Source organism: Streptomyces sp. NPDC007095 (assembly GCF_040634475.1).
In the GTDB taxonomy this organism is placed as follows: domain Bacteria; phylum Actinomycetota; class Actinomycetes; order Streptomycetales; family Streptomycetaceae; genus Streptomyces.
The window spans coordinates 1-57671 of sequence record NZ_JBEYFS010000017.1 but is presented as its reverse complement, the minus strand read 5'-3'; the positions used below and the strand labels follow the sequence as shown (position 1 = coordinate 57671).

Sequence of the window (57671 nt, the reverse complement as noted above, 5' to 3'; positions counted from 1 at the left end):
CGGTCGTCGGACTTGTAGGTCGCGGCGAGCATGCCGATGTCGATCTGCGACGGCCCGAGATCGAGCGTGGTGAGAGCCTGCAGGAACGGCAGCGTCTGGATGACCGAAAGTTCCTCACCGGCGATCTGCCGGGCGAAGCGGTGGGTCTTGAGGATGCTCACCACTGACTTGTTCACCAGGGAACGGCTGTGCAGCAGGACCGTGACGTCCCGCTCGCGGTGCAGCTTCCCGATGATCGGGATCATCGACTCCGCGATCTCCTCGCGGTTGTTCCAGTTGGTGAACGAGTCGTCATTGACAGTCACAGATTCATCTTTCGAGCTAGGTGGCGCTCAGATGGTAGCTCGACGCCCTTTTGATCATTCGAGCGGGGCCACCTGATCAAGAGGAACGCGCAGCTGAGGCGTGCGTACACCCTCGCGCCGGTGGCACGGGACCCGGCGGCCGGCGTGGGAGCGCGCCCTCGTGACCGGTCCGCCTCCCGCGAGGGATGCCCACATCGAGGACACGAATGCGCCCCTTTCACGCGGTTCCGACCGTCACCGCTGACTGTTTCGCTTGACATGGGGCACGCGCTGCCCAACTGCCCGGACGGTCACGAGGTTGCTGTCCTGGCGTCCATCTCCCCGGAATCCGTCTTCACCCTCCACCGCCTCCGTGAACCCACGCCGCACGGCGGAGCGGGGCGATCCCCGGGCTGCGCCACCGACCCGCCGCCCCCGCGGACCCGGGGAAGGCAGCGGAGGTCGACCGCAGGCTGGAGGCCTGGGTCCGTCGGCTCGACGCGTTCCCCAAGGCATGGACGGGGGACTTCGCAGGGTTCCAGTTCGGCCGGGCCGTCGTACTCCAGCATCCGGGCGCGGCCGACCTCGAACGCCTCACCGTGGCCGGCAAGCTGCTGCTGGCCGAGAACCTCGTCGACAACTGCTACTGCGAGGAGGACGAGGACAAAGGCGGCTCATCGCGCGGGCTCGGCGGCAGGCTGATCAGGGCCCAGTCCGCGCTCGACCCCTTCCACTCCACTCCCGAACTGGAAGCGCGGTGGCGGCGCGGCGTACAGGCCGACGGGCCGCTGCGCTCGTACCACGGGGCCCTCAAGGACTACGCCGTCTTCGCCACTCCCAGCCAGACCGACCGGCTGGTGCACGATCTCGCCCGGCTGCATCTGGGCTATCTCGGTGAGGCCGCCTGGTCCGAGATCCGGTACGTGCCACCGGTCTGGGAGTACCTGATGATGCGGCAGTTCAACAACTTCCGCCCCTGCCTGTCGATCGTCGACGCCGTGGACGGCTACGAACTGCCCGAGGCCTTCTACGTCCGGCCCGAGATCCAGCGGATCACCGCGCTCGCCGGCAACGCGACCACGCTCGTCAACGACCTGTACTCCTTCACCAAGGAACTGGCCAATGATCCCAGCCATCTCAATCTGCCTCAGGTCATCGCCGCCGACGAACGGTGCGGGCTGAAGGCCGCCTATCTGAAGGCCGTCGAGATCCACAACCAGATCATGGAGGCGTTCGAGGAGGAGGCGGCGACCCTGTCCGCCACCTCGCCTCTCGTCGAGCGCTACGCCAGGGGCCTGGCCGCCTGGGTGTCCGGTAACCACGAATGGCACGCCACCAACACCCACCGCTACCACCTGCCGAACTACTGGTAACGCCCCGCCGTCCGGCCCGTCGCCCACCGCGTCACAAGGAGTCACCTTTGCCCATCACCGATGCCGGCACCACGGCAGCGCCGATGCCGACCCAGGCCACCTGCCAGTCGACGTACCAGACCCGCGTCGCGGACTGCTGGAACGCCGAGGAGAACCCGGTCAACCTCGAACTCGGAAAGATCGACGACCTCCACCACCACCACTACGGCATCGGGGACGTCGACTGGTCCGTGCTCGACGGAGACCGGGACGAGGGCGGAAACAGGGGCGGGGACGACGCTGCCGAGCGCCGTGACCGGATCACCTCCGAGCGGCACCGTCTGGAACAGGCACAGGCCGACCTCCTCGCCTCCCATCTCGGCCCCCTCTCCCCCGCCGACCGCGTCTTCGACGCCGACTGCGGGCGCGGCGGCGGAAGTGTGGCGGCCCATCTGCGGTACGGATGCCACACCGACGGCGTCACGATCTCGAGGAAACAGGCCGACTTCGCCAATGCCCAGGCCCGCGAACGGCACATCGACGACAAGGTCCGCTACCACCACCGGAACATGCTCGACACCGGCTTTCCCTCCGGCGCGTATGCGGCCTCCTGGAACAACGAGTCCACCATGTATGTCGAGCTGGGCCTGCTGTTCGCCCAGCACGCAAGGCTGCTGCGCCGCGGCGGACGCTACGTGACGATCGCCGGCTGCTACAACGACGCCTACGGGCGGGCCTCCCGGGAGGTGTCTCTCATCAACGCCCACTACATCTGCGACATCCACCCACGGTCGGAGTACTTCCGCGCCATGGCCCGCAACCGCCTCGTACCCGTCCACGTCCAGGACCTGACCGCCGCAACCATCCCCTACTGGGAACTCCGCAAGCAGGCCGAGCACCTGGTCACCGGCATCGAGGAAACGTTCCTGAGCGCCTACGAGAACGGCAGCTTCCAGTACCTGCTCATCGCGGCCGACCGCGTCTGACATCTCCGCCGCGTTGGCGCGACTCCGGATGAGTCCTATGGTGAGAAGTGGTGCAGAGGCTTTCCCACGAGGTATCCACGACGGGGAGGACATGATCATGTCCGAAGCCACACATCATCGTCCGCCGCGGCGGACGCACGACGATGCCGCAGGCGTCACGGCCACCATCCACCGGGCAGCGAGCGCCGCGGGTCGGGCCGCTGCGGATGCCGTACGGCATCCCCAGGCCGTGGTGGACCGGTTCCGGCATCTGCCTCAGGCGCTGCCACTGGTGCGGCAGGCGGTGGCACCCATCCTGACCGGACGAGTGCGTGACTGGCGTGGGGAGTACGCCTACACGTTGGGTGAGCAGGCATTCGTCTACGGTTTTCCGTACATCTACAACGCCCGGCTGCGTCACCAGTGGGTGACCCAGTTGCGTGACCCAGCGACGGTGCCGTATGCGGCGGTCAACCATTTCTGGCACGCGCAACGGCTGCTGGACGCCTCGTACCGGGACGGTGGTTGCCCCAACAACGACACCCTGTACTCGACCGCGTGGGTGGATCTGCGCAGTGAGCCGATCATTCTCTCGCACCCGGACATGGGTGACCGCTACTTCTCCTTCGAGCTGATGGGCATCACCTCCGACAACTTCGACTACATAGGCCAGCGGACCACGGGATCCAAGGCCGGCCATTTCGCGGTCGTCGGTCCGGACTGGAGCGGGCAGCTTCCCGATGGTGTGCGCCGTGTCGCGACCGCGCCGAGCCCGTGGATCCTGATCCTCGGCAGGACGCTGGTCGACGGCGAGGACGACGTGCCGAACGTACAGACGCTCCAAGCCCAGTACCGGCTCACTCCGCTCAGCTTCTTCGACAGGGGCGGCGGGCCCGCTGACCCGGCGCGGCTCCCGTCGAGCCATGAGGTGCCGGCGCCGGTGGACCCCGCGCAGGATCCCCTCGGCCCGTGGAAGACGCTCAACGCCATGCTGGCCGAGAACCCGCCACCGGCGCACCACGCGATCCTGCTCAAGCAGTTCGCAGAGGTCGGCATCGGTCCCGGTCTCGACGTCGAGGCCCAGCCTGAGGCGGTCAGACAGAACCTCATCCGGGCCGCGGCTGTCGGTACGCCGATGCTCAAACAGCAGATGCTCAGCGGTGAGTGGGCACATGTGGTGAACGGTTGGCGTTATCCGCCACCGCAGATGGGCCGCTTCGGCGACGACTTCGTCAAGCGCGCCGCCGACCAGTCGTTGGCGGGCATCATGGCCAACGATCCCGACGAGGCCGTCTATCTGCTCAACTACGACGACGCGGACGGGAACAAGCTGTCGTCCGGCCGCTATGCGCTGCGTTTCGGCGCGGGCGCGATGCCACCCGTCGATGCCTTCTGGTCCCTGTCCGCGTACGGCGACGACATGAACCTGATCCCCAACCCGGCCGGCCGCTACTCGGCAGGGGACCGCACGCCCGGGCTCGTCATGGACCCTGACGGCGGTCTGACCCTCCATCTGCAGTCCACATCACCGGGAGGGGACCGTGAGGCCAACTGGCTGCCCACGCCCCAGAGCGGCACCTGGTTCGTGATCCTGCGCATGTACCGTCCGCACCGCGAGGTCGTGGACGCGGTATGGGAATGCCCACCACTCACCCGTGTCGACTGACCTGACGGATCCGCGGGCCGCGCGTGGCGGCCCACGGACCGGTGCATGGGCATGGGACTGCTCTCAGCCGATGTGGAGCTGGTACGTGGCGCCGTTGCTGGTGTCGTTCGCCGAAATGAGCCGGGGTTCCCACCTCCATCCGGTGCTGGGCTTGCGGTGGTGGAACTCGACCGACTGCCCGGCTATCCACCAGTAGCCTTCCGCCAAGGTGCAACCCTTCGGGGCGATCTCCCAGAACCTCGAGCCGCCCCAGTCGCCGTACTGGTTCTCGCCGACGAAGTAGAACTTCACCGTCTCGGTGGACCCGCTGCAGACCTTGAGCTGCACGTACTTGTTGGCGGCGTAGGCCGTTCCCGGAACCGCCAGACCGACCGTGTTGCCTGCGGTGGCTTGATCAGAGCCGGATCAGAGGTGGCTCACAACCGAGGGGAGCGAGCGCGGCCTGGAACTGGGGCCAGGTGAAGGCGCCTGCCTCGTAGAGGGTGACAGCCATGCCGAAGGCGCGGCTCTCCCAGGGTTCATGCCGCCCGGCGTCATGAAAGGCCCGTCGGGCTCAGTCCTTGGGTCCGACGGAGTCCTCGATGCGGGCGAGCTGGCGGTCGATGTCGGTCAACCACACTTCGAGATCGATGAGTGCGGGCAGGGCCGGGTGGTGCTCCGGCAGCGGTGGGCCAGGGGGACTCAGGCCCGGCGCGGGGCGTTGGTTGGTGGTGAAGTACGTGGCGATGCGGTCGGCGTCCGTCGTCAGCTCTGCGGCCGTCCTGCGGACCCATGTGCTCGCATCCGGCGGCACATCGGTCAGGGGCGCTTCGAAGCAAGGAAGCCGCTGGGCGCCGAGCACCGTGTGGTACGCCACGATGAGCACCCCGTGCCAGTCGGCCTGGGCGCCCTCCCAGGCGGTGGGTGGCTCGCTGCGGTACTGCGCATAGGCGGACTCCGCCAGACGCAGATGACGCAGGGTCGGCAACGTCGCGGGCGGAGACGGTACGGGCGCGGCCAGGAGCGCTTCGGCCGTGGCAGGTATCAGCGCCCCGCACGAGCGCAGCAGGCTCGCCATGGTGCGGTGCACCTCCCTGCGTGCCCCCGCCGGCCAGGCCAGCAGCCCGCACAGCAGGCCGATGACACTGCCGGTGACGACATCGACGATGCGGGCTTCCGACAGCCGCCAGGAGGTCGGAGTGATCTGGGCGAAGGCGAGGGAGACCACCAGCGTGAAAAGCCCCTGCGCGTAGGCGACTCCGAGCCGTGGGCCCAGAGCGAAGGCGATGAGCATGCCCGGCACGAGCAGGACGGCGTACGCGTCCAGATGTCGGCCGAGGGCGATGAGCAGCGCACCTGCCGCGACAGCCCCCACCAGGTTGCCGACCATGGCCTGGCGCACGGCCCGCCAGGTGGCGCCGACCGTGGTGCGCCCCAGCGTGAGGACCGCGAGGAGGACCCAGAATCCGTGCGCGAGGTCGAGGGTGCCCGCGACAAGACGGGCGATGGCGAGGCCGCACGCGACCCGTACGGCGTTCTGGAACCACACCGAGCGATGCGTCGCGTTGCCTGCGATGCGCCGCGCCCACAGATGCGTCGTGGGCAGGTCGGCGTACCAGAAGAGTTCGCGGGGCGGGAGAGGCGAGGTTCTGCGCCCGGCGGCAGAGACACCCAGGGCGGTCACCGCGATCCACGTCGACTCGGCCAGTGTCAGTTCCGTCGCCTGTCGCCGCAGGACGCCGGTGTCCGCGCCCGGTTCCTCCGGCTCGGCCGCACAGCGGATCCGTTCCGCCTGGAACTGGCGGATCGCGCTGTCGAGCGCGTCGGCCGTCGGTGGACGCTCACCGGCACGCAGGGCCGCACCCGTGTCCTTGCACGTCCGCGCGACGCGTTCACGGAGCGCGGCGGACGGTCCATCCGCGCGCGGCGCTGCGCCAGGAGACACGGACGTCGCGCTCCGCGACGCCAGTTGGTCCACGACCCGGCGGACCGCGGCTCCCGCCTGTGCCAGGGCCCGGTCCCGGCGCCCCGGGCCGGTCGGGCGCTCACCTGGGGAAACCTGCGACAGCCGCATCCCCTCGCTGAGATCACGCAGCCTCGCGACGGAGACGCGGGCCGGATCGGCCGCTGCCGCGGCGGCCGTCTCCAGCGCGTCGGCGAGCAGGATCCGGAAGCCAGTGGCAGGTGGACCGGACAGCACGAACACCTGGCACAGGGTGAGGAGTACGACGCCCACGGTCACGCCCGTCAGCCGTGCGCCCAGCGTCTGAGGAGCGTACGGCGGGAAGCAGGCGAGGATGTAGAGAAGTTGGAGACCGGGGGCTGGACCCGCCGTACGCGGTCCGGCCACCACAGTGAAAGTCAAAAGGAATCCGACGATCAGCATGCCTGCCACGGCGGCCGCCGTGCTCACCGCGAGTGCTGTGCCCAGCGCGACCAGAACCACTCCGAACGGCAGGGTCCGCAACGTGATCCATGCCTGCTGCCGGCCCGTCCCTGGAATGGTGGACAGCAGGCCGAGCGCGATCGGTGTGAACAGTGCGTACAGCGCCGCCACGGGTTGCTGAAGGCCGTAGAGGAACGTGTAGAAGCCGACGCTCGCCGAGCAGGTGACCTGGATCGACCGTCGTACGATCACGCCACCGCCCGGCCCAGGCGTCATACGTGCTCGCCACCCACACCGGTACGTGCACCGCGGACGGCCCCTGACGGCGATGGCGGCTGTCCGCGCATGGCGACGTTCCTCTCGGCAGGCGCCGCGTGTCCTCGACGACCGGGCCTCTGCCCATTTTCGACCCTCTGAAGGGTCGGCGCACGTCCGGCGCCGGTTGGGCGGGGCACCTCAAGGGCCCCGCCCAACCGGTCCGGCAAACGGTCAGGCGGTCAGATCGTCAGCAGGCGCCCTCGTCCTGCCAGACACCCCACTCGGAGGCCACGGGAGTCTCGTTCTGAGTCCACCACTTGGCCTTCCAGTTGTGGCTGTTGTACGACACCTCGTTGCCGACGGTGTAGACCGCGGTCGAGCTCCAGGCCGGCTTGCACCCGGTGCCCGGGGGCGTGGGCGTCGGCGTCGGCGTCGGGGTGGGAGTCGAGGAGGGCGGCGTGTCCCCGGCGAACTTCACCGAGTACTTGGCGAAGTCCCCGGAGTTCTGCGCCACGCTGGAGCACGTGCCCGAGGTCCGGCCACCGTTGTCGGCCGGGGTGCACTGGCGGTCACGGTTGAGGGACCAGAACGTGAAGCGGTCCATGTTGTGGCTGGTGGCGTAGTCCAGCACGGTCTGGAAGTCGGCCTGTGTGAAGTACTCGCCGGTGTCGCTGCGCCCGTTCATCCCGGAGAAACCTTCGTGGGCGTAGGCGGTCGCCTGGTCCCATCCGAAGGTGGACTGCAGGATCTGGTTGAAGTTGGTCAGCGCGCTGGTCTGCGAGGCCGCGCCGTTGAAGCCGCCGTCGAACGGCATGATGGAAAAGTTGTTCGGGGTGAAACCCTGTGACTTCGCCTCCAGCAGCATCTGCTTGCCGAACCAGCCGGTGCCGTCGGCGGTGCCGGCGGTGGTGACGGAGACGTAGAGTCCGGGGTTGTTCTGCTGGAGGAGCTTTGCGGCGCCGATCTCGTTCTTGATGGCCGCCGTGTTCTCGTACTCCGGCTCTTCGAGGTCGAAGTCGATGGCGTGCAGTCCGTACTTGGTGATGACCTGCTGGTAGGCCGCCGCCGTGGCAGCCGCGTCCGAGCACACCTGGCCGAGCTTGGTACCGCCGTAACCGCCGATGGAGACGGAGACGTCGCCGCCCTTGGCACGGATGGTGTTGACGACCGACTGGACGGCGGTGTCCGAGGAGACCGCGGCCGTACCGCCCCATGTGGGGCTGCAGCCGCCGCCGTTGGGGGCGAGGACGAAGGCGAGCTGGAACGCCTTGAGGCCGGTGGCGTCCATGATGGCGGCCGGGTCCGGGGGGTCGTTGTCGAGCGGCATCAGGTAGGGAGCCGCGGCGTACCAGCGGTTGCTGAGTGCGGAGGTCGCGCCGGAAGCGCTGCCCGCGACCAGTGCGGTCGTGCCCGCTGCGGCGAGTCCGACGGCGGCCGCCGCGCCCAGACATGCGCGAAGACGTCTCACTGCGTGCCTCCAGGGAGTGGGGAGAGTCGCCCCAGCTTCCTGCAGGTGTTGCGTCCATGCCAATAGATTGGCCTAGACCAGATAACTTTTGGACTAGACCATACGATTGCTTTACCTCTCGGGTCAGCCCGTCGCCTGCGTCCTGACATGTGCCGGGTACCACTTCGTGAAGCGGATCGCCGCGACCAGCAAGGCGATCGGGATGACCCAGTTGAGCCAGTCCGACCCCGACTTCACGTGCAGTGCGAGCAGTCCCAGCAGGGCCGTGGCCAGGAACACCCCGCCCCACATCGCCGTCAGGATCCGGTTGGTTCGCCGGAACAGCGGTGAGTCCCAGTACCTGCGGGGCACCGACTCACGTGCGTACTGCTCGGTGAACGGTGTGAAGGCGAGGGAGCCGAGTGCCACGACGGCGATCACTCCGTTGGACAACGTCTGCGCGTAGGTTTCCAACCACATCAGGTCCTGGCGGTCCACCACGAGCCCGAGTACGAAGATGACGGCGAAGAACACCAGACTCGCCGCCTCCAGAATCTTGAAGCTCCCGCGCCGCAGTTCGGGCACATTGAGCACAAGGGCAGCGATGAGCGCGGCCAGTGCGGCGTACTTCCACGTACTGGGGCTCGCCACCACGTCGAAGATGATCCAGGGGGCGAAACCGAGGAAGACACTGTTGGTGCGCGGGGCTTCGCGGCTGGACGCATCGGCCTGCGCATCCGCCGCCTGCATTCCGGACGACGACACTGCGGACTGCGGAGACTCGCCGCTCCCCGTCGCTCCGCGTCCTCGATTCGCATCGGGTTGAGCCATCGGACACCTCCACGGACGGCGCCTCCATGTCGGAAACCGAGAGCGCGAGGAAACCCCCGGCCGGGCGCTGAGGCGAGGATCTCTGGTTCTCATGCTGCGACCGGCCCGACCCCGCCGCATCCGCTGCGGAAGTCCCCCGGTATCTGTTCGGCACTCCGTTTGCAGGCGGCAGACCTCGGCGTTCGACTGAACGATGACGGCTGACTGCCCGTCGGCGCCGGGACAATTCGCTCGCTCCGCACCGGGACTCACCATGACCTCGCACCCACCCACCACGTTGGACCCCACCGGCGTCGCGCACCTCATGGGCTCCTTCGCCCCGGTCACCGAAGAGGTCGACGTCATCGGCCTGGAGGTCCGGAGGGCGCCTGCCGAACGACCTGGACGGGCTGTACCTGCTCAACGGCCCCGATCCACGGTTCAGCCCCATCGGCTCCTACCTCTATCCGCTCGACGGCGACGGCATGCTGCACGGGGTGTGGATCTCCCAGGGCGAAGCGCCCTGCCGCAACCGGTTCGTGCGCACACCCGCCGGGCTCGCCGAGGAGAAGGTCGGACGAGCCCTGCGGGCAGGACTGGAATCGATGATCATGCCGGGTCCGGCGGACGTGAGCCCCGATCTGGCCGACACGTTCAAGAACCTGCCCGACATCGACGTCGTCAGACACGGTGGCAGGATCCTCGCCCTGGCCGAATCCGCCTGCCCCTTCCGGGTGAGCCCGGATCTGGACACTCTCGGCAAGGAGACCTTCGGCGGCGCACTGCCCTCCGGCATCACGACGCATCCGAAGATCGACCCGCTCACCGGCGAGATGGCGGTCTTCTGCTACGGCCTCGAACCGCCGTGGCTGACCTGGTCGATCACCGGACCCGATGGAACGATGCGGCACGGCCCCACCGTCGTGGCCGGGGTCGACGAACCCATGATGGTCCACGACATGGCGTTGACGAGCCGCTTCCTGGTGCTCGTCCTCGCACCGGCCTTCCTCGATCTGCCGGCCGCCATGAGCGGTGGCCCGTTTCACCGCCTGGCGCCCCGAGCGCGGCACACGGGTGGCGCTCGTTCCACGGGACGGAGGGCCGGTGCGCTGGGCCGAGGACGAGGCCTTCTGGCTGTGGCACACCGTCAACGCGTACGCCTCGCCAGGCCGGCCCGGTGAGGCGGACGGACCGGACCCGACGGTGAGGCTCGACTACATACAATGGCCCCGGTTGGCACTCCGTGACTCAAGACGTCGGGCTCGGGACGTGCGGCCGACAGGGAGGACGGCAGCGGTCTGGCCCTAGCCGTGATCGATCCGGCCGCCGGGACCATGCGGCGCACCCTGCTCGACGACTCCCACGTGGAGTTCCCGCGCGTCGACGACCGCCTGATCGGCCGCCGCCACAGCCGCTGCGCGCGGGCAGCGCGTACCCCTGGTGCGGAACTCCTCTCAGGCGAATTCGACGCGTTGCGCTGGTAGGACACCCAGGGCGCCGCGGGCTCGTGGGCTGCGGGGAACCTCTCGGTCGGGGAACCGGTGTTCGCACCGGTGCCGGGTGACCCGTCGGAGGATCAGGGCTACCGGACTTCTTCTGTACGCGGCGCAGGAACCGGAGGCGGGGCCGGTGGCGCACGTACGGATCCCGGTGCGCGTACCGGTGGGCCTGCACGGATGCCGGCTGCCGACGGAGGACTGACGGCATCGTCGGGCGCGGAATTCACCTGATGCCGGAAGCCTCCAGGACATTGCCGTAAGTCGGTCGTCCTTCGGGTAGGCGTCCCAGCGGCGTGACGTAGGGTGAACGCCGGGGTGGAAGACCAGAGGGGGCATGAGGTGGCACCGGAACCGGTGCGGTTCGCGGTACTCGGACCGGTTCGGGTCTGGCGGGCGGGGACGGAGCTGCACCTCGGACGTCCGCAGGAGAGGGCGCTGCTGGCCCTGCTGTTGGTACGGGCAGGTCAACCCGTCTCCATGAGTGAGATCGTCGACGTCCTGTGGGGCCGGCGTCCGCCGGACACCGCGGTCAATGTGGTCCACCGGCATGTCGGGGCACTGCGCCGCCTGTTGGAGCCCGGCCTTCCGACCCGGGCACCGGGCCACTGGCTCCTCCGGGATACGGGCGGATACCGACTGGTGGCCGACAGTGGCTCTCTGGACCTGTTGCGCTTCCGTGCGCTGCGGGTCGAGGCCCGGCGGGCCGCCTCGGACGGAGCGCCCGCACGGGCCGTGGATCTCTTCGCCGAGGCGTTGTCGCTGTGGCAGGGGCCGGCCGCCCACGGGATCCCCGTGGAGGCGCGCGCACACGCGGCGTTCGGTTCACTGGACGACGAGCGCCTCGCGACCGTGAAAGAGGCCGCCGATGTCGCGCTGCGTGCGGGCGTGCCGGGTGTGGTCCTCCCCCGGCTCCAAGAGGCCGCTGCCGACAGCCCGTTGGACGAACCGCTGATGGCCAGGCTGATTCTCGCTCTCTCGGCCACCGGCCAGCGGCCAGCGGCGCTCAGCACATACCTCACCGTGTCGGACCGTCTCGCCGACGAGTTGGGCATCGATCCTGGACCGGAACTGCGCGACGCCCACCAAGCGGTGCTGCGCGACGCGGCATCAACGGCGGCCGGGCCCGGAGCCGGGGCCTCCGAGGCGCGTACCGCCGAAGGTCCGGCGGCCTCGGACCTGGTCGGTCCGCGAGCGGCGCCCCTGCCCGTGCCCGCGCAACTGCCGCTCGATCTGCCGACGTTCACCGGTCGGCGGGCCGAACTGGACGAGGTCCTCGCACCGCTGTCGAGCCAGGGGCGGTCCGCCGAAACAGTGGTGATCAGTGCCATCGGCGGAATGGCCGGAGTCGGCAAGACCACGCTCGCCGTGCACTGGGCCCATCGGGTCACGGACCGCTATCCCGACGGGCAGCTCTACGTCAATCTGCGGGGCTTCGACCCGTCGGGGGCCATCATGCGTCCCGACGAAGCGATCCGCGGTTTTCTGGACACGCTGGGAGTACCGCCGGAACGCGTCCCGCACGGTCTGGACGCCCAGGCCGCGCTCTATCGCAGCATGCTGGCCGGACGCCGGTTCCTCGTCCTGCTGGACAACGCACGGGATTCCGATCACGTACGGCCGCTGCTGCCGGGCACGCCCGGCTGCCTCACGATCGTCACCAGCCGGAACCAGCTCTCCGGTCTGGTGGCCGCCCATGCGGCCCACTCCCTCACCCTGCGTCCGCTCGACACCGACGAGGCACGGGAACTCCTCATCCGCCGTCTGGGGGCCGAGCGGGTCGCCGCCGAGCAGGAGGCGGTGGCGGAGATCATCGCACTGTGCGCCGGACTGCCGCTGGCCCTGGCCTGCGTCGCCGCCCGCGCGGCCACCCACCCGCACTTCTCGCTGTCGGCCATCGCCGCCGAACTGCGCGAGGCCCATGGCAGTCTCGACGCCTTCATCGAGGCCGACGCATCGGCCGATGTCGGCGCGGTCTTCTCCTGGTCCTCCCGCGCCCTCTCACCCGACGCCGCCCGCCTCTTCCGACTGCTCGGACTGCATCCCGGACCTGATTTCACCGCACCGGCCGCTGCCGCCCTGGCCGGGCTCGCGGTACGGAAGGCGCGGCTGCTGCTGACCGAGCTCTCCCGCGTGCACCTCATCAACGAGCATGTCCCCGGCCGGTACGCCTTCCACGACCTGCTCCGCGCCTACGCCGCCGAACTGGCGCACACCCAGCACAGCGAGGCCGAGTGCCGGGCGGCCGTAGACCGGCTGTTCGAGCACTATCTGTACTCGGCGCACGCCGCCGGTCGGCTGATCGCACCGTACGTGGACACGATGCCGCTCCCGCCTCCCCCTGAGGGGACCCTCCCCGAACCACTCGCCGACGACGAGTCGGCTCTGACCTGGCTGGCGGCCGAGTACGCGGTGCTGCTCGCCGTCATCGACGCGGCCACGAGCTCCGGTTCGGACCGCCTCGTCTGCCTGCTCGTCTCGTCCCTGGAGCGGTTCTTCGACCGGCAGGGGCACTGGCACGACTGGGTGGTCGCCCAACGGACCGCGCTCGACGCCGCACTGCGGCTGTCCGACCCCGTCGTGGAAGCTCACGGCCTGCTCGGACTGGCCCGGGTGGAAGGCCGGCTGGGCCTGCGCGACGAAGCCGGTGCCCACCTCGACCGTGCCCTGGAACGCTTCACCGAACTCGGAGACGACGTCGGGCGGGCCTACGTCCACCTGAGCCTCGGCTGGGAGGCCGAGCAGCACGGTGACCTCCCCGGCGCGCTCCGACATGACCAGCTGGCCCTGGACCTCTTCCGGGCCACCGGTCGACAGGCCGCGCAGGCAACCGCCCTCAACGCGGTGGGCTGGGACCACGCGACGCTCGGGGATCACCAACAGGCCCTCAGCCACTGCCTCGAGGCCTTGACCATTCAGCGGGATCTCGGAGACCTCATCGGCCAGGCCGCCACCTGGGACAGCGTCGCCTACGCCCACCACAACCTCGGCGACCACCCGCAGGCACTCACCAGTTACCGCAACGCTCTCACCATCTTCAGGGACCTGGGCGTACCGTCCGAGGAGGCCGGAACCCTCGTCCGCATCGGTGACACGCACCGTACGACAGGCGACCACGAGGCCGCCCGCGCCGCCTGGCGCAGCGCCCTCACCCTCTTCACCGAACTCGCCCACCCCGACGCCGAGCGGGTCCGTGCCCGGCTCGATGAACTCGGCGAACCGCACGGTGACGCGTGACGGGAAGCGTGCCCCGGGATCTCAGTCCCGGGGCACACATCGGTCAGCTGAGTGAGCTGTCTATCGAGGACAACGGCACGGAGAACAGCACCCGTTGCGGAATCGCGGTATCGGTTCCTGTCCAGTGACCTGCACTGTCGGCCGCCCATTCGGTGAGCGTCCACACCCGGCCCGTACTCCACCAGTAGGACATGCTCTCGGTGTGCTGGCCCCAGCAGGCGTACGTGATGTCCTGCCCGCAGTTGGCGGCCGCCGTGGCTCCGCTGGCGTTCTGCCGCCACAGGATGCCGTGCTGGCCGACACCGCCGCGCGCGTCGTCGACGTAGAAGTTCGGTGTGCCACCGCTGGTGGCGCTGTGTGACAGCACGCCCTGCAGCCCGACGGCGTTCGTCTCGTACGCCGCCGAGGCGTTCACGTGGCTGCTGCTGTCCGTGGCGAGGTAGCCGGGGTCGGAGCCGAAGTCGTACCGCCAGATGCGGGCCGGCTCCGTGCCGCCGGAGGAGAACCACTCGGTGGCGACCAGGCTGTCCGGCACGCTGCTGCGGTCCAGCGAGATGGAGCCGAAGCACGGCAGGGAGTCGTCGTTGGTCGAACTACAGGCCCCGCCGGCGAGGCTGTAGGAGCCGACGGCCGGCATCACGTACTGGTAGCCGTCCGCCGACCATCCGCCACTCACCTTGCCGACCGCGGAGCTGTTTACGGTCGCCTGGAGGATGCGCTTCATGTCGAAGATGTACATCACGTTGTTGTCGGAGTCCTTCTCCCACGACGTGACGATCAGCTTGTCCTGGTACCAGACCATGCCGCCCATATGGGACTTGAGCGCGCGGTAGTCGGTGCCGCCGTTGAGCGGGATGACCGGCAGCACCCAGCGGTACTTGAGGTTGTTCGGGTCGTTGGCGTCGATGAAGGCGATACGGCCCATGTGGTCGGTGGTGGTGGTGCCGTTCTGGCCCCACCCGGACAGGATGACCTTGTTGGTGCCCCACACGCCGTCGTTGTCCGCGTCTCCGGAGGAGGTCACGGACTGCGGCAGCCAGTCCTGTGTCACCGCGTCACCGGTGTCCCAGCAGTACGCGGACTCAGCGGTCGGTTTCACCGGCAGGGCGGCGGTCTCGGTGCTGTTGCAGTTCGCCGCGTTCCGCATCGGGTGGTTGGCACTGGCGAGGACCTGGTCGACCCCGCGGGAGGTGCCCATCTCGCTCGCCAGGTTGTCGAGAGAGGCCGTCGGGACCCGGTGCTCGACCAGTTGGAGCTTCGCCAGCTCCGAGGACGAGGTGATCGTGGTCAGCTTGCCGGGGTTGTCGCCGGGGTCCGCCTGAGCGGTGCCCGCCGACACCACCAGCATGGCCACCGCCAGATACGCGGTGACCGCAGCGGGTCTCAGGCCCTTTTTGAATATTCCTTTGATCTTCACCTGACAGATGCTAAGGCGTTGTTGACCCCTGTTCTCGGTGATTGAGGACGGAACTTCACCGTTCGTCAGGTCGCGTCCCTGCGTCCGGCTGGGCCGCTGCCGTAGGGGCGGCAAAGACACGGAGCCGGCCGCCTGTTACGAGCGTCAGCGAGTCCAGCCGAGCGGTACGACCTGATCGTCGACTTCAATCAGGTGCCCGTGGGCACGAAGGTCAAATTGACGAACTACCCGGGGACGCAGGTCCACTTCCCCGGCATCCCCGGCTGCGGACCTGAAATCGGGGACATCATGGAATTCCGGGTCACCAAGCGACTGTCCGGAGGTGGGGACAGGACGACACCGGCCGAGAAACTCAATCTGCGGGCGATCGCACCCATCGAACCGAAACCGCACACCCGTCGGCGGGAATGGGTTATATACCAGCACGAGCTCTACAGGACGATGACGTTCAACGCGGTGCCATACATGGAGCCGTCCCAGGACTTCGTCAAGGAGGGCTCGACCGAGATCTGGGAGTACATCAATCCCAACCACGACGCCCACCCGATGCATGTCCACCTCGTCAACTTCCAGGTGCTGAACAGGCAGCCGATCGACGCGGCCGCCTACCAGAAGGATTACGACAAGTGGATCTACGGTGGCCGCAAACCAAAGGACCACCGGTGTTGGCCAACTACTTCACCGGCCCACCGATTCCGCCGGACCCGGACGAAACGCTGTCCTACAAGGACACGGTCAAGGCCTCTGCGCAGATGGTGACCAGAATCATCATTGAGGAATTCATCCCGCCGAAGGACGATATCGCGTCGATTCCGAACAGCGGCGCCGAGCTCCCGGCGACGTACATCCACCACTGCCACCTTCTCGAACACGAAGACGACGACCTCATGCGCCCGTGGACGATCGTCGGCCACGACGACCGCGGCGGCGGCGACCAGGGCACCGGCCACGGCGGCAGCCACGGCCACTGACGGGATCGATCGACGCGCGCGTGCCGGTCCGCGCCCAAGGGGCCCGGGCCGGCACTGACGCCCGTGACCCGACCCTCCCCGGACCCTCGGAGTGCAGCGCCCGCAAGAGGACGGATGTTCTCGGCCTTCGATAAAGGGCCGAGAGACACTGCTCGCGGGCCTGTTGTGCCTCGAAGTTACGGCTGCTGCCGAGCCGGAACAGGGTGGGCGCCCGCCGGGTGGCGGGCCTTGGAGACGGTCGAGGCTCCGTCGGGCACAGGCGCTGCCACCGTGCGCCACCACGGGGCTTGAGGCAATTCGCCGCCAGGTTCGAAGGGCTGACCCGGTATGGGCACGGCAACCCGAACACCTGCTTCAGCAGCGGCGGCGTACGTGCGCTCGGCGGGCTCCTCCCACGGATGCGGGGCCAGGTTGAAGGTCCCCCAGTGGATCGGCAGCAGCACGCCGTGCGGCTCGCCTCCGGCCAGGTCGAGGTGGGCACGGAGGCCCTCCTCCGGTGTCATGTGGATGTCCGGCCAGAAATCGCTGTAGGCGCCGATCTGCATCATCACCGCGTCGAACGGACCGTGCTCCACCCCGATTTCGGCGAAGCCGGGAAAGTACCCCGTGTCCCCACTGTGGAAGACCCGGTGCCTGGGACCGGCAGCCACCCAGGATGCCCAGAGCGTGCGGCGGTGCAGGGCTCGTCCGCAGAAGTGACGGGCGGGTGTGGCAGTCAGTGTCAGACCGGCGACCTGTGTCGACTCATGCCAGTCCAGTTCCGTGATCCGCCCGGGTGCGACTCCCCAGCGCTCCAGGTGCGCCCCCACGCCCAGCGGGGCCGCGAACTGGGCGCCCGTGCCGGCGAGGGCGCGGATGGTGGGCATGTCCAGATGGTCGTAGTGGTCGTGGGAGATCACCACGACGTCCACGGGGCCGAGATCCTCTAGAGGCAGCGGGACCGGGTGGAGCCGCCGGGGTCCCGCGAAACCCACCGGTGAACAACGCTCGCCCCATACCGGGTCGAACAGCACCCTTGCGCCGTCGATCTCGGTGAGAACGGTGGAGTGCCCCGTCCAGGTCAGTCGCAGACCGGATTCCGGCGCCGCGTCGGGTCCCGTGAGGGCCGGTCGGTGCAGGGGGATCGCCGCGGCCGGCCTGCGACGGACGCGATCGGCCCGGTGAACGTTCGTCCGGGCCAGGTCGAGCGCGGAGCCGGAAGCCATGGTCAGGGTGACCGTCGGGTTGCGGAAGCTGCCGTCGGCGTACTGAGGAGATGCCTGCATACGCTCCAGTCGTGCACCGGTGGGGATGCCGCCGAAGGCGGCGGGGCGAAGCAACCGCCCGAGGCGCGGCAGAGGCATGAGAGGTCTCCGTAGTGATAGCCGGGTGGGCCGAGGCTGCGATGAGACGGGAGGTTCACTGTCGACCTGACGCCTCGACGAACAGCCCTCGGGGTTTCCGCAGGATCTGCGACCCTGAATGTAGTCACTGGAAACAATGATGTCAACGACAACAATGATGCCAGTGTCTACATCTTCTGCACGTCGGCTGCGCGCTCACGCGCTCCGGCTGACCACCGGTGACCGGCGCCCGGCCCTCGGTACCGTGCGCCGAGGAGAGGGTGGAGGAGAGGGTGTGGGCATGGACATTCGGCAGCTGGAGTACTTCCTCGCGATCGTGGATCACGGGGGGCAACCTGGCGGCGTCGACCCTGTATCTCTCGAAGCCGTCGCTCTCCCAGGCCGTTCAGGCGCTGGAGCGGGGATCGTGGACACCGCCCTGCTCGGCGGGCCGGTCCCTGACCCTGCCGCCATCCGCATCCGCATCCGCTCCCAGGAGGCCGCGAACGACCTGCTCGCCCTCGCCCAGGCCGGCCGGCTGTAACCGACGCACTCCCCTGGGATCATCGACCTCGACGACCCGGTCCTGCCGTGTGGCGTCTCGCCCGGGTCGATGCCGATGTCCTCCGCCGGGCAGGTGCTCCGTCTGCCGAGGACGTCCGTCCAGGCCGGCGGGAGCCATCGAGCGGCGACCGGACGAGCGTCGCCGCACAGGGGCGGCTCTCGGCGAACGGTGTCAGCGAAGAGTCGCGACCGAAGTGCGGTAGAGGACTTCCTCGGCGCGGTCCCATGACCAGCCGTTCTCCACCACGAGCGTTCGCCAGCCGGTGGGACCGAACCAGTACCAGAGAAGGTCGGCCGTCTCCTTCAGCGAGTGGGAGGGCGCCGGAGTCAAGTCGTGCAGGTGGTGGGCGGTCGCGCGGAGTGCGTCCCGGTACGCCGCGGTTGCGCGCTCCCACAGGGCCTCGCCGTTCTCGTGCACGGGCAGCGCCTTGCGGATCGCTTCATGCACGGCGAACTGCCCCTCGTTGCCCATCCGCGTGCCATGGGCCAGGGCTTTCAGGACCGACTCCGGCGTCCGCAGGACGAGCAGGTCCTCCATGGCCCGCTCGTAACCAGAGGCGATCACACCCTGGTCGACGATCCGGTTCAGGATGTCGCTCTTGCTCCCCACACTCGCGAACACGGTCTTCGAGGCGATGCCGGCCGCCGAGGCGATGTCGGCGACGGTCACTCGACCGTAGCCGTGCTCCGCGAACAGTTCCGTGGCCTGACCCAGGATGAGTGCCCGCGTCCGAGCGGCGGCCTGCTCGCGCAGCGGGGAGACGTAGCGGCGCTTGGACGGCATGGCGCCATCCTAAGACGTGAATTCATTAGGCGTGCTATAACCTCAATATCCGCCGGTCGGCCGCACGCTCGGCCCCGGTCACGACCGCGCCACCTGTCCCCCTCGGACGGGTCGACGTCACCCCTCAGAGCGCACACCCGTCGAAAGGGATCAACGCAATGGGCATGGATGCCACGGACCTGGCCCACGGACTCTTCCGGGTCCTCGAGACAGGCGATCCGGCACTGGCCGCCGAGGTGGTGCACGAGGACTTCCACAACCGCGAGGCAGCCGTGTCGCCCACGGCCTGCGCACTCCCCGGGCCTGCGGGAGTTCTTGCCTCCGGCGCGTGGATGCGCTTCGCCTTCAGCGACCTGACCTTCCCCGTCCTCGGTACCGCCCGCAACGACGAGCAGGTCTGGGTGCGGCTTCGCATGCGGGGCCGCCACACAGGTCCCTTCGTCCGCTTCCGTGACGGCGCACTCGACCAGGCCATACCCCCCACCGGGCGTGACATCGACTTCGAGCAGATCCACGTTCTCGAACTCCGCGACGGCAAAGTGGTCGGCCACGAAGCGGTGCGCGACGACATGACCATGCTCGGCCAGCTCGGCGTCTTCCCGCCCGCTCCGGCCACCGCGCTGCGCATGGTTGCCTGGCGGGTGGCCGGAAGGGCCACGCGCGCCGCGTCCGACGTCACGGCTGAAACCGTCGAGGCGGCCGGCCGCCTGCAGGGCATCCCGGGACCGGGCCGCTGAGGCGCTGAGCCGAAAGCCTCCTCGACGTCCTGGCAGGCCAGGCTCCACCGGGATTACACGGACAACGTTCACGCAACCACTCGACGATCATGTCGTCCCGAGCGGCCGCGCCTCCGGCGGTGTCGCCGTCGGGGGCCCCTGGTCCAGCCGCCCGCGTCGGTAGTGGAGTCCCCCTGAGGCCGAGCGCCTGCGTCCCGCCGACCGATCCGCCCCCTGCCCGGCGGTACGGCAGCGTCAGGAGGGACCGTCCGCCGTATCCGGCCGGCGGGAATACCCGACAATGATTTAGCACTCAACAATATGGACCTGATCGCGGACCGTATGGGAGGCTCGCATGGGCACCACCGCCGAGATCGGGGATGGAACTATGTCTGAGCTGGGGCTCCTCGACACCGGCGGCATCCTGCGCCAGGCATGGGTCGCCCCGGACCGGACGAGCTCGGGGCTGGGCTGGGAGCACGCGTATCTGTCCACCCAGCGGGAAACGCCGTACCACTCGACCTTCGACGGCGCCCCCACTCACCTGCTGATCCTTCACCTGAGTGGCCCGGTGACCGTCCGACGCCGGTCGGGCCGGTCGATGCGGGCCCAGCGGATTCCGGCAGGGGGGCTCTTTGTCCACCCGGCCGGTCGCGCGCTGGATGTCGAACTCCAGGGGGGCCTCGACACCGTCCACCTCTATCTCAGCGACTCGGCCCTCCAAGAAGCGCACGGCGGCCGTGAGGCGGTGGAACTCGCCGAGGAACTGGGCAGCTCGGACCCGCTGATCGAGCAGGTCATGCTGGCTCTGGACGGCGCCGTGCGGCAGTGGGAGCCCTCCGCCCGTACCTACGTCGATCACCTCGTCGGCATGCTCGCCGCCCAGCTCGCCCAAGCGCACACGGCCGGTCGGCCCGCGGCCCCGGCCGGCGCGATGTCGGGGCTGACCTCTCAGCAGCTCGTGTCCGCACGGGAGTTGATGGAGCAACACATCTCCGACCCGCTGCGCGTCTCCGATCTGGCCGCGGCCACCGGGCTGAGCACGAGCCAGTTCAGCCGGCAGTTCAGGACGAGCACCGGGAAGTCCCCGCACCAGTTCCTGTTGCAACTGCGGCTGGACCACGCACGCCGGATGCTGCGCACCACGGTCCTGCCCATCCCCGACGTGGCCGTCCACTGCGGTTTCTCCCATCAGGAACACCTGACGCGCGTGATGCGCGCCAAGCTCGGCACGACCCCCGCCGCGGTCCGTCGCGCGGGCTGACGTCGAATTCACGGCCTGCCCCGCCGCGCTCCTTTCCTCCGGCGCACCACGGGCACCGCATCCACCCCGCATCCACCCCGCGCCCCCGTTAGGCCATCGCCCCGCGCCGATCCTGCAGAAACACGCTCGAAACGTGCAGGAGTCCGGGCACCCGTCGTCCCCACACTCGGTGTCAGAAATTCAGGGACCCACGGCACACGCGAAGGCGGACCCCATGCGGAATTTCGTGTACACCTCCCATCCCTCGCGGATCGTCTTCGGCACCGGAACGGTCAGCCAGGTCGGTGCGGAGGTCGAGCGACTCGGCTGTTCCCGAGTCCTCCTCCTGTCCACTCCGTCGGTGGCCAAGGCCGCCGCCCGGGTCCGTGATGTCCTCGGTGACGTCATCGTGGCGGAGTTCGACGGTGCCACCATGCACACCCCGGTGGACGTGACCGAGCGGGCCCTCGACGTCCTTCGGGAACACTCCGCCGACTGCCTGGTGGCTGTCGGCGGTGGTTCCACCACGGGGCTGGCCAAGGCACTCGCGCTCCGCACCGATCTGCCGCAGCTGATCCTTCCCACCACCTACGCGGGTTCCGAGGTCACCCCCGTCCTCGGGGAGACGCTGGACGGACGCAAGACCACGGTGGCCTCGCCCGCGATCCTGCCCGAGACCGTTGTCTACGACGTCGAGTTCACCCTCGGCCTGCCGGTGGGCCTCTCGGTCACCAGCGCGGTCAACGCCATGGCGCACGCCGTGGAAGCCCTGTACGCGCCACAGGCGAACCCCGTCATCGACGCCATGGCGCTCGATGCGATCGCACTGAGCGCCCGCGCCCTGCCGGCTCTCGTGGCCGAGCCGTCCGACACCGCGGCACGCGCCGACCTCCTGCATGCCGCCTGGCTGGCCGGTACCTGCCTCGGCTCCGTCGGTATGGGCCTGCATCACAAGCTGTGCCACACGCTGGGGGGTGCGTTCGACTTGGCGCACGCCGAAACGCACACCGTGATCCTGCCGCACGCGATGGCCTACAACGCCCCGGCCGCCCGGGACGCCATGAGCCGCATCGCCGGCGCACTCGGCGTGCCGGACGCTCCGAGCGGGATGTTCGACCTGATCACCTCGCTCGGGGGCCCCACCTCGCTGCGCGAGCTGGGCATGGCGGAGGCGGATCTGCCGCAGGCCGCGCGGCTGGCGGTCGCCACGCCGTACCCCAACCCCCATGAGCTGACGCCCACGGGAATCGAGAGCCTGTTGCGCGATGCCTGGCAGGGCCGCCGTCCGGCGGTTTCCGCGGCGCCGACTCCTGCCCCGCGGACCCCAGGGCTGTCGGCCCCGGCGGCGCACGGCGTGGCTTCGGACGTGGAGCGCCTGACCGCCCAGGTGGTGGCGAGCTTTGCGGACGCACCCGATCCGCGGGGCAGGCAGCTGCTCAGCGACCTCGTACGGCACCTGCACCACTTCGTGACGAGCAATGACGTCACCGAATCCGAGTGGCAGCAGGCCATCGACTTCCTGACCCGTACGGGACAGATCTCCACCAGCACCCGCCAGGAGTTCGTGCTGCTGTCCGACACGCTCGGTGTCTCCAGCATCGTCGACCTGCTCACCCATTCACGCACCCCGCAGACCACGCCGTCAGCGGTCCTCGGTCCCTTCTACACGGACGGGCCGCCGGAAACCGCGCAGGGCGCCGACATCTCACAGGGCGTGGCCGGCACTCCGCTGTGGGCCGACATCCTCATCACCGATACGGACGGACGGCCCGTGCCCAATGCCGTCACGGACGTCTGGCAGGCCAACAAGGACGGTTTCTACGACGTCCAGTTGCCCGAGTTCGACGGACCGGTGCTGCGGGGCCGCCTGCGCACCGACGAGCAAGGACGCCTGCGCTTCTGGACGACCCTGCCGGCCGAGTACCCGATCCCGGACGACGGACCGGTGGGACAGCTGCTCCAAGCCGTCAAACGTCATCCCTACCGTGCGCCCCACCTGCACTTCATGATCGCCGCCGCCGGCCATCAGCGCCTGATCACCCAGCTGTTCGTGAAGGGGGGCCACTACATCGACTCCGACACCGTTTTCGGCGTCAAGGAGGGCCTGATCGTGGATTTCCCACGCCAGGTCGGACCGACCCCGGACGGACGTGCCGTCGACGGGGAGTGGCGCAGTCTGCAGTTCACCTTCCGCATCGCCCGCCTGGCCGACGGCCCCGCACACTGATCTGGAGCAGTCTCATGGACTCGACCCACACCTACGACACCGACGTCCTCGTGGTCGGCAGTGGCCCCGCCGGTGGATCCGCGGCCCTGCTCCTGGCCACGTACGGCATTCGCACCCTGCTCGTCACCAAGTACGGCTGGCTGGCCGACACCCCCCGTGCGCACATCACCAACCAGCGGACCATGGAGGTACTGCGCGACCTCGGCGTGGACGGCGAGGCCGCCGCGGCCGGGAGCCCCGCCGAACTCATGGGCGACACCGTTCTGTGCACCGCCCTGGCCGGCGAGGAGATCGGCCGGATCCGCAGCTGGGGCACCGGCCCGCACGCGGCGACCGAGTACGGTGCCGCCAGCCCCGCGCAGATGATCGACCTTCCGCAGACCTTTCTGGAACCGATCCTGGTGAAGAACGCAGCGGCGCGGGGAGCCAAGATCCGCTTCGACACCGAGTTCCTCAGCCTGGAACAGGACGCCGACGGAGTCACCGCCCGGCTCCGGGACCGGGTACGCGGAGACGAGTTCACCGTGCGGGCCCGCTACCTGATCGGTGCCGACGGCGGCCGCAGCAGCGTGGCGGAGCAGATCGGACTGCCGATCGCCGGACAGAGCGGCAAGGCCGGCAGCATGAACATCGTCTTCAAGGCCGACCTGTCCCGGCACGTGGCCCACCGCCCGAGCGTTCTGTATTGGGTGATGCGTCCTGGCGCCCACATGGGCGGCATCGGCATGGGGCTGGTGCGCATGGTGCGGCCGTGGAACGAATGGCTGCTGGTGTGGGGATACGACATCGACCAGCCCCCGCCCCACATGGACGAGGCGACCGCCCGGGACATCGTCCACGACCTCATCGGCGACCGCGACATTCCCGTCGAGATCACGTCGAGCTCGCTGTGGACGGTCAACCACAGCTATGCCACGACGTATTCAGCCGGGCGGGTCTTCTGCGCCGGGGACGCGGTCCACCGGCACCCGCCGTCCAACGGCCTCGGTTCCAACACCTCGATCCAGGACTCGTACAACCTCGCCTGGAAGCTCGCCATGGTCATCCGCGGTCAGGCCGGCCCGGAACTCCTCGACACCTACACCGCGGAGCGGGCACCGGTCGGCCGGCAGATCGTCGACCGCGCCAACCTCAGCCGTGACCAGTTCGGCCCGATCTTCCAGGCATTGGGACTCGACGAATACAGCGAGGAGGAGGACATCGTCGACGGTCTCGCCGCGTGCCGCAGCGGGACGGCCGACGGCACCAAGCGCCGACAGGCGCTGGAAGAGGCCATCCAGCTGAAGAACTACGAGTTCAACGCGCACGGCGTCGAGATGAACCAGCGCTACGACTCCTCCGCGGTCGTCCAGGACACGGGCGCCGCCGAGGAATGGACCCGGGATCCGGAGCTTTTCCACCAGCCGACGACCCGCCCCGGCGCGAAACTCCCGCACGCCTGGCTCGTCGACGGCAACGGCCACCGCCTGTCCACGCTGGACGTCGTCGGCAAGGGAACGCTCACGCTGATCACCGGCCTGTCCGGTGAAGCGTGGGAGTCGGCCGCGGCCGACTGCGCCGAGGCCCTGGGGATTCCCCTGAAGTGCGTCCGTATCGGCGCCGAGGACAGCCGCGACGCCTACGGCGAGTGGCGCCGGACATCGGAGGTGGCCGAGGACGGATGCCTGCTCGTCCGCCCGGACGGGCACATCGCCTGGCGGGCCTCTTCGGCGCCGGACTCCGACTCCGCGGCATACGGCGAGCTGCTCGAAGCCGTGAGGACCGTACTGCACCGTTGACGACCGCGCCGCGACACCCGCGTACAGCCACACACTCACACCCCCACACGGAAACCCGAACACAGGCAGACACCGCTCGGGGCGAGTCTGCCGGACCGGAACGGAGCGCAGTGCACATGGACAAGGTGGTTGCCACGGCCGAGGAGGCACTGGCCGGCGTCATGGACGGAGCGTCCCTGGCCGTGGGTGGCTTCGGCCTCAGCGGCGTCCCCGACGTGCTGATCCACGCGCTGTACTCGACCGGCGTGACCGGGCTGAGCGTGGTCTCCAACAACTGCGGCGTGGACGGCGGTGGCCTGGGCATCCTGCTCGCCGCCGGTCGCATAGCCCGCGTCACCGGCTCATACGTCGGCGACAACAAGGAGTTCGCCCGCCAGTACCTCTCCGGTGAACTGCTGGTCGAACTGACGCCGCAGGGCACGCTCGCCGAGCGTCTGCGCGCCGGCGGATGCGGCATCCCCGCCTTCTTCACGCCCGCCGGTGTCGGTACCCAGGTCGCCGAGGGCGGCCTGCCCTGGCGCTACGCCCCCGACGGCACCGTGGCCGTCGCCTCACCGGCCAAAGAGGTCCGCGAGTTCGACGGCCGGCGTTACGTGCTCGAGCACGGCATCACCACCGACTTCGCACTGGTGCGGGCCGCCAGGGGCGACCGCCACGGCAATCTCGTCTTCCACCGCTCGGCCCGCAACTTCAACCCGCTCGCCGCGATGGCCGGCCGCGTCACGATCGCCGAGGTCGAGCAGTTGGCCGAGCCCGGCGAACTCGACCCGGACGAGATCCATCTCCCCGGCGTATTCGTCCAGCGCGTGGTGGAACTGACGCCGGACCAGGCCGCGGACAAACACATCGAACGGCGCACTGTCTCCGCGCCGTCGGAACGAGGGACGGTGCGGCACTGATGCCATGGACCAGGGACGAGATGGCCGCGCGCGCGGCGGCGGAGATCCAGGACGGCGACTACGTCAACCTCGGCATCGGACTGCCCACGCTGGTGCCCGAGCACGTGGCCGAAGGCGTCCACGTGGTGCTTCAGTCGGAGAACGGTGTCCTCGGCGTCGGGCCGTACCCGGCCGAGGAGGACGTGGACCCCGACCTGATCAACGCGGGCAAGGAGACGGTCACCGTACTGCCGGGTGCGAGTTTCTTCGACTCCGCGTTGTCCTTCGGAATGATCCGGGGCGGTCACATCGACACCGCCATTCTGGGCGCCATGCAGGTCTCCGCCACCGGAGATCTCGCCAACTGGATGATCCCGGGCAAGATGGTGAAGGGCATGGGCGGTGCGATGGACCTCATTCACGGCGCCCGCCGGGTCATTGTCGTGATGGACCACTGTGCCAAGGACGGCAGTCCGAAGCTCGTCGACGCGTGCACCCTGCCCCTCACCGGCATGGCGTGCGTCGACCGCGTCATCACCGACCTCGGCGTGCTGGACGTCACCGAGGACGGGCTCGTCCTCGTGGAGACCGCTCCCGGCGTCAGCACGGACGAGATCGTCAGCCGTACCTCCGCGCCCGTGCGCGTGCCGGACCATGTCGGCTGACCCTGTCTCAGTACTCCCCCTCCCAACTTTCCCCCACCACAAGGAGTCCCGATGAACGAGCGCCTGCGGGACGTCTACGTCGTTGACGCCGTCCGCACCCCGATCGGCCGCTACGGCGGTGCCCTGTCCGCTGTGCGCCCCGACGATCTGGCCGCCGGAGTCGTACGTGAACTGCTCCGCCGCAGTCCCGCCCTGGACCCGTCTCTCATCGGTGACGTGTTCTTCGGAAACGCCAACGGCGCCGGGGAGGAGAACCGGGATGTCGCCCGTATGGCCGTGCTGCTGGCCGGTCTTCCCGTGACGGTCCCCGGAACGACCGTCAACCGGCTGTGCGGCTCGGGGATGGAGGCGGTCATCCAGGCCGCCCGCGCGGTGGCGCTCGGCGACGCCTCCGTAGCCGTGGCCGGCGGAGTGGAGTCCATGAGCCGCGCCCCGTGGGTCCTGCCCAAACCGGAGCGGGCCTTCCCGGTCGGCAACCAGCAGCTGTACTCCACCACCCTCGGCTGGCGGATGGTCAACCCGCGGATGCCTGATGAGTGGACCATCCCGCTCGGCGAGAGCGCCGAGCTGATCGCCGACAAGTACGGCATCACCCGCGAGGCCCAGGACGCCTTCGCGCTCGCCAGTCACGAGAAGGCCGCCCGGGCGTGGAAGGACGGTGCGTACGACGCCGAAGTGGTCCCCGTCGAGAGTGTGGACCTGCCCCGCGACGAGGGGATCCGGGACAACACCTCACTTGAAGCGCTGGCCCGCCTCAAGCCGGTCTTCCGTGCGGGCGGCACGGTCACGGCCGGCAACGCCTCGCCTCTCAACGACGGTGCGGCGGCCCTGCTGCTGGTCGACGAGGCCGGGCTGGCCGAGACGGGGCGCGAGCCGCTGGCCAGGATCCGGGCCAGTGCCGTGACGGGCATCGAGCCGCAGTACTTCGGCCTCGGCCCGGTCGACGCGATCCGCAAGGCCCTGTCGAAGGCAGGCCGCACCTTGGAATCCCTGCACACCGTCGAGCTCAACGAGGCGTACGCCGCCCAGGCGCTGGGCTGTCTCGCCGCCCTGCCGGAACTCGACTCCGGCATCCTGAACCCGAAGGGCGGCGCGGTCGCCATAGGGCATCCCCTCGGCGCCTCCGGCGCTCGCATCACCGGAGCGATTGCCCATCAGCTCGCGGAAGCGGGCTCGGGCACGGGCCTGGCCGCGCTCTGCATCGGCGTCGGGCAGGGCTTGGCCCTGGTCCTGGAGCGCTGAGGCGGCCACCTCCGGGTCAGCGTGTCGTCGCCACGCGTTCGAGTGCGGCGGTGAGTGCGGCGAGGTCGTGGCCCGCGAGGTTGTCGAGGACGTGCCGTCGGATGCTGGCCAGGTGGGCGGGCCAGGACTCCTGGAGGCGGGCCAGGCCGTCGTCGGTGAGGACGGCGTTCCAACCGCGCAGGTCTTCCTGGCACTTGGCTCGTTGGACGAACCCCTGCTTTTCGAGGCGGTTGACTACACGGGTCATGCCACTGAGCGAGAGGTTGCAGGCGGTGGCGAGCTCACTCATCCGCATCCGGCGGTGGGGCGCCTCGGACAGGAACATGAGGGGGGTGTACTCGGAAAGGGGCAGCCCTCCGTCGCCGACCATGTCCGCGTCCACCAGTCGTGGCAGCGCCATCATGACGTGAGCCAGGGCGCGCACGAGAGCTTCTCCGCTCCGGGCGAGAGGAAGCAGCGGGACTCTTCGAATGACGCGCCTATCGGCTTGGCGCCGGTGTTGTGAAGGACGAGCGGAAGCCTCAGGCGAGCCATGGAGCAGTGGACGATCACGGCAAAGGAAAGAGACTCCCCGGACTTCAGCCCCCGCTCCCGTGGCCTACGTCACCTGGTGAGCCTTCGCCAACTGCCTCAACGCCTGCATCGCGACGGCCTTCGGGCGGCACTGCAAGAGTGCCGTCGGGCTATGGTCCATTGGTGCGACGGTAGGCCGCGCCATTCTGCCCAGCGCGGGTCGTCGAGCACCTCTTCGGCATCACGCAGACGCGCGGCCTCCAGGAAGACCATCAAGTCGGAGTCCGAGTGGGCCGGGCCAAGAATCTCTTCGGCGCCGTAGAGGTGGTTCGTCTCCCGGCGACCGCCGACGCGGACGGCTCATGCACAGAAGCGAATTCCACCCGTAAGGTTGCCTCCACGGCCGCAACCGAGCCACTCGCCAGCCTCCGGATTCCGTGTTCGGTGCCCCGGGCCGCGATGAACGGTCTCTGCGCGAACCGGGCGATCCATGCTCTTGTTCCGTTTCGTCACAGAGCGCTCGGGGGACCTGTTCGAACCATGGGTGACTACAGTGAGAGCATCACCGTGCGCGTGCCCTCGGACCGGCTCTTCGCCTACCTGTCCGATGTGCAGCATCTGCATTCCTACATGCCGCGGCTCAGGGCCGCGCGCCCTCACGACGGCAACAAGGTCACCGTCACCGCCCACGTCGAACCCGTTGATGCGCCGGAACAGGACGTGACCAGTGAGGCGTGGCTGACAGTGGTCGAGGACGGCAAGAGCCTGGAGTGGGGTGCGCCGGGACCGCACGACTATCACGGGCGGCTGCATGTGGGCCCAGGTGAGACCGCCGATACCTGCCGCCTCACCGTGGAGCTGCATACCGAGCACGCGGAAGGCGAGCAGATCGACCACGGCCTCGACGAGGCATTGCGCGGCATCAAGCAGGCGGCGGAAGACGCTGAACGCTGACACCGCCTCAGCACGGGGAACCACCTGTCGGCGCCCGCTGCCGGGGCAGCAGTGCCGCATACCCGGGGGCCTGCTTCTGTAACATCGCCACCGGCCGCAGCAGCATCTCCTTCTCGGCCGTATTCCGACCGGCTCCGACAGCAGCGGGCGGGGCTCCGACGCCTTCGCCACGGCGAAGCCCGGGACCGTCCCGCTCTAGATATTCGTGCCGGAGTCGCCCTCGTCGTTCGAAGAGTCCCGCTGCTTCCTCTCGCCCGGAGTGGAGAAGCCCTCGTGCTCGTCCAGCAGCTCCAGGAGCGCGGCGTCCGCCTTCCGCCTGTCCTCTTTCGTCAGTTCGAGAGGTGCGTTGCTGTAGACGGTGTACCGGTCGGGATCGACGATGTTGGCGGCTCTCAAGGTGAACGTCAGAAGGGGGCGCCACCCCTTGCGGTGGCCGACCCTCGCCTGAATCTGGGCCTTGTAATCACGGGGCTCCGGAACGAATCCGGAAAACGGTGCCTCGAACTCGATGAAGAGTTGCTGCGCTTCCCTGCCGGCCACGGCGAATACGGCCGGCAACCTCGGCTCCTCCTCCGGCCCAGGCTGGAGACGGGACGGTGAAGAGATCCACAGGAGTGGCAGATGGGAGGCGGGCTCATCAGGGAAGGTCAACCTGAGATCCTGCACGACTATCGGCTTGGCGCCGGTGTTGTGAAGGACGAGCGGAAGCCTCAGGCGAGCCATGGAGCAGTGGACGATCACGGCAAAGGAATGAGGCTCCCAGGACTTCAGGTGCCCTCGCCTCGCGTTGATCCACCAGAAGGATGCGACGGTAAAGATCAACGCGCAAACCGACACAACGCCGGCGCCAGGAATCGATGGAAACGCTTCCTGAACTGCAGCGGCCATCAACGGAAGCACAGATTCAGTGTGCCAGCCTCAGGATGGGCGCGCTAACAGAACTCGGTGAGGCGGGGGCCTTGAGCGGCCCAGCCTCTCGCTGCGGATCAGCTGGGTTCCCTCATCCTTCGGCGGTGAGATGCGCCAGCAGAGCATCCAAGTCGATGTGCCCGGGCTCGGCCCCCCTGGGCACCACCGCCTCCGTTTCCTGCAGGAACGCCTTGATTTCATGCGCGGGGGCCTTGAGCAGGGCCGTACCAGACGGCGGATTGAGGAGGACGTGCAAGTCGCAGACGTCATGCTCCTCCGCGGGCCATACGCGTATGTCCCCCTCGCCGGCGAGGCCCTCCAGGCCATCGGCCAGAAGATCCCGCCCAATGATCCATTCCACCGTCTCGTCGCTGCCGACAACGGTGAATGCGGCGCGGACAGCATAGGGATCGCTGGGCTCGTACTGCAGTCTCATGCTCGCGGAGAAGGACATCTCATGCGAGACGACAAGCTGCACAGATAGCCCCTGAGCCACGGTTTTCAACGACTTCATCGGTCTTACTCCTGGTGCCTCGACTCATCCGTGGAGGGCCATCGGAAGGGATTCCGCCGGAGCCCAAGAGGCCCGTGCGGTGATACACCGAGGTTCCATACAGCGTACGGAACATCTCTGCAGAGTAATACCATACGTCGTATGGAAAGTCGAAGAGTGCTATCAACGAGGAGAGAGTCACCTGTCACTCGTGATGACGGCGACACGGCGCCGGAACACCGGGCTTCGTGCCTGGCGACGCTGCGCATGGCGAACCGGATCGCCCGGCCGGGACCCGCGCATTGCGCGAGAGCGGCCGTGACGAAATTCCCCGGCACATCACATGGTCAACGGCAGGTCGAGAACCGTGCACGTCGCCGTGGCAACCGCTGGCGGTAGGGAGGCGGACGCCGATCTCGGGATCAGCGACTCCTGACCGCACCCGGGAGGCAGGCAGGAGGGGCTCAACGGCACCCTCCTGCCTGCACCTGTTCCGTACAACGCACGGTTCACGACAACGCACGGTTCACGCTGGTGGCGATCGTGACCCCGGAGCACTACAGACCGGGTACCAAGGGCTTCGGGATCGGCATCGGGGTGAGCGCCTACACCCTGGGCATGCGGCACGCGTTCGACGCCGACCACATCGCCGCGATCGACAACACCACCCGCAAGCTCATGGACGAGGGCCGACGCCCTCTGCCGGTCGGCTTCTGGTTCTCCCCGGGGCACTCCAGCGTCGTTTACGTGCTGGCTCTCCTGCTCTCCCTGGACGTCAAATCCCTTGCCGCACCGGTCCGCGAGGACAACTCCGAGCTGCACCACGTCACCGAGCTGATCGGCACGACCGTCTCCGGGTTCGCAAAGCGCGCCAACCTGTTCGGCGACCGGAACCTCCGGGTCGATCCGGTGCAACTGCAGAAGGTCGACGCGCTCGGTCCGGAGCCCGTACAGGCCCTGCTCGACCTGCTCTCGCAGGCTCTCCGGCCGTACGTCGTACGCCCACCCTTCCGGCCCGGACTGGGTGACCCCAACCTTGGTGGGGATCAGCAAGTCGTCCGGGTATGGACACAGGGCCTCGGCCAGGAGTTCCTCGTTGGCGCCCCATCCGTACATGCGGGCGGTGTCGATCAAGGCAACGCCCAGCTCGACGGCGCGCCGGGCTGACCGCGCTGGCGGCTTCCCGTCCAGGGCCGGGCTCGGTCGGCAGGCGCACGGCACCGAACCCAAGCCGAATTGCCCGGTGTTCGCCCCCGATGGAGAAGGTGCTCACCGTGCCCGGATTGTTCGTTGGGCTTGAAGTCATCGGCTTCCCAGCTCGTCGACGCAGAGAAGGTCGACTCGGCCGTAGCAGGCGATCGTCTTGGTCAGCTGCTTCTCGTCGGCGGCCCCGACGAGCTCGGTGGCCAGGACATGACCCGGTAGCCAATCATCGCGGCTACGGCACAAAGCGCGATCGGCAAGTGGGACTTGCCGGCGTCCGAGTCACCGATGAAAAGGGGCGCCGGCACTCGGAAGAGCACCGGCGCCCACGGCATGGCGCCTCTCACCTACCACGCGGCGGCAGTGCCCTCAGGCATAGGCGACGGCGTCTTCGACGGGCACGCGGGGCAGCCGCGGGAACCACGGGTCGGCACCGGGGTGACCGATGTTGACCACCAGTTGCGAACGCCAGCCGGTACCGGAGAAGAACTCCCCGTCCACGCCGGCCTTGTCGAAGCCCGCCATCGGACCGGCCGCGAGCCCCGCCGCGCGCACCGCGAGCAGGAAGACACCGGTCTGCAGTGCCGAGTTGTAGGCCGCGATGCCCTCGCGCACGTCGATCCGGTCGGCGAACGCCGCTCGCAGCATGTCGCCGCGCGCCGGGAAGACTGTCGGCATCTGCTCGTGGAAGTCGACGTCGTACGCCAGGATCGCCACGGCCGGCGCACTGAGCGTCTTGGCCCTGTTGCCCTCGTCGAGATGCCGGACGAGTCGCTCCTTGCCCTCGGGGGTGCGCACGAAGAGCACGCGCAGAGGCTGGCCATTGGCGGCGCTCGGCGACCAGCGCGCGAGTTCCCAGATCATGGCGAGTTCGTCGTCGGCAACGGCCGCCTCGGCAAAGGTGTTCACGGTGCGGGCCTCGGTGAACAGCACCTTTCGTCCGGCGTCGTCGAGGACATCGAGGGCCTGCGGTTCGCAGTCGGTCACGCTCATCATTTCTCTCTTGCTTCGGTTGTGTGTGGTGCCGGGGCGGGTTGACCGCCCCGGCACCACCCCGTGGGGACGGGGTTTGCGGAGCCGGCCGGGGCACAAGGACCCGGTGCTGTCACATGCGCCTGTGCCTGGCCGACGTCATGTGTCGTGTGCCGACCGCTTGTTCCGCTCCGCGCCCAGGCGGGCGAAGTAGGCGATCAGGGCGGGGTTGTCGACCGCCTCGGGGTTCAGGACCTGCTCGGCAGGGGCACCCTGGAGCAGGCGCTTGACGGGAACCTCGAGCTTCTTGCCGGTCTTCGTGTGCGGGAGGGCCCGTACGGCGAGGATCTCGTCGGGGACGTGGCGGGGCGAGGCGCCGGTGCGGATCGCGTCGCGGATCCGGACGCGCAGGGAGTCGTCCAGGCCGACCCCGTCGGCGAGGACCACGAAGAGCGGCATCCAGTAGCCGCCGTCGGGTTCCTCCGCGCCGATGACGAGGGCCTCGGTGATCTCGGGGAGGCGTTCGACGACGTCGTGGATGTCGGCACTGCCCAGGCGCACACCGTTGCGGTTGAGGGTGGCGTCGGAGCGGCCGTGGACGATCACCGAGCCGTGCGAGGTGAGCGTGATCCAGTCGCCGTGCCGCCACACACCGGGGTAGGCGCCGAAGTAGGCGTCTCGGTAGCGGCTGCCGTCGGGGTCGTTCCAGAAGTACAGCGGCATGGACGGCAGGGGCCGGGTGACGACCAGTTCGCCGACCTGGTCGAGGACAGGGGTGCCCGTCGCGTCGTAGGCGGCCAGCGCCACGCCCAGGCTGGGGGCGGACAACTCCCCCGCCCAGACAGGGGTCGTGGAGGCGCTGCCGGCGAAGCCCGAGACGATGTCCGTGCCGCCGCTGGTGGACGCCAGCTGGACGCCGGCGCCCACGTGATCGCGGACCCAGGGGTAGGCGGATGCGGGCAGAGCGGAGCCGGTGCAGCCGACGACGCGGATGGCCGACAGGTCGTGCACAGAGGGTTCGATGCCCAGCTTGGCCATGGCCAGCAGGTACTGAGGGCTGGTGCCGAAGACGGTGACCCTGTGACGGGCCGCCAGCTCCCACAGGACGTCCGGACGCGCCTGCGGTGCCGGGCTGCCGTCGTAGGTGCAGGTGGTGGCACCGGTCAGCAGGGTGGAGACCACCAGGTTCCACATCATCCAGTGGGTGGTGGTGTACCACAACAGGCGGTCCCCGGCGCCCAGATCGGTGTGCAGGCCGAGCATCTTGAGGTGTTCGAGCAGGACCCCGCCGTGCCCGTGGACGATGCCTTTGGGCAGGCCGGTGGTGCCTGAGGAGAAGACGACCCACAGAGGGTGGTCGAACGGCACCGGGGCAATGGTGAGGTACTCGACGCGGGTGGCCGCGTCCTCCCAGGGAACCCTCAGTCCTGAGTCTCCGCCCTCGGGCCAGGCAAGGCCCACGTGGTCCACGAGCACCGTGGCTTTCAGCGTCGGCAGGGCGTCGGCGAGTTCGAGGGAGGCCGCACGGCGGTCGTGGGTGGTGCCATTGAAGAGGTAGCCGTCCGCGGTGATGAGCACCGTGGGTTCGAGCTGGGCGAAGCGGTCGGCGGCGGCCTTGGGCGCGTAGTCCTGGCCGCACACCGACCACACCGCGCCCAGGCTTGCGGTGGCAAGGAAGGCGACGATGGCGTGGGGGGTGTTGGGCAGATAGCCCACCACCCGGTCGCCCTGTCCGACGCCCAGGTCGCGCAGGCTGGCAGCGACGGAGGCGACCCGGGCGCGCAGCTCCCGGCCCGTGATCTCATAGCCGGCTCCGGCCTCGTCCAGGGCGGTGATCGCGGGAGCGTCCGGCTGCAGGTTGCGCAGCGCGTGATGGGCGTAGTTGAGGGTGGCGCCGGGGAACCAGCGGGCGCCGGGCATGGTCTCCTCGGCCAGCACCTGCTCGTACGCAGTCGTCGCGTCGATGTCGAAGTACTCCCACACCGCGGCCCAGAACCCTTCGAGGTCGGTGACGGACCACTGGTACAGGGCTCGGTAGTCCGTGGGGTCCTGGATCCCTTCGGCGCCCCGGTTCCGGGCCGCCCACCGGGCGAAGTCCGCGACGCGGCTGTGGGCGGCCGACTTCGGGTCGGGAATGAAGAAGGGTTCCGGATACGGCGCGGTGTGCGGGGTGGTCATGGTGTGGTGCTCCTCGTCAGGCGGGCCGGGCGTCGGCGGTACGGCGGGCCGTGTGCAGCAGGGGGGCCCAGGCGACGGTGTCCGTGAAGTCGCCGGTGCCGGACGGGACGATGTCCATCACGACGCGGTCCGGGCGCAGCAGGACGGCGCCGGCACGGCCGCGTGCCAGCCAGCCGGCCACGGTGCCGCCGTCGCCCAGGTCGTCGACGTGGATCGTCTGGGCGCCCAGTGCCGTGGCCACGGCCGTCATCTGCGCCGTGGGCGGCACAGCGGTCAGGACGGCGAAGGAGTCCCCGAGGACGTCATCGAGGCGCACTCGCCTGCCGTCATGCCGTACCCAGGGCTGCGGGCAGAAGGTGCCGGCCAGCACGCGGCCGGTCAGCCTGGGGCGGCGCCGTACGAGTGGACCGGCGGTCAGGGCGGGGCTGAGGTCACGGCTCACCGCCTCGGTCACGCCGGGGATGCGACAGACCGTGCCCACGACGGCCCGGCGGAACGCCGCACCGCGGTCCTGTCCGCCGGTCATGGCCCAGCCGACGGCGACCGCCACGCGGATCACATGGCGGGCGTGCGGCTTGCGCTCGCGTTCGTAGGTTTCCAGCAGCCCCTCGGGGGCGCCCTGTTGGAGGACGCTGGCGAGCTTCCAGGTGAGGTTGTAGGCATCGCGCAGGCCCGCGCACAGACCCTGCCCGACGAAGGGCGGGGTGAGGTGGGCGGCGTCGCCCAGCAGGAAGACACGCCCCCTGCGCCACCGGTCGGCGAGACGGGCCTGGAAGGTGTACTGCGCCTGCCGTATCACCTCGAAGTCGTCGCCCGGCGAGGCCGGCAGGTCCACCCAGGGCGCGACCAGCTCGCGCAGTCGCTCCCATCCGTCCGGGCCGTCCAGATTCTGGTCGTCGGCCAACCGGAACTCCCAGCGGTAGCGGTCCTCGCCGACGCGCATGAAGGTGGCAGGCCGGTTGGGGCAGCAGATCTGCTCGGCACCTTCCCAGGTGCGCACCGGGCGGCTGGTGCGCACATCGATGACCCGCCAGCTCTCCTCGAAGTGCAGGTCCTCCCACACGGCGCCGATGGCGTCACGGGTGAGACTGCCCGCACCGTCGCTGCCGAGGACGGCATCGGCCCACAGGTGCTCTTCCTCGTCGCTGCCGTCGCGACGGAAGGTGACCTGGACCGGACCCGTCGGATCGTTCGGTCCGTCCGTGTCCCGTGCGACGGACTGGGTGACGGACACGACCTCCACCCCGCTCCACAGCTCGCACTCCGGGCGGCGCGCCAGGGCGTCACGCAGCAGGCGTTCCAGATCGGGCTGGTCGAACATGCTGGTCTGCGGGAAACCGTGGTGTCCGTGCATGGACCGCGGGAACTCGGTGATCACACGGCGCTGGGCGTCCAGCAGCCGCAGTCCGGGCGCCGGGCGGGCGAGGGCGGCGAACTCCTCGTGGACACCGACGCTCTGCAGGATCCGGCGGATCTCGTCGTCCACGACGACCGCGCGCGGCAGGGGGTAGATGTCCCCGTGGCGTTCGAGGAGCAAGCTGCGCACTCCGTGCCGGGCGAGCAGCAGGCCGGCCATGACCCCGACGGGTCCCGCACCGATGATCACCACCGGTCTCCGGGACGCGGCCTTCATGCCGCGTCCGTAACGGGGGTCCGCTGCTCGCCGAGGTCGATCCGTCCGTCCGGAGTGGCGATCGTGGCGGTGATGAGGTCACCGCTGTGCAGGTACTTGGGGTTCTTGGCCTGGCCCTTGAAGAACGCCTTCCACTTCAGTGCGGGCGGCAGGAGCGCAGCGATCTTCTCGGCCGCCTTGGGCGGGGCCTTCAGGGCCGTGCCGCCGGGAGTGCCCGTCAGCAGCAGGTCGCCCGGGTCGAGGGTCTGGAAGCGGGCGAGCAGGGTGAGCGCCTGTGCGGGGCGTACGATCATGTCGGCCAGCGTGCGGTCTTGGCGCGACACGCCGTTGACCGACAGCCGCAGCCGCAGGTTCAGCAGATGGGCGAAGTCCTCGGGCTCCAGCAGGGCCAGGTACGGCCCCGTCGGCGTGAAGGTCGGATAGGACTTGCTCTCGTAGAACTGGGTCTTGGTGAGCTGGACGTCGCGGGCGCTGACGTCGTTGGTCAGGACGAGGCCGGCGACGTAGCGCGGCAGGTCCTGCTCCTCGACGACGGTGCCCACGGGCAGGGTCGCGCCCATGACGAGGCCGAGTTCCACCTCGTAGTCGAGGAACTTCACGTGCGCGGGACGGATGATCGTGTCATGGGGGCCGCTGACCGAGCCGGACGCCTTACGGAAGAAGGTGGGCGGGATGTCGCCGGTGAAGCCCGAATCCTTGGCGTGGCTGCGGTAGTTGACCATCTGGGCGACCACCCGGCACGGGGTGGTGACCGGAGGCAGCGCCACCAGGTCGGCGACGGGCGTGCCGCTCTCCGCGGAGGCGGCGGCTTCGCGGACCGCGTCCCGGTCGGCGAGCAGTTCGGCGGTGGTGGCCGCCTTGGTCTCGACGCGGACGGCGCGTTCGTCCCGGACGACCCACCAGCCGTCGGTGGTGCGCAGAACGTTGGTGGTCATGAGTTCATCGCTTTCATCAGGCCCAGCAGGCGTGCGGGGTCGAGTTCGTTGTCGTCGCGCAGGGCCGTCATGACCTCGCGCAGCTTGGCGGGGGACGGGTTGGCGCCCAGGAAGTCTCGGGTGACGGGCGGGCCCCACTGGGCCAGGCCGCTCGCCGACATCGGGGCCCAGCCGGGGTCCAGGTCGCAGGAGAAGAGGTCGCCGTCGGCGAAGTGCTCCAGCATGAAGTGGTCGGGGTCGCGCCAGTAGTCGAACAGCTGGCTGCCCTGGATGTGCCGGCCGATTCCCCAGCTGCGCTTGTAGCCGCGCTCGGCGAGGTACTCCCCACCGGCGGCGATCGTGTCGAGGTCGGTGACCTGGTAGGCCGAGTGGACGTAGCCGGTTCCGGGCCCGAGGTGCAGGGCCAGCGTGTGGTGATCGACGGCCACGCTTCCCTGGTCGCACCGGATGAACGCCATCGTCGGCCCGCGTCCGCGCTGCCCGTCCAGGAACAGGAAGTCGGACACGATCATCCCGAGGGTGTCCAGGTACCAGTCCAGGGTGCGGGCGAACACCCGTGTCTCCAGCACCACATGGCCCAGCCGCTGGATACGGGACGGCTCACGGGGCGGACGCTGGGTGGCGTTCGTACGACGGTGATCGGTACCGAAGTTGAGGATCAGCGGCTCCTGCTCGGGCAGGGCGGGCAGCTGTTCGGTGCAGTGCACGACCCGGACCGGCAGGCCGGAGGGATCGAGCAGGGCGACCGACTGCCCACCGCCCGGTACGCCGATGTCCCGGACGGTACTGCCGGTGGCGCTGGCCAACCGGTCCAGGTCGGCCCGCTCGGCCGCGCGGAACGCCGGCCCGATGAACCGGGACGCACGCCCCCGCCGGATGACCATGCAGGGTGAGCCCGCGAAGGTGCCGCGCAGCCACAGTTCCCCCTCGGTGCGGGCGGCGATCGCGAACCCGAAGTCACGCGCGAAGACCTCGGCCCGGTCCAGGTCCGGCTTCTCGAACTCAAGCCAGGCCAGATCCGCCGCCTTGATCACGGGGTTCCGGGAACGTCCGGGATGCTCTCCGCGCAGGGCGCCCTGCTCACTGTGGAGGTCTTGGTGGGGCGTCTGGGGAGCGGCCCTGTTAACGGGGGTGTGGGACATGGTGTCCTCCAAGCAACACTGCTGTAATGAGGAAATCATCAACTTTGCCGTTACTCATCGTCAATAGGGTGGACCCAAATAATTGATAATCTCATCAGTAATGGCAGACTCATCGCGTCGGTTGTTACACTCGCCGTATGCCGACGTCAGCCCCGCCCAAGAACCGCTTCGAGCGGCGCCGCGCCGAGACCCGTCAGGCGCTCGTCCGTGCGGCCCGGCAGATCCTCGCGGAGACCGGGGACACCAGCGCCAGCATCCAGGCCATCGCCGAGCGCGCGGACGTCGGTTTCGGCTCCTTCTACAACCACTTCGAGTCCAAGACGGAGCTGTTCGACGCCGCGGTGACAGACGCCCTGGACGAGTTCGGGCAGGTCATAGACGAGCGCGTACAAGGAATCGACGACCCGGCCGAGCTCGTCGCCGCGGGCTTCCGGCTCACCGCCCGCATGGCCGACTCCCACCCTGAACTCATGCGGATCCTGCGGGACCGCGGTCTGGCCTACATCCACTCCGAGCGCGGACTCGCCCCGCGAGCCCTGCGCGACCTGGAGAACGGCATCGCCTCGGGCCGCTTCACCTGCCGCAACGCGACCACCGCCCTCTCCGCCTTGGGCGGCACCCTGATGTCCCTCGTGGCGCTGCGGCTGGCCCGCCCCGACCTCGACGGAGACGAGGCCGCCTCGGACCTGGCAGAGATGGTCCTGCGCATGCTGGGCGTCCCGCCGGACGACGCCCACGAGGTGACACGGCGGCCGCTGCCCGACGTCCGTTGACCCGCGCACCGACTGCGCCAGGGGCCCGTGGACACCGAAAGGCCGTGAGCCTCACCCCGTCCGCCGGTGGCCGCGTGGGCCCTTGCCCGCGACCACGACCAGCCCGTGAGAGCGGGCTCTTCCCGGACACCGTGCAACCAGATGCGGCCGGCTGAGGCTTCGCAGTCCACCAGCGCGGCGTGACGTCTTCAGCGTGGACTTCATCGCGGACAGTCTCCTGTCCCGTGCCGCACATGAACTCAGCCCGCGAGCGGACGAGCTGATCCACGACGTAGAGCAATGCCTGCGGCGCGAGGTCCCCGAACTGTGGGACGAACCCGACATCGCACAGATGACGAGGGAGAACGTCGCCGAGCACGTCATCGCTCTACTTTTCGGCATCGAGCACGGCATCGGGCCAAGGCGGATCGATCAGCCGGCCTCCGACGCAGAGCGCGCGCGTCGGCTGGCTCAGCGCGGAAAGCCGGTCACAGCGATGCTGCGCGCCTTCCCCCTCGCGCACGGCCGTGTCCTCGACCGGCTGCTCGAAGCTGCCCCGGCTCACCAGCGATGCCGAGTCGATCAACGCGGCGGCACGCAAGCTGATCGCACTGTCGATCGAGTACATGGACCGCAGATCGGAGACGGGCGTCCTGGCCTTCCAGGAGGAGCGGGATCGCCGGGTGCAGTGGCGGCTGTCGGTGGAGAACGAGGCGAGCGCACGCGTCGGAACGACCCCGGACATCGCCCATACCGCCCAGGAGTTGGCGGACCTGGCCACCGAGCGATTCGCCGACGCCGTCACCGTCGACCTCCTCGACACGTCTTCCGGAGAAGACCCTCCCTCGAAGGGCACACTCGTGGTCCGCCGGGTCGCCCAGCGGTCGGCGTTGGACGGTTGCCCCGAGACGGCCTGCCTGGAAGCGATCTACGCGGAATCGTCGGTTTTGCCGCAGCAGCTCCACAGGTATCCGGACGGATCACCACCGGCTCGCGCCCTGGTCACCGGCCGGCCCTCACGGCACCACCCCGGCCCGTCCGCATCCGTGGGCGCCGGTGCTCCCTCAAGCACCGGCGCCCACTCACCCCTGCCCGAGGTGGTCTTGATGAACTTTCTGTTCAGTTATCAGGGAACGAGGATGAGGCGGATCGGGTCGCCGATCTTGTTCTCCAGCCGGTTGACCGCGTCGGCGGCCTCTGCGAGCGGAATGTGGTCGGTGATGGAGGGGGCCAGGTCGAGACGGCCGACCTCGGCCAGCCGGACCAGCTCGGTGACGGACTCGGGGCTGCCGCCGTAGTGGCCACGCACCTGCTTGCCCAGGTAGTTGAAGGTCAGACCCTCGGTGATGGTGAGGGGCCTGGGGCTGATGCCGACCAGGATGAGGACTCCGCCCAGGCCGAGTGCGGCGGCGGCCTGCTCGCGGACCGCCGGCACGCCGGCGCAGTCGAAGGCGAAGTCGAGGCCTCGTCCAGCGGTGGCCGCGCGGACCTGGTCGGGGAAGTCGGGGGCAGCCGGATCGAGGGCGAAGTCCGCGCCGAAGGCCAGGGCCCGTTCCCGGGCGCTGGGCAGCGGGTCGACGGCGATGATCGGTGCGGCGCCGGCCAGGCGGGCGAGGCGTACGTTGTGTGCGCCGACTCCGCCCACGCCCCAGACGCCGACGGACTGGGCGGGGCGTACTCCGGCGGTGGTGACGACGGCGGCGTAGGGGGTGGAGACCGCGTCGGGGATGATCGCGGCCTGGTCGAAGGGGAGGTTGTCGGGGATGGGGATGAGGGTGTCCTCGCGGGCGAGGGTGTACTGGGCCCAGCCGCCGTCGTAGTCGATGCCGGCGGTGAGCATCTGGGTGCAGGGGCGGCGGCGCACGCAGCCGGCGCACTGGCCGCACGTCTTGCCGGCCTCCAGGGTGACGCGGGTGCCGGCGGTCAAGCCGCGCTTGAGGTCGGGGCCGAGGGTGTGGATCACACCGGAGACCTCATGCCCGACGGTGACCGTGTCGGAGGTGGCGAACAGCGGGACGAGGGAACCGTCGATCAGGTGGACGTCGGAGAGGCAGACGCCGGCGGCCTTGACCTCGATGAGGACTTCGCCCGGGCCGGGCACGGGGACAGGGACCTCCTCCACGGCGAACTTCTTGCTGTCCAGGTGGAAGCGTCCGGCGAGCATGGTGTCCATGGTGCTCTGCTTTCTGTGAGCGGCACTCCCGGCGGTTCGGGCCGACGGGTGCCGTGTGGTGCCTCGTGGGTGGGTGGTGGCCGGGAGGGGTGCGGGCGTCAGGACGACCGCACCCCTCCCGGCGTCTGAGGGTCAGGCGAAGACGTCCTGCTGGTAGCGCTCGTCCGCTTCCAGGCGGGCGAGCCACTGCTGGGCGGCCTCGTCGTCGCTGCCGGTGTACTTGCGGTAGATGGCGGCGAGCGCCTCGCGCACGGCGGGTGCCATGCGGCGGCCGTCACCGCAGACGTACAGGTACGCGCCGTCCTGGATGGCCTGCCACACGGTGTCGGCGGCGCCTGCGATTGCGTCCTGGACGAACCGGGCCGGGTGTCCGGTCACCGCGGAGAAGGCGGTGTGCACCTGGGCGATCCCGGCCTGCTCCCAGTCCTGCATCTCCTGCCGGTAGAAGTAGTCGTGCTCCGGGTGGCGGCAGCCGACGAAGACCTGGGACAGGCCCACCTGGGTGCCGTTCGCGTGCTGGTGGGCACGCTCCTCCAGGAAGCCGCGCAGCGGCGCGATGCCGGTGCCGGGACCGATGAGGAGCAGCGGCGTGGCGAGGTCGGCCGGCGGCGCGAAGGTCGGGGAGGGCACGCGCACGTAGCCGTAGAAAACGTCACCGGGCTCGAGGCCTGAGATGTAGGAGGAGCAGGTGCCGCGGTACCGGCCGTCGCCGGACAGGGCCGGGCCTTCCAGCAGACCGACGGTCAGCCGCACGTGCCGGGGATTGGCCAGCGGCGAGGAGGAGATGGAGTAGAAGCGGGGGCGGATCGGGCCCATCATGTCCAGGATGACCGCCAGCGGCAGTTCGACCGCGGGGAAGCGCTCCAGCAGGTCGAGCACGGAGACGCGCTTGCCCAGGACCTCGGTCTGGTAGCGCTCCTCGGCCTCGGGGGTGTCGGCCGTGTAGGCCTCCAGCTGCGGCCGGGTCCACGGGCACTCGGTGTGCCCGGCCAGCGTCTGTACCTGAGATCGCGTGGCCACGTCCTGCAGCTCGACGAACTCGGTGAACAGCAGGCCCGCGGTGACGGGAGTGCCCACCGGGAGGTGCGTGCGGCCGCCGGCGGGCTGGTCCAGGCGCAGGACCTGGTCGCGGTCGACGCCGAGCCGCGCGAGGGCGCGGTTGACCAGCGCGGGCTCGTTCTTGGCGAAGACGGCCAGGTGGTTGCCGGTGTCATAGGTGACATCGTCGGGGAGTTCGATGGTGATGGACTTCGCGGCCGGGCGCGGCGGCTCGATGCTGAAGTCCCACAGCCCGGTCGCGTCGCTGACCAGCTCCTCGTTGGCGACCACGGTGAGGGGGTAGGCCTGCTCGGAGACGATCGCGGGACGCACCTCGGCCTCGGTCAGCAGCTGCACCTCGAAGCGCGGCCCGGTGGTTTCGGAGGTGTCGGCGGCGTACTCCTCGGCCAGGGTGGTCCACAGGGTGTCCATCCAGCGGGTGGCCATGCCGTCGAAGTCACCGGCGGCGTCCGCGATGCCGCGCTCGATGACGCGGGTGGCGCCGGCGGCCAGCAGGCCTGCCTCGATCCGCTTGGGGAAGCCCTGGTAGGTGGCCACCCACTGGGTGTTGCCGGCACCCAGCAGCGCGAACCGCACGTTGGACAGCGAGCCCTCCGGGAGTCCGGTGGCGAGCAGGTCGTCGAAACGCTGCGCGTTGTCCGGGGCCTTGCCGTTGTAGCTGGAGGCCACGACGACAAGCAGGCCCTCGGTGGGCAGGTTGTCACCCAGCTCGTCCAGGCCGACCAAGGTGGTGCCGAATCCGGAGCGCTCACCGCGGTCGGCGATGGTGCGCGCCAGGTCCTCGCACGAGCCAAGGCTGGAGCCGTAGGCGACGGTCAGGTTCACCCCGACACCACTGACCGCGGCCTGCGCCCGCGTGTCGTCGGTCTGCAGGTCCACTGCGCCGAACACGGTCCGCTCGTGCTCCTGACGGGCCCGCACGTTCAGTTCGAAGCCGCCGGGCTTGCGCGTCAGCGCCTCCTTGACGTCCATCTTGTAGTCGTCGGTGTCGGCGAACTTGAACTTCTGCAGGACCAGCGCGAGGGCCAGACGGGCCTCGGTGAGCGCGAACTGCCGGCCGATGCAGGCACGAACGCCGTTGCCGAACGGCTTGTAGGCGTGCGGGTGGTGGTTGACCCGGTTCTCCGGCAGCCACCGGTTGATGTCGAACTCCTCCGGCCGCTCCCACGCCTTGGGGTGGGTGTGCAGCGGACCCTCAAGGATGTTGACCCGCGCTCCCTTCTTCAGCCCGTAGCAGCCGCCGATGACGGTGTCCTCCAGCGGGGACTTGCCGATCATCGGGATGGGAGCCCACAGGCGCAGGGTCTCCTCCAGGATCCGCGGGATCACGTCCATCTGCATGATCGTGTCGTAGTCCGGGACCGTGTCCCCCGGCAGCAGCCGGTCCACCTCGGCGTAGGCCTGGGCCAGGATGTGCGGGTTGCGCATCAGCGAGTACGTGGCGAACGAGAGCAGACCACTGGTGGTCTCGTGACCAGCAATCAGGAACGTCACCACCTGGTCACGGACGTTGTCGTCGTCCAGCCCCTTGCCGGTCTCCGGGTCCGTGGCCTCCAGCATCAGGCCCAGCAGGTCGTCCTCACCCGTGCCCTTCCCCTCACGGCGCTCCTTGATCACACTCTCGACCAGGTCCCGCATCAGCAGGATGTTCTGGCGGTACTTCTTGTCATCCGCCTTGCGCATCTTGGTCATCATCGGCAGCTCCTGCGAGCGCCGCAGCGACTCCACCAGCGCCTGCAGCAGCGCGTTGAGGAAGGGGTGCAGATCTTCCTTGGCGAAGGAGTCGAACCGGTAACCGAAGCCCGAGAGGGCGATGGTGTCCAGGGTCAGCCGGGTGTAGTCGTCGGTGATGTTGACCGGCCGGCCCTCCTTACGCTCCCACTTGCCCACCAGGTTCTGGGCGATCTCCAGCATCTGCCCGAAGTAGCCCTTCATCGCCCGCTGGCTGAAGGCCGGGAGGAGGACTCGGTGCGCCATGCCCCATTCCTCTTCGTGCTGGTGGGCCGTGAACAGGCCGGCTCCCGCGTAGTCCCGGACATGGGCCAGCGGCGTCTTGTCGATCTGCTTGAAGAACCGCGTCTCGTCGCAGACCTCGGCCACCAGGTCCGGGTCCCAGACGAAGACCTGCTCGATGCCGGCGATCTCCATTCCGTAGAGCCCCTCGGGGAACTGCTTGGACAGCTTGCCGAAGTACTCCACCGGGTTGGTGCTGGGGATCTGCGGCGTGTGGCCGAAGAGCGGGACCCCTCGCGGAGACCGGATGGGCCGCAGGTCGGTCTCGGGCTGTGTGGTCATGGCTGGCTCCTTCAAGGGGAAAGGCGGGCAAGGGTGCCATTCGGTGTGGCGGAGCGCCGGTACGGCAGCACCCGGTTTCCATACGCTGTATGCCTACAGTGGTACCATACGACGTATGGAAACTCAATCGGCAGACCTGGGGGCGAGAAACAGGGATGTCCGGGGCATCAGGGACGGCGTCGCCCGCGCAACGAGGTCGCATCAAGACCAGGCGCTCGCGAACGCACTCCCGACTGGAGGAGGCGAGGGGCGAGGCCGGTCGTCGCCAGCCCGCGGCTTGACCGGACTTCCCCTGGTGGGTGCGACCCGAGGAGGACATCTACGGCCCGCGACGGCGGCCGCGGCGACATCCCGGTGAGCAGCCAATCCCCTTGCCTGCCGGTACGCATCACGGCGGTCGGGTCTGCACCCATGCGCGTTGGCGGCTGACGGCAGCGCCGGAGAAGCAGGCGCGCGTGCCGCCTCGCGGCGGCCTTTACGCCTCCATGCCGCGCTCGATCGGTACGGCGTCAGTCCATGAGAACGGGCAAGGCGGGTGCGCCAGGGTCTTCTTGGCAGGGCACACCTGCGATCTGCTGCCGCAGGCGAGCACACCAGGGAAGGGGGACGGCCGACACGCCTTACCTGGTTCCATGCCTGCACGCATCAGGCGGCAGTGCGCTGAGGCCGCCGCCAAAGCGTCATGCTGCACTCCTCGAGCGCAGCTTCCAGTCGAGCCCTTTTCCTGTTCAAGGCGCGCCTCGGCAACCTCGTCGCCCACCAACCGGCCAACCAGTCCGGGCCTGTCCACGAAGCCGGAGGAACGAGGGGCTGAAAAGGGTGCCACTGCCCTCCACGCCGGCGAAGGCTGGTACCATACGCCGTATGGCGACTGACTGGAAGCCCCCTCGGGGCACGAGAAAGAGGGACGTACCACTCTCCAAGGACGGCATCTACGCCATGGCGTTGCAGCTCATCGACGCCGACGGGGTCGAGGCGCTCACCATGCGCAAACTCGCGACCGCGCTCGATGCGAACCCGATGTCGCTGTACCACCACGTGCCGAACAAGGACGCCGTGCTGCGCGGCGTGGCCCACCGGGTCGGTTCGCAGTTCAGCGCGGAGGAGCGGGGAGACATCCCCTGGCAGGACCGACTGCGTGAACTTGCCCGGGACTTCCGCGAACTGTCGCACCTTCACCCGAAACTGATGGGGTATTCCTTCACACGCCCCGACTACGTGCAGCCGGAGGACCCCTTCTGGCAGGCACTGATCGACATCCTGGCCACCGCGAAACTGCCCGAGAAGGAGATTCCGCGCGTCGCCGCGACCCTGGTCGGTGTGTTCACAGGTTTGCTGCTCAGCGAACTGAACGGGGCACTGCAGCGGTGGGCCGCTCTGCCACCGGCACCGTCGGGCCCCGACGAGGAAGATGCGCCCCCGCCCTCCAAGGACGTGATCGACACCATGTTCAACTCCACGCTGGACGCCGCGGTCGCCGGAGTGGAGAGCCATGTCGCACGAGCCCGCGAGAGGGTGTGACGGAAGCGAAACGGCTCCGGTGGGGCGGTACGCGGTCCGGCGGCGTCCCCGCCGGGCCGGCCTGGGTCCGCCGCGACAGCGAAGGGCCGCCTGCTGCGGTGTCGGCTCCAGCTTGACCTGCACGACCGGCTCCGCGAACACCGATCGTAGGCACCCGTGCGAGTCACCACCACACGTTCGAGTCCGTTCATCGCATTGAGCGAACCGACCGGCCATGCGTTCGCACCACCCGGCTCCGCCGGAGAAGGCATCCGGCCGCTCCCCGGCCGAACAGACACAGTGATGCTGCGGCGCTCCGCGCCGCAGCCACGGGGATGCGATTCCTCCCGGGCGTAAACGCCCGGGAGTCCTCGCAAGAATTCGCTGAACTCCCTTACCCCTGAACAGAAACAGCATGTCCGGGCTTTTGACCCCCACTGCTCTTTTGACCCTCACTGCTCTTTCGGGTCGAAACCGGCCGCCATGTCCGAGACGGGATTCCCCGGGGGCTCTCCTTCGCGGTGTGCGGCCGGTGGGCGAAGCTGACGGGGGATGCGTCCGGAGGCGCGCCGGGAGTTCTGCGGGGGCCGGCCGTCGCGCCCACCGGCGTGATCGGCTGCGAGCTCGCTTTCCAGGCCGCTGATGATCGTGTCCAGCACCAGGCGGAACATCCGGTCCTCGCCAAAGCCCTCGTTCATCGGCCCGCCCTCGCCGGGGGCGGGTGTGGTGGGCTGGAGGTTCGACCAGCGGTGGAGCGCGCCGTTGAGCTCGGCGATCATCACGCCTATGACGACGGCACACACGAGCGCGGCGAGCTGCGGGATCTCCGACTGCGGCACCCCTGCGGCGTCCAGTACGGCGGTGAGCGCGACCCAGAAGGGATCTTCGGGCTGGATGAAGTCCGGCTGGCTGAACGAGTAGGCCATGAGGTTGGGATGGCGGTGCGCCAACGTCCGGAAATCCGTGGCAAGTAGGCGCATGCGCTCCTGCCAGGGAGCGTCCTTCAGTGTCACGGTGCGGAACCGGGCGCCGACCATTCTCGCCACGCCACGCAGCACTGCTTCCTTGTTCGGCACGTGGTGGTACAGCGACATCGGGTTCGCGTCCAGCGCGGCGGCGAGTTTGCGCATCGTGAGCGCCTCGACCCCGTCCGCGTCGATGAGCCGCAGGGCGGAGGTGCAGATCCCTGCCTCGGTCAGAGGCACATCCCTCTTCCGAGTACCTCTAGGGGCACGCTTCGCTCTTTCCATACAATGTATGTTATCAACCAGTAGGTCCGTGAGGGGGACTCACCGCCCGTGGCGGCGATCACTCCTGCGGACCTATGTACGACACCCGGCGGACCTGTGTACGGCACCCGAACGGGCGGGACGGGCCGCGGTTCCTGTCCCTGGAGGTCGCCAGCGGCCCGTGGCCGGGCGGGCTCAGGCCGCGGCACATGAGGGGGCACCCATCACTTCCGGGAAGGCCCCCTCCATGCGGCCACCGCAGATGCGCGGTGTGCTGCGGCTGGGCGGGCGGCCGATCCGGGGCCGACCTGATGATGTACACCGTCGGCGGATCCACCCGCACGCTCTCCGGGCGACAGCCCGCCCTAAAGCCACCTCGTGCTCACTCTTGCCGCTGATTCCTCGCCTGGATGGTGTGCATCGTCCCTGGTCTCGTACCGTCGCGGGAACCCCAGCGTCTGGCGGTGGCCAGGGCCTGGACGCCGCCGTGCGGCTCGCTCGCACTCCGGACCGCGACATTCGCATGGCTTTGGCCGGCCCAGCCGGCGGACGCGGCAGCAGCCGAAGCCTGGCGCACGGTGTTGCCGGTACGGGTTCAGTCCCCGGCCGGCTGGGCTTCCATGTCACTGGGCGTCGGCCGCCCGTGCTGACACGCACTCAACCGGTCTTCCGCAACTCCCCCTACCTCGCCGATCTCGTCCATGCCCGTTACCGTCCGGCGAGCGCCTTGGCCGAGTTGCGCGGCGTTCTGACACGACCGAGAAGGTCGCCGCAGACTTCGAGCGGGCTCGGTACCCGTCACCGCAAGGGCGAGTCGGCGGTGGGCGTCAGCACGGACTCGGCGACGCCGACGATCTGGCTGATGTCGAAGCCCTCCATGTCCGCGCGGAATTCGAGGCTGGACAGGTACGCCCCCAGCCGCTCCTGAACGTCGTCGGCGTCCCGGTAGGAAACGAGGGCGTACAGCTGGGGCGCCTCACTCCCGGGGGCCGCAGGCGCCGTCCAGACGCCATGTGTGGCGATCCTGTGCTTGGCCATACCGGGAATGTGCTTGGCCCAGATGTTCTCGTAGGCGACGAGCGCCTCAGGGCTGCGCAGTGTGTAGACACGAAGCTGGTACTGGGACATGAATACTCTTTCCTTCTCTTCCGCCGCCGGGACAAAGATCCCCAGCGGCACGGCGGTTGGGAGGCTTCCCTCAGCCTTTCGCGAACACGTTCGCCAGTTCGAGCTCCCAGTCGATGTGCCCGGACTCGGTACCCCGTGGCACCAGCGCCTCCGTGTTCTCGAGGAAGGTCCTGACGTCCCGCACGGGAACCTCGAGCAAGGCGGTCCCCGCGGGAGACCCGAGGACGATGTACATCACTCGGTCACCACGGCCGACGGCGGGCCAGACCCGGATGCCCCCACAGCCTGCGGAACCGGTCAGGCCATCGGCCAGAAGATCACGCCCCAGAACCCATTCGGCCGGCTTGTCGGTGTCGGTGAAAAAAGACGGCACGGACGACATAGGGATCAGCGGGCTCGTACCGCAGGCTCATGCACATGGGCAGCGAGTAGGTGCGCGAGATGACAAGCTGCACGGCCACCCCCTGCATGACGGTCTTCAAAGACTCCATCGACTTTCGCTCCCGGCCGGGCGGCGGTCAGCGAACGCTGATCTCAACCTGGCCGTCGTGATACCAGCCACGGATCTCGTCCCAGGAGTAGCCCAGTTCGACCAGGTAGCCGACACCGTGGTCCCAGCGGTAGTCGCCGGCGTTGACACTGACGGCCGGACGCTGGACGGGCGCGGATGCGGAAGTCGCGGCCGAAGCGGTCCCCCCGGCGCCAAGAACAGCGGCACTCGCGACCGCCACGGAGAGAGCGGTGACGGCAACGCGCCTCGTGAGCTTCTTCATGATCTTTCCTTCCCGATTGGTGCGATCCGCTCCATCGGCTGCATGCAGGCGACGTGTGGCGCCTGGTGTGGCCCGAGCAGACTCTTCCATACGGCGTATGGAAGTACCCTCCCAGAATTACCATACGATGTATGGAACTGTCGAGGCGGCGAACATGGCCCGCACGGCCGACAGCGGCATCAACAGCTCGACGTTCTCGCCGAGACCGCATCGGCCACCTGGGCGAACTCCGCCTGGCCTGCGAGAAGATGCTCACCGATATCGACCATCCCGTGCTCCGCGCCGAGGAGATCAACCACACCGAGGAACAACTGGGCGGCAATTCCCGGGCGTTCGCCCACCATTCGCTCATCGGCCGTGTCCGGACTCGACCACGCCCTGGGCTGAGCCTCGCGCCTGAGGGACGAGCTGCCCGGGACTTTCGTCTCCGGAGCCGTGGCATGCGGGCGCCCGGGTCCGACCCCATGCTGGAAGCGAGGGGGGAGACAACGGAGGGAGTGGTGAGGATGCAGACCGTTGTGGATCTCACGCGCTGCCAGGGCTACGCGCAGTGTGTGTTCCTCGCACCGGAGGTGTTCGAGCTGCACGGCGAGGAGGGGTTGCTGTACGCCACGGCCGTCCCCGACGACCAGGTCGAGCGCGTGCGCCAGGCCGCAGCGGCATGCCCGGTCCAGGCCATCCTTCTCGGTGAGGAGGTGAGCACCGGTGCCCGGTGACCTCAAGGACGGCCGTATCGTCATCGTCGGCGCGTCGCTGGCGGGGCTCAGGGCCGCGGAGGCGCTGCGCAAGGAGGGCTTCACCGGCTCACTGACCGTGGTCGGGGACGAGCCCCACCCGCCCTACGACCGGCCGCCGCTGTCCAAGCAGGTGCTGCTCGGCCAGGCGACGGCGGACAGCACCGGGCTGCCGATGCGCCAGGACCCGGACGCCGATTGGCGGCTGGGCGTGCGCGCCACCGGCGTGGACCCCCTAGCGAAACAGGTGCTGCTGGAGGACGGCGAGTCCCTGCCGTACGACCGGCTGCTGATCGCCACCGGGACCCGCGCGCGGCCCTGGCCCAACCCGGAGGAAGCCGCCCTGGACGGGGTGTTCACCCTGCGCACCCGCGAGGACGCCGGGGGTCTGGCCCGGCGGCTGGCCGCCGGGCCGGAGCGCGTGCTGGTGATCGGCGGCGGCTTCACGGGCTCGGAGATCGCCTCGGCCTGCCGGGAACGGGGACTGGAGGTCACGGTCGCCGAACGCGGCCCCGCGCCCCTGGTGGGCGCGCTCGGTGGCACCCTGTCGCAGCTCGCGGCCGTCATGCAGCGCAACCACGGCGTAGACCTGCGCACCGGGGTGACGGTCACCGCCCTCCGCGGGAACGGTGGCTTCACCGGTGCGGAGCTGTCCGACGGCAGCCGCGTCGACGCCGATGTCTGCGTCGTGGCGCTGGGCGCGGTACGCAACGTCGAATGGCTGGCGGAGTCCGGGCTGGCGGCGGGCCCGCGCGGGATCGCCTGCGACGCCGGATGCCGGGCCTTCAACATGTACGGGATCGTCACCGACGACGTCTTCGTGGCCGGCGACGTCTCCCGGTTCCCGCACCCTCTGTTCGGGTACCAGATGCTCTCGCTGGAGCACTGGGGCAACGCGGTCGAACAGGCCGAGGTGGCGGCACACAACATGGTCAGTCCAGGGCCCCTGCGGCGCCCGCACCTCGCCGTCCCGACGTTCTGGTCGACCCAGTTCGGGCTCAACATCAAGTCGGTGGGCGTGCCCACCTACTCCGACCACGTGGTCATCGCCCAGGGCTCTCTGGAGGCGCGCCGTCTGGCGATGGTCTACGGCTACCAGGGACGGGTCACCGCCGCCGTCACCGTCGACATGGCCAAGTCGCTCGACTACTACAAGCACCTGATCGAGACGGCCGCTCCGTTCCCGCCCCCACCCGGCGCGGCGGACCGTGCGATCGCGGCCGACGTCACGATTCCGTCCGACGTGCCCGACCCGAGCGGGCTGTCGCACGGCCCCACCGTCGCGCTCACCGGTTACCTGCCCGATCGACGGCTGACGCTGGTGCAGCCCACCGGCTGACGTCCCGCCCAACCACGAGGAGCCACGATGGCCTCCGAGACCTTGCTGGCACGGATCACCGACTACGCCAGTCGCCCCAACCCCTACCCGCTGTACGCGGAACTCCGCGAGGCCGGTCCCGTGGTGCGGCAGGCAGACGGCAGCTATCTGGTCGGCACCTACCACGAGATCGCCGCTCTGCTCCACGACCCGCGGATGAGTGTCGACCCCCGCAGCCGTGGCGAAGTGACACACAAGCCGCCGTTCCTGCGGCTCGACGATCCGGAGCACCACAGGCTGCGCACCCTCGCCATGCGGCCCTTCGGCCCGCCGCACAGCCCGGGCCGGGTCGATGCCATGCGCGGTGAGATCGACCGGATCACCAAGGAGCTGATGGAGTCCTTCGAGGCAGGCCGGCAGATCGACGTCGTCGACGATTTCGCCTACCCGCTGCCCGTCACGGTGATCTGCCGCCTGCTCGGCGTACCGCGCGAGGACGAGCCGCTGTTCCGGGCCTGGTCCGACGCTCTCGTCGCAGCAGCCGACGTGAGGCCCGAAGAGGACACCACCGAGACGGACAAGGCGGGCGACCAGGCGCGCGTCGAGATGGGCGGGTACCTGGTCAACCTCGCCGAACAGCGCCGTGGCAAGCCGAGCGACGACATGCTCTCCGCCTTCGTCAACGAGCAGGACCCGGCCCTGCGGCTCACCCAGGAGGAACTCGCGGAAACCGCCGTGCTCCTCCTCATCGCGGGACACGAGACCACGGTCAACCTGATCACCAACGGGGTGCTCACCCTGCTGCGCGAACCCGAGCACCTGGACCAGTTGCGCAGTGACCCCGACCTGCTGCCGCGAGCGGTGGAGGAACTGCTGCGCTACGAACCTCCGGTCCACATACGTGAGCGCCTCCCGCTCGCCGACGTCGACGTCGCCGGTACGCCGATCGCCCAAGGTACCCCCGTCGTTCTGGTACTGGCCTCGGGCAACCGCGACCCCAGGCGGTTCCACGATCCCGACCGGTTCGACCCCACCCGCCCGGACAACGAGCACTTCGGCTTCGGCAGCGGCATCCACGTCTGCTTCGGCGCACCCCTCGCCCGCATCGAAGCCCAGGCCGCCCTGGGCGCACTGCTCCCCCACCTCGGCACGGCACGCCTGCTCCAGGACCCGCCCCCCTACCGTGAGAACGCCATGCTCCGAGGACCCCGCCACCTACCCATCCAACTCTGAGGCTGCGGGGCGGCGGCAGCAGGCGAAACCAGCCACCCCAGTCCATTACGCAGGCCGTGGGACCGGTGGGCAGTCGGCGCCATGCGGCCGGTGCGCGACAGGATCCTCTTCACGCTGCGGCGGGAAGGGGCCGCCGGGCGAGGTCACGGGCCTCGTCCGGGGAGAGGCCGAGCATGTGCAGGATCATCGCGGCCATCGTGCCTGCGACCTGGTCGCTGCCGGCCTCGGGCTGGTTGCACCACAGCTCCAGGAGCGCCAGCAGGCTGCCGTTCAGCACGGTCAGGGCGATCAGCGGGTCGAACACGGTGAACCGGCCTGCGGCCATGCCCTGCTCCACGTCGCGCTCGCGCGCGGAGCCGGTCCGTCGCCGGCGCATGTCGGACCGAGCTCGCTGTGGCACAGGATCTGGATGATCTCCGGGTATGACTCGGCCGTGCGCGCGCTGAGCCGAACGCCCCCGGCGAGGCGCTCGGCGGGATCGTCGACGCCGCGCAGGCGTTCGTCGACGGCTCGGGCGTACTCCTCCGGTGCATCGGCCACGGCCGCGTCGAACAGGTCCGGCTTGCCCGTGAAGCGGTTGCAGAAGCCGAGGCCCACGTCCGCGCACTCCGCGATGGCATGGATGCTGGCGCTGGTGCCGCCGGATTCGGCCAGGATCTGCCGCGCGGCGCGGACGAGTGCCCGGCGGGTCTCGGCACGACGGCGTTCGAATCGGTTCCTGCGTGGGGCTGACATCGGCACGCTCCATAAATAAGAGCAGCAGTTCTGATGAATTCATCATTGCACTGCCCGCCTCAACTACCCACCCCGGCCCACCAGTACCGACTTCGCGGATGTGAAATGTGACAGCGTACGGCCATATCTGATGATTTGATCAGTTTTGCGAGACTTGACGATAAAGCGATCGTATCTGACTATTTCATCAGAAGTGGACAAAGTCGTCCATCGGGCCTACGCCGCACGTGCCGACGCTGTCGCACACCTCCGCACCGATGGGAAGACCCGGATGACGATCACCGATCACACGCCACTCGCCGAGCCGGTGAGCCCCCGAGAGATACCCGATGCCGCAATAGCGATGCTCGATGCGGAGGGGACCGTGGTGGGGTGGACGCACGCCGCCGAGCAGCTTGTCGGGTACTCGGCCGGGGAAGTGGTGGGCCGGTCCGCCGCACAAGTGCTGCCGCCCGCCGAAAACGCCCCGAGCGCTTCCGCGTTCGCCGAGCAGTGCCGTGTCCAGGATGGCTGGTCCGGCACCGTGACGGTCCGCCACCGCGACGGCCACCCCATCAGAATGACCTTGCGGATCTCGCTGCTGTGGGGGCAGGACGCCGGCACCCGGTGGCTGGTGTCCGTGACCGACACAGGCACCCTGTCCTCGGGGGTGTCCAACGGAGCCGTGCGGGAGTCGCTCCTGGCCCACGCACCGGTCGGCATCGCCGTCCATGACCCGCAGCTGCGCTGTGCCTGGGTCAACGACGTCATGGAGCGCCACGACGGCACTCCTCCTGAGAGCCGGTTCGGACGCCGCCTGCGGGACTCACTGCCCGCCGTCGAGGCCGAAGCGCTCGAGGTGGTGATGCGGCAGGTACTGGAGAGTGGCACCACCATGGTCCACGAGTACCGGGCGTGGACGTCGACGGACCGGCGCCGGGAGCACGCGTACTCGGCCTCGTTCTTCTGCCTCCTGGACGCGGACGGCACGGCACTGGCGGTGTGCTCGATGAGCGTGGACGTCACCGGCAACCGGCGGGCGCGCGAGCGCCTTGCCATCCTCAGCGAAGCCAGCACGCGCATCGGCAGCACCCTCGACGTCATGCGGACCGGGCAGGAACTGGCCGACCTCGCCGTGCCCCTGCTGGCCGACCACGCAGTCGTCGACCTGATGGAGTCGGTTCCGTTCGGCGTGGATCCCTCGGCGGGGACCGGCAAGGCGAACGGCCGCCCACCTGTGCTGCGCCGTGCCGGTGTGGCCTCCATCGACCCGGATATCCTCAAGTTGCCGTGGGTGCGCCAAGAGATGATCCGCCCCTTCCCGACCTCCCTGTTCGCCACCGCCCTGCTCACGGGCAGGTCTTACCTGGAATCGGTGCTGGACACCTATTCAGGTCCCTGGGTCAGTCACGACCCTGTGCGGACGCAGAAGCTCCGTGACAGCGGCGTCCACTCTTTGATGGTCGTACCCGTCCGTGCGCGGCGCTGTGTGCTGGGACTGGCGGTGTTCGGCCGCTCCGAGGAGCCGACGCCGTTCCAGGAGGACGACCTCCTCCTGGCCGAGGAGCTCGTCACCCGGGCCGCGCTCAGCCTGGACAACGCTCTCCAGTACGCTCGCCAACGCACCGCGGCCCTGACGCTCCAACGCGACCTGCTCCCCCACCATCTGGGAGGCGGCGCCGCCCTCGATGTGGCCTCGCGCTATGTGCCGGCTGACATGGACCACGGCGTGGGGGGCGACTGGTTCGACGTGATCAAGCTGTCTGGCGCCCGGGTGGCCCTCGTCGTCGGAGACGTGGTCGGACACGGCATCAACGCCGCGGCGACGATGGGCCGGATGCGCACCGCCGTCCGCACGCTCGCGGACATGGAATTGCCTCCCCACGAACTGCTGGCGCACCTCGATGACACGGTCAGGCGGCTGAGCGAGGAAGATGCCGACGCTCCGGACCAGCTCCCCGCGGCGGTGGGCGCCACCTGTCTGTATGCCGTCTACGACCCGGTCACCCGGCGGTGCACGATGGCGCGGGCCGGGCACCCGCCGCCCGCGATCATCGACCCGCAGGGCCAGATCACTTTCCCCGACATGCCCGCCGGGGCCCCGCTCGGCCTCGGCCTCGGTCTGGTCCCCTTCGAGTCCGTGGAACTGGAACTGCCCGAGGGAACTCTGCTCGCGCTCTACACCGACGGTCTGGTCGAGTCCCGCGACGACGACATCGACGTGGGCCTGGATCGCCTGGGCTCCGCCCTGGCAGAGTCCGGTTCGTCCCTGGAAGACCTGTGCTCTCACGTGATCGAGACCTTGCCGACTCAGGCCCCGGCCGACGACGTCACCTTGCTCCTTGCGCGGACTCGCGGACTCGAACCGGCTCAGGTCGCCTCCTGGGAACTGCCGAACGATCCGGCCGCTGTCCGCATCGCCCGGCAGGCAGCCGCCCGTCAGCTCGGCGAATGGGGACTTGAGCCTCTGGGGACCACCGTGGAGCTGGTCGTCAGTGAACTGGTCACCAACGCCATCCGCTACGGCGGCGGGCCGGTCCGCCTACGGCTCATCCAGCACCAGGTCTTGACGTGCGAAGTCTCCGACAGCAACACCGGCCACCCACGCCCCCGTCAGCCCCACCTCATCGACGAGAACGGCCGCGGTCTTTTCCTCGTCGCTCAGTTGTCCCGCAGGTGGGGCTCCCGCTCCGCGACGGACGGCAAGGTCGTCTGGGCCGAACAAGACCTGCCCTCCAAAGCCCTTGCGGTGTGACGGGCGGCCGACGGCCGCCACAGCATGCCGATCTCTCGAGCCGCAGGCTCTCGCAAAGGAAGCCACAGATGGACATAGAGAATGTCAAGAACGCCCACTCGGCAGGCGCCTCCCAAGGATCGACGGACGTCTCCGGTTCCTGTCCCAGCGGCAGGTCGCACGCCTTCGACGGTCCGGCAGCCGCCGTGCTCGACAATCGGGGCTCGGTGATGCGGTGGACCGTAGCAGCAGAGGAGCTGACGGGGTTCCGCGCCGAGGAGGTCTGTGGGCGCCCCGTGCGGGAACTGGTGGCCGACCTCCCGGACGGCCTGCGCGACGCGGAGATTCCGGCGTCCGGCCGGGTACGGCTGTGGCACCAGTGCGGCGACACCATCGATGTCACCTTCCGGACCACCAAGGTGGGAGGCTCCGGCTCGGCGGAGGTCCTCGTCCTGGCTGCCCCTACCCACCACGTCGCCGGCCACGAACAGGGCGCGGCGCTCCTGCGTGCACTGTCCGCACAGAACCGGATCACCATCGCTGTGTACGACACGGATCTCACCACTGTGCAGACGAACGCCGCGCCGGACACCCTCGACGGCGGTCCAGTACAGCCCGGCGCTCGGCTGAGCGACGTGCTGGAAGCCAAGGACGCCGAGAACCTCGAGGCACTACTGCGCCAGGTGATCGAGACGGGTGCCCCCGTAGTCCGCAGAGACCAGCACGTGAGCTGTCGGAACGGTTCGGCGCGGCAGCGCGCGCTGTCGCTGTCCGCCTTCCGTCTGGAGGACGCCCGAGGACGCCCCACAGGGGTCGCAGCCCTGTACTTCGACAACGCGGACCAGATGCGGGCCCGCCGTCATCTGGATCTCGCCCGCGAGGTGGCCGAGCGAGTCGGAAACTCCCTGGACGTCGTGCGCACCGCACAGGACCTTGCGGACGTTCTCGCACCTGCGTTCGGGGATCTCGCCGCAGTCGACCTTGCGTACTCCGTTTTCGAGGGGGACGAACCCTCGAAGCATTTGGGCGGTGGAGACATGGGCAACGCGGCCCTTGCGCCGGCCGCCGCGGTGTGGCCGGCCGGCATCAAGCGCGGCGAGTCCATCCCGCCCCTTCCCGACCACCCCCTTTTGCGCAGCTTCCGACACGGCGAGCCAGTCGTCTTCGGCCTTGACGACTTCATCGCCATGGTCGGCGACCCGCGGCTGGTCGAGTATCTCGTCCCGAAGGACACCCATTCGGTGATGGTGGCACCGTTGCATGCCCGCGGGCTCACGCTCGGCGCCATATCGGCCTGGCGCTGCGGCCGATCCGGCCCCTTCACCCAGGACGAGGCGGATCTCATGAAGCAGATCGCCTCACGGGGTGCGCTCGCCATCGACAACGCTCGCCGTTACACGCGCGAGCACC

At 69.1% G+C, this 57671-nt stretch carries 49 protein-coding genes and 4 pseudogenes (1 of these 53 running past the window's edge); 26 read left to right on the top strand and 27 right to left on the bottom strand.

Features of this window, described 5'->3' with window-relative positions; all coding sequences use genetic code 11:
* Positions 1-305, bottom strand: partial view of a glyceraldehyde-3-phosphate dehydrogenase gene (locus ABZ656_RS08740; RefSeq protein ID WP_101406713.1) — the start only. It extends 1141 nt beyond the left edge of the window; only the first 305 of its 1446 coding nucleotides appear in the window; its start codon is at positions 303-305; the stop codon falls past the left edge of the window.
* Positions 306-688: 383 nt separating this feature from the next.
* On the opposite strand from ABZ656_RS08740, the gene ABZ656_RS08735 reads away from it, so the two are divergent.
* From ABZ656_RS08735 to ABZ656_RS08725, 3 genes are all read left to right on the top strand, one after another.
* Positions 689-1657, top strand: coding sequence for a family 2 encapsulin nanocompartment cargo protein terpene cyclase (locus tag ABZ656_RS08735; protein WP_360265925.1), 969 nt, complete (start codon positions 689-691; stop codon positions 1655-1657).
* An 83-nt stretch (positions 1658-1740) separates the two neighbouring features.
* Complete coding sequence (locus tag ABZ656_RS08730) at positions 1741-2622, top strand: geranyl diphosphate 2-C-methyltransferase (protein WP_360265922.1); 882 nt, start codon at positions 1741-1743, stop codon at positions 2620-2622.
* A 97-nt stretch (positions 2623-2719) separates the two neighbouring features.
* Positions 2720-4267, top strand: coding sequence for a DUF1254 domain-containing protein (locus ABZ656_RS08725; protein ID WP_360265876.1), 1548 nt, complete (start codon positions 2720-2722; stop codon positions 4265-4267).
* A gap of 63 nt (positions 4268-4330) precedes the next feature.
* Here ABZ656_RS08725 and ABZ656_RS08720 read toward each other — a convergent pair whose 3' ends face one another.
* From ABZ656_RS08720 to ABZ656_RS08705, 4 genes are all read right to left on the bottom strand, one after another.
* The gene (locus tag ABZ656_RS08720; RefSeq protein WP_180362644.1) at positions 4331-4594 is read right to left on the bottom strand and encodes a hypothetical protein; all 264 of its coding nucleotides are present in this window, start codon (positions 4592-4594) and stop codon (positions 4331-4333) included.
* A 226-nt stretch (positions 4595-4820) separates the two neighbouring features.
* The gene (locus ABZ656_RS08715; RefSeq protein WP_360265873.1) at positions 4821-6884 is read right to left on the bottom strand and encodes an FUSC family protein; all 2064 of its coding nucleotides are present in this window, start codon (positions 6882-6884) and stop codon (positions 4821-4823) included.
* Between the two features lie 253 nt (positions 6885-7137).
* Positions 7138-8358 carry a carbohydrate-binding protein gene (locus ABZ656_RS08710; protein ID WP_360265870.1) on the bottom strand — a complete coding sequence of 407 codons (1221 nt, stop codon included), beginning with the start codon at positions 8356-8358 and terminating at the stop codon, positions 7138-7140.
* A gap of 123 nt (positions 8359-8481) precedes the next feature.
* Entirely contained in the window at positions 8482-9087 is a 606-nt protein-coding gene (locus ABZ656_RS08705) for a hypothetical protein (RefSeq protein ID WP_101406717.1), read from the bottom strand.
* Between the two features lie 449 nt (positions 9088-9536).
* Here ABZ656_RS08705 and ABZ656_RS08700 point away from each other — a divergent pair, with 449 nt between their 5' ends.
* From ABZ656_RS08700 to ABZ656_RS08685, 4 genes are all read left to right on the top strand, one after another.
* The gene (locus ABZ656_RS08700) at positions 9537-10328 is read left to right on the top strand and encodes a carotenoid oxygenase family protein (protein WP_360265919.1); all 792 of its coding nucleotides are present in this window, start codon (positions 9537-9539) and stop codon (positions 10326-10328) included.
* Positions 10222-10455, top strand: coding sequence for a hypothetical protein (locus ABZ656_RS08695; protein ID WP_360265867.1), 234 nt, complete (start codon positions 10222-10224; stop codon positions 10453-10455). Before ABZ656_RS08700 ends, ABZ656_RS08695 begins: the two co-directional genes overlap by 107 nt.
* A 2-nt stretch (positions 10456-10457) precedes the next feature.
* A complete protein-coding gene (locus ABZ656_RS08690; RefSeq protein ID WP_360265864.1) occupies positions 10458-10631 on the top strand; it encodes a hypothetical protein in 174 nt (57 codons plus the stop codon).
* 354 nt (positions 10632-10985) lie between these two features.
* The gene (locus tag ABZ656_RS08685) at positions 10986-13880 is read left to right on the top strand and encodes a BTAD domain-containing putative transcriptional regulator (protein ID WP_101406718.1); all 2895 of its coding nucleotides are present in this window, start codon (positions 10986-10988) and stop codon (positions 13878-13880) included.
* 43 nt (positions 13881-13923) lie between these two features.
* Here ABZ656_RS08685 and ABZ656_RS08680 read toward each other — a convergent pair whose 3' ends face one another.
* Positions 13924-15297 (bottom strand): hypothetical protein, encoded by a 1374-nt coding sequence (locus tag ABZ656_RS08680; protein WP_360265861.1) that lies wholly within the window; start codon positions 15295-15297, stop codon positions 13924-13926.
* Positions 15298-15804: 507 nt separating this feature from the next.
* On the opposite strand from ABZ656_RS08680, the gene ABZ656_RS08675 reads away from it, so the two are divergent.
* Together ABZ656_RS08675 and ABZ656_RS08670 are read left to right on the top strand one after the other, a co-directional pair.
* On the top strand, positions 15805-16056 hold the full coding sequence (locus ABZ656_RS08675; protein WP_360265916.1) for a multicopper oxidase domain-containing protein: 252 nt from the start codon (positions 15805-15807) through the stop codon (positions 16054-16056).
* Complete coding sequence (locus tag ABZ656_RS08670) at positions 15963-16268, top strand: hypothetical protein (protein WP_360265931.1); 306 nt, start codon at positions 15963-15965, stop codon at positions 16266-16268. The genes ABZ656_RS08675 and ABZ656_RS08670 overlap by 94 nt, the downstream gene beginning before the upstream one ends.
* 176 nt (positions 16269-16444) lie before the next feature.
* On the opposite strand, the gene ABZ656_RS08665 is transcribed toward ABZ656_RS08670, so the two are convergent.
* Entirely contained in the window at positions 16445-17611 is a 1167-nt protein-coding gene (locus ABZ656_RS08665) for an MBL fold metallo-hydrolase (RefSeq protein ID WP_360265858.1), read from the bottom strand.
* Between the two features lie 280 nt (positions 17612-17891).
* On the opposite strand from ABZ656_RS08665, the gene ABZ656_RS08660 reads away from it, so the two are divergent.
* Positions 17892-18134 (top strand): hypothetical protein, encoded by a 243-nt coding sequence (locus tag ABZ656_RS08660; RefSeq protein WP_129592366.1) that lies wholly within the window; start codon positions 17892-17894, stop codon positions 18132-18134.
* Between the two features lie 192 nt (positions 18135-18326).
* Here the strand turns inward: ABZ656_RS08660 and ABZ656_RS08655 are convergent, their stop codons facing one another.
* Positions 18327-18938 carry a helix-turn-helix domain-containing protein gene (locus ABZ656_RS08655; protein ID WP_360265855.1) on the bottom strand — a complete coding sequence of 204 codons (612 nt, stop codon included), beginning with the start codon at positions 18936-18938 and terminating at the stop codon, positions 18327-18329.
* 164 nt (positions 18939-19102) lie between these two features.
* Here ABZ656_RS08655 and ABZ656_RS08650 point away from each other — a divergent pair, with 164 nt between their 5' ends.
* The 7 genes from ABZ656_RS08650 (at position 19103) to ABZ656_RS08620 (ending at position 27687) form a co-directional block, all read left to right on the top strand.
* On the top strand, positions 19103-19675 hold the full coding sequence (locus tag ABZ656_RS08650; protein ID WP_360265852.1) for an ester cyclase: 573 nt from the start codon (positions 19103-19105) through the stop codon (positions 19673-19675).
* Positions 19676-20042: 367 nt separating this feature from the next.
* Positions 20043-20918, top strand: coding sequence for an AraC family transcriptional regulator (locus ABZ656_RS08645; RefSeq protein ID WP_101408344.1), 876 nt, complete (start codon positions 20043-20045; stop codon positions 20916-20918).
* A gap of 214 nt (positions 20919-21132) precedes the next feature.
* Positions 21133-23124, top strand: coding sequence for a maleylacetate reductase and hydroxyquinol 1,2-dioxygenase domain-containing protein (locus ABZ656_RS08640; RefSeq protein ID WP_360265849.1), 1992 nt, complete (start codon positions 21133-21135; stop codon positions 23122-23124).
* A gap of 14 nt (positions 23125-23138) precedes the next feature.
* Positions 23139-24902 (top strand): FAD-dependent monooxygenase, encoded by a 1764-nt coding sequence (locus ABZ656_RS08635; RefSeq protein ID WP_101406725.1) that lies wholly within the window; start codon positions 23139-23141, stop codon positions 24900-24902.
* Positions 24903-25018: 116 nt separating this feature from the next.
* Positions 25019-25801, top strand: coding sequence for a CoA transferase subunit A (locus tag ABZ656_RS08630; protein WP_101406726.1), 783 nt, complete (start codon positions 25019-25021; stop codon positions 25799-25801).
* Entirely contained in the window at positions 25801-26445 is a 645-nt protein-coding gene (locus ABZ656_RS08625) for a CoA transferase subunit B (RefSeq protein ID WP_360265845.1), read from the top strand. The genes ABZ656_RS08630 and ABZ656_RS08625 overlap by 1 nt, the downstream gene beginning before the upstream one ends.
* Positions 26446-26496: 51 nt before the next feature.
* On the top strand, positions 26497-27687 hold the full coding sequence (locus ABZ656_RS08620; RefSeq protein ID WP_101406728.1) for a thiolase family protein: 1191 nt from the start codon (positions 26497-26499) through the stop codon (positions 27685-27687).
* A gap of 16 nt (positions 27688-27703) precedes the next feature.
* Here ABZ656_RS08620 and ABZ656_RS08615 read toward each other — a convergent pair whose 3' ends face one another.
* Positions 27704-28111: a MarR family transcriptional regulator gene (locus ABZ656_RS08615; protein ID WP_360265841.1), complete on the bottom strand. Its 408-nt coding sequence runs from the start codon at positions 28109-28111 to the stop codon at positions 27704-27706.
* Positions 28112-28740: 629 nt separating this feature from the next.
* On the opposite strand from ABZ656_RS08615, the gene ABZ656_RS08610 reads away from it, so the two are divergent.
* Positions 28741-29154 (top strand): SRPBCC family protein, encoded by a 414-nt coding sequence (locus tag ABZ656_RS08610; protein WP_101406730.1) that lies wholly within the window; start codon positions 28741-28743, stop codon positions 29152-29154.
* Positions 29155-29349: 195 nt separating this feature from the next.
* Here the strand turns inward: ABZ656_RS08610 and ABZ656_RS08605 are convergent, their stop codons facing one another.
* Together ABZ656_RS08605 and ABZ656_RS08600 are read right to left on the bottom strand one after the other, a co-directional pair.
* Positions 29350-30042, bottom strand: coding sequence for a hypothetical protein (locus ABZ656_RS08605; protein WP_360265837.1), 693 nt, complete (start codon positions 30040-30042; stop codon positions 29350-29352).
* A gap of 112 nt (positions 30043-30154) precedes the next feature.
* The gene (locus tag ABZ656_RS08600) at positions 30155-30577 is read right to left on the bottom strand and encodes an SsgA family sporulation/cell division regulator (RefSeq protein WP_360265834.1); all 423 of its coding nucleotides are present in this window, start codon (positions 30575-30577) and stop codon (positions 30155-30157) included.
* Between the two features lie 504 nt (positions 30578-31081).
* On the opposite strand from ABZ656_RS08600, the pseudogene ABZ656_RS08595 reads away from it, so the two are divergent.
* Positions 31082-31414: pseudogene (locus tag ABZ656_RS08595) on the top strand (HoxN/HupN/NixA family nickel/cobalt transporter); the annotation flags it as partial.
* Here the strand turns inward: ABZ656_RS08595 and ABZ656_RS08590 are convergent.
* The 7 genes and pseudogenes from ABZ656_RS08590 to ABZ656_RS08560 form a co-directional block, all read right to left on the bottom strand.
* Positions 31385-31862, bottom strand: a pseudogene (locus tag ABZ656_RS08590) (aldo/keto reductase); the annotation flags it as partial. The pseudogenes ABZ656_RS08595 and ABZ656_RS08590 overlap by 30 nt on opposite strands.
* A gap of 5 nt (positions 31863-31867) precedes the next feature.
* Positions 31868-32058: pseudogene (locus tag ABZ656_RS08585) on the bottom strand (ATP-binding protein); the annotation flags it as partial.
* 70 nt (positions 32059-32128) lie between these two features.
* On the bottom strand, positions 32129-32752 hold the full coding sequence (locus tag ABZ656_RS08580; protein WP_218978449.1) for a malonic semialdehyde reductase: 624 nt from the start codon (positions 32750-32752) through the stop codon (positions 32129-32131).
* Positions 32753-32890: 138 nt separating this feature from the next.
* Positions 32891-34909 (bottom strand): acetoacetate--CoA ligase, encoded by a 2019-nt coding sequence (locus tag ABZ656_RS08575; RefSeq protein WP_101406733.1) that lies wholly within the window; start codon positions 34907-34909, stop codon positions 32891-32893.
* Positions 34910-34925: 16 nt separating this feature from the next.
* A complete protein-coding gene (locus ABZ656_RS08570) occupies positions 34926-36542 on the bottom strand; it encodes a bifunctional 3-(3-hydroxy-phenyl)propionate/3-hydroxycinnamic acid hydroxylase (protein WP_360265831.1) in 1617 nt (538 codons plus the stop codon).
* Positions 36539-37477, bottom strand: coding sequence for a fumarylacetoacetate hydrolase family protein (locus ABZ656_RS08565; protein WP_101406735.1), 939 nt, complete (start codon positions 37475-37477; stop codon positions 36539-36541). Before ABZ656_RS08565 ends, ABZ656_RS08570 begins: the two co-directional genes overlap by 4 nt.
* Positions 37474-38619: a VOC family protein gene (locus tag ABZ656_RS08560; protein ID WP_101406736.1), complete on the bottom strand. Its 1146-nt coding sequence runs from the start codon at positions 38617-38619 to the stop codon at positions 37474-37476. Before ABZ656_RS08560 ends, ABZ656_RS08565 begins: the two co-directional genes overlap by 4 nt.
* Before the next feature lie 137 nt (positions 38620-38756).
* Between ABZ656_RS08560 and ABZ656_RS08555 the strand changes: the two genes are divergently transcribed.
* Positions 38757-39392 carry a TetR/AcrR family transcriptional regulator gene (locus tag ABZ656_RS08555; RefSeq protein WP_101406737.1) on the top strand — a complete coding sequence of 212 codons (636 nt, stop codon included), beginning with the start codon at positions 38757-38759 and terminating at the stop codon, positions 39390-39392.
* Between the two features lie 367 nt (positions 39393-39759).
* Here the strand turns inward: ABZ656_RS08555 and ABZ656_RS08550 are convergent, their stop codons facing one another.
* The 3 genes from ABZ656_RS08550 to ABZ656_RS08540 form a co-directional block, all read right to left on the bottom strand.
* Positions 39760-40176 (bottom strand): hypothetical protein, encoded by a 417-nt coding sequence (locus ABZ656_RS08550; RefSeq protein WP_101406738.1) that lies wholly within the window; start codon positions 40174-40176, stop codon positions 39760-39762.
* Positions 40177-40497: 321 nt separating this feature from the next.
* Positions 40498-41544, bottom strand: a complete 1047-nt coding sequence (locus ABZ656_RS08545; RefSeq protein ID WP_101406739.1) for a zinc-binding dehydrogenase — start codon at positions 41542-41544, stop codon at positions 40498-40500.
* A gap of 132 nt (positions 41545-41676) precedes the next feature.
* Positions 41677-44898 (bottom strand): cytochrome P450, encoded by a 3222-nt coding sequence (locus ABZ656_RS08540; RefSeq protein ID WP_360265825.1) that lies wholly within the window; start codon positions 44896-44898, stop codon positions 41677-41679.
* An 864-nt stretch (positions 44899-45762) separates the two neighbouring features.
* Here ABZ656_RS08540 and ABZ656_RS08535 point away from each other — a divergent pair.
* The gene (locus ABZ656_RS08535; RefSeq protein WP_101406741.1) at positions 45763-46419 is read left to right on the top strand and encodes a TetR/AcrR family transcriptional regulator; all 657 of its coding nucleotides are present in this window, start codon (positions 45763-45765) and stop codon (positions 46417-46419) included.
* A gap of 431 nt (positions 46420-46850) precedes the next feature.
* On the opposite strand, the gene ABZ656_RS08530 is transcribed toward ABZ656_RS08535, so the two are convergent.
* The 5 genes from ABZ656_RS08530 to ABZ656_RS08510 all read right to left on the bottom strand — a co-directional run bounded on the left by ABZ656_RS08530 (position 46851) and on the right by ABZ656_RS08510 (position 49872).
* Positions 46851-47603 carry a TetR family transcriptional regulator gene (locus tag ABZ656_RS08530; protein WP_360265822.1) on the bottom strand — a complete coding sequence of 251 codons (753 nt, stop codon included), beginning with the start codon at positions 47601-47603 and terminating at the stop codon, positions 46851-46853.
* An 822-nt stretch (positions 47604-48425) separates the two neighbouring features.
* Positions 48426-48755, bottom strand: coding sequence for an NIPSNAP family protein (locus tag ABZ656_RS08525; RefSeq protein ID WP_360265819.1), 330 nt, complete (start codon positions 48753-48755; stop codon positions 48426-48428).
* Between the two features lie 70 nt (positions 48756-48825).
* Positions 48826-49128, bottom strand: a complete 303-nt coding sequence (locus tag ABZ656_RS08520; RefSeq protein ID WP_360265816.1) for an SsgA family sporulation/cell division regulator — start codon at positions 49126-49128, stop codon at positions 48826-48828.
* A gap of 145 nt (positions 49129-49273) precedes the next feature.
* Positions 49274-49528 (bottom strand): hypothetical protein, encoded by a 255-nt coding sequence (locus ABZ656_RS08515; protein ID WP_101406745.1) that lies wholly within the window; start codon positions 49526-49528, stop codon positions 49274-49276.
* Between the two features lie 179 nt (positions 49529-49707).
* The gene (locus ABZ656_RS08510; RefSeq protein WP_180362646.1) at positions 49708-49872 is read right to left on the bottom strand and encodes a hypothetical protein; all 165 of its coding nucleotides are present in this window, start codon (positions 49870-49872) and stop codon (positions 49708-49710) included.
* 162 nt (positions 49873-50034) lie between these two features.
* Between ABZ656_RS08510 and ABZ656_RS08505 the strand changes: the two genes are divergently transcribed.
* Genes ABZ656_RS08505 through ABZ656_RS08495 form a run of 3 tightly spaced genes read left to right on the top strand, consistent with a single transcriptional unit; the run spans position 50035 to position 52813 of the window.
* Entirely contained in the window at positions 50035-50244 is a 210-nt protein-coding gene (locus ABZ656_RS08505; RefSeq protein WP_101408347.1) for a ferredoxin, read from the top strand.
* The gene (locus ABZ656_RS08500) at positions 50234-51601 is read left to right on the top strand and encodes an FAD-dependent oxidoreductase (RefSeq protein ID WP_360265811.1); all 1368 of its coding nucleotides are present in this window, start codon (positions 50234-50236) and stop codon (positions 51599-51601) included. The genes ABZ656_RS08505 and ABZ656_RS08500 overlap by 11 nt, the downstream gene beginning before the upstream one ends.
* A 27-nt stretch (positions 51602-51628) precedes the next feature.
* A complete protein-coding gene (locus tag ABZ656_RS08495; RefSeq protein WP_101406747.1) occupies positions 51629-52813 on the top strand; it encodes a cytochrome P450 in 1185 nt (394 codons plus the stop codon).
* A gap of 109 nt (positions 52814-52922) precedes the next feature.
* Here the strand turns inward: ABZ656_RS08495 and ABZ656_RS08490 are convergent.
* Positions 52923-53554 (bottom strand): annotated as a pseudogene (locus ABZ656_RS08490) (TetR/AcrR family transcriptional regulator).
* A 265-nt stretch (positions 53555-53819) separates the two neighbouring features.
* Here ABZ656_RS08490 and ABZ656_RS08485 point away from each other — a divergent pair.
* On the top strand, positions 53820-56282 hold the full coding sequence (locus ABZ656_RS08485) for a SpoIIE family protein phosphatase (protein ID WP_360265808.1): 2463 nt from the start codon (positions 53820-53822) through the stop codon (positions 56280-56282).
* A gap of 68 nt (positions 56283-56350) precedes the next feature.
* Positions 56351-57671: PAS domain-containing protein (locus ABZ656_RS08480; protein ID WP_360265805.1), on the top strand; the 1321-nt coding region annotated here is incomplete at its 3' end.

Excerpts from the sequence above, each read along its gene's own strand:
- ABZ656_RS08730 (WP_360265922.1), top strand. The coding sequence starts at position 1,741 with ATGCCGACCCAGGCCACCTGCCAGTCGACGTACCAGACCCGCGTCGCG.
- ABZ656_RS08725 (WP_360265876.1), top strand. The coding sequence starts at position 2,720 with ATGTCCGAAGCCACACATCATCGTCCGCCGCGGCGGACGCACGACGAT.
- ABZ656_RS08705 (WP_101406717.1), bottom strand. The coding sequence starts at position 9,087 with ATGCAGGCGGCGGATGCGCAGGCCGATGCGTCCAGCCGCGAAGCCCCG.
- ABZ656_RS08665 (WP_360265858.1), bottom strand. The coding sequence starts at position 17,611 with ATGCCTCTGCCGCGCCTCGGGCGGTTGCTTCGCCCCGCCGCCTTCGGC.
- ABZ656_RS08660 (WP_129592366.1), top strand. The coding sequence starts at position 17,892 with ATGGACATTCGGCAGCTGGAGTACTTCCTCGCGATCGTGGATCACGGG.
- ABZ656_RS08655 (WP_360265855.1), bottom strand. The coding sequence starts at position 18,938 with ATGCCGTCCAAGCGCCGCTACGTCTCCCCGCTGCGCGAGCAGGCCGCC.
- ABZ656_RS08650 (WP_360265852.1), top strand. The coding sequence starts at position 19,103 with ATGGATGCCACGGACCTGGCCCACGGACTCTTCCGGGTCCTCGAGACA.
- ABZ656_RS08645 (WP_101408344.1), top strand. The coding sequence starts at position 20,043 with ATGTCTGAGCTGGGGCTCCTCGACACCGGCGGCATCCTGCGCCAGGCA.
- ABZ656_RS08640 (WP_360265849.1), top strand. The coding sequence starts at position 21,133 with ATGCGGAATTTCGTGTACACCTCCCATCCCTCGCGGATCGTCTTCGGC.
- ABZ656_RS08635 (WP_101406725.1), top strand. The coding sequence starts at position 23,139 with ATGGACTCGACCCACACCTACGACACCGACGTCCTCGTGGTCGGCAGT.
- ABZ656_RS08630 (WP_101406726.1), top strand. The coding sequence starts at position 25,019 with ATGGACAAGGTGGTTGCCACGGCCGAGGAGGCACTGGCCGGCGTCATG.
- ABZ656_RS08625 (WP_360265845.1), top strand. The coding sequence starts at position 25,801 with ATGCCATGGACCAGGGACGAGATGGCCGCGCGCGCGGCGGCGGAGATC.
- ABZ656_RS08620 (WP_101406728.1), top strand. The coding sequence starts at position 26,497 with ATGAACGAGCGCCTGCGGGACGTCTACGTCGTTGACGCCGTCCGCACC.
- ABZ656_RS08610 (WP_101406730.1), top strand. The coding sequence starts at position 28,741 with ATGGGTGACTACAGTGAGAGCATCACCGTGCGCGTGCCCTCGGACCGG.
- ABZ656_RS08605 (WP_360265837.1), bottom strand. The coding sequence starts at position 30,042 with ATGGCCGCTGCAGTTCAGGAAGCGTTTCCATCGATTCCTGGCGCCGGC.
- ABZ656_RS08600 (WP_360265834.1), bottom strand. The coding sequence starts at position 30,577 with ATGAAGTCGTTGAAAACCGTGGCTCAGGGGCTATCTGTGCAGCTTGTC.
- ABZ656_RS08580 (WP_218978449.1), bottom strand. The coding sequence starts at position 32,752 with ATGAGCGTGACCGACTGCGAACCGCAGGCCCTCGATGTCCTCGACGAC.
- ABZ656_RS08575 (WP_101406733.1), bottom strand. The coding sequence starts at position 34,909 with ATGACCACCCCGCACACCGCGCCGTATCCGGAACCCTTCTTCATTCCC.
- ABZ656_RS08570 (WP_360265831.1), bottom strand. The coding sequence starts at position 36,542 with ATGAAGGCCGCGTCCCGGAGACCGGTGGTGATCATCGGTGCGGGACCC.
- ABZ656_RS08565 (WP_101406735.1), bottom strand. The coding sequence starts at position 37,477 with ATGACCACCAACGTTCTGCGCACCACCGACGGCTGGTGGGTCGTCCGG.
- ABZ656_RS08560 (WP_101406736.1), bottom strand. The coding sequence starts at position 38,619 with ATGTCCCACACCCCCGTTAACAGGGCCGCTCCCCAGACGCCCCACCAA.
- ABZ656_RS08555 (WP_101406737.1), top strand. The coding sequence starts at position 38,757 with ATGCCGACGTCAGCCCCGCCCAAGAACCGCTTCGAGCGGCGCCGCGCC.
- ABZ656_RS08545 (WP_101406739.1), bottom strand. The coding sequence starts at position 41,544 with ATGGACACCATGCTCGCCGGACGCTTCCACCTGGACAGCAAGAAGTTC.
- ABZ656_RS08540 (WP_360265825.1), bottom strand. The coding sequence starts at position 44,898 with ATGACCACACAGCCCGAGACCGACCTGCGGCCCATCCGGTCTCCGCGA.
- ABZ656_RS08535 (WP_101406741.1), top strand. The coding sequence starts at position 45,763 with ATGGCGACTGACTGGAAGCCCCCTCGGGGCACGAGAAAGAGGGACGTA.
- ABZ656_RS08525 (WP_360265819.1), bottom strand. The coding sequence starts at position 48,755 with ATGTCCCAGTACCAGCTTCGTGTCTACACACTGCGCAGCCCTGAGGCG.
- ABZ656_RS08515 (WP_101406745.1), bottom strand. The coding sequence starts at position 49,528 with ATGAAGAAGCTCACGAGGCGCGTTGCCGTCACCGCTCTCTCCGTGGCG.
- ABZ656_RS08510 (WP_180362646.1), bottom strand. The coding sequence starts at position 49,872 with ATGGTGGGCGAACGCCCGGGAATTGCCGCCCAGTTGTTCCTCGGTGTG.
- ABZ656_RS08505 (WP_101408347.1), top strand. The coding sequence starts at position 50,035 with ATGCAGACCGTTGTGGATCTCACGCGCTGCCAGGGCTACGCGCAGTGT.
- ABZ656_RS08495 (WP_101406747.1), top strand. The coding sequence starts at position 51,629 with ATGGCCTCCGAGACCTTGCTGGCACGGATCACCGACTACGCCAGTCGC.
- ABZ656_RS08485 (WP_360265808.1), top strand. The coding sequence starts at position 53,820 with ATGACGATCACCGATCACACGCCACTCGCCGAGCCGGTGAGCCCCCGA.